The sequence below is a fragment of the Cellulosimicrobium sp. So1_17 genome (genome assembly GCF_055181235.1).
The window spans coordinates 4,405,165-4,461,642 of record NZ_CM143702.1; the positions used below are offsets into that span (position 1 = coordinate 4,405,165).

The 56,478-nt window shown below is 73.8% G+C and carries 54 protein-coding genes and 1 tRNA gene (1 of these 55 only partly in view); 40 read left to right on the forward strand and 15 right to left on the reverse strand.

Going from position 1 to position 56,478, the window contains the following annotated elements; translation table 11 throughout:
- Positions 1-106: the final stretch of a hypothetical protein gene (locus tag ACZCLJ_RS19400; protein ID WP_463104949.1), read on the forward strand. It extends 434 nt beyond the left edge of the window; the window shows 106 of its 540 coding nt (coding positions 435-540); its start codon lies beyond the left edge, outside the window; the stop codon is at positions 104-106.
- An 87-nt stretch (positions 107-193) separates the two neighbouring features.
- Here ACZCLJ_RS19400 and ACZCLJ_RS19405 read toward each other — a convergent pair whose 3' ends face one another.
- The gene (locus tag ACZCLJ_RS19405) at positions 194-409 is read right to left on the reverse strand and encodes a helix-turn-helix domain-containing protein (RefSeq protein ID WP_251150305.1); all 216 of its coding nucleotides are present in this window, start codon (positions 407-409) and stop codon (positions 194-196) included.
- A gap of 143 nt (positions 410-552) precedes the next feature.
- Here ACZCLJ_RS19405 and ACZCLJ_RS19410 point away from each other — a divergent pair, with 143 nt between their 5' ends.
- Genes ACZCLJ_RS19410 through ACZCLJ_RS19420 form a run of 3 tightly spaced genes read left to right on the forward strand, consistent with a single transcriptional unit; the run spans position 553 to position 3,153 of the window.
- The gene (locus ACZCLJ_RS19410) at positions 553-1,254 is read left to right on the forward strand and encodes a CpaB family protein (RefSeq protein WP_463104950.1); all 702 of its coding nucleotides are present in this window, start codon (positions 553-555) and stop codon (positions 1,252-1,254) included.
- The gene (locus tag ACZCLJ_RS19415) at positions 1,251-2,615 is read left to right on the forward strand and encodes an AAA family ATPase (protein ID WP_463104951.1); all 1,365 of its coding nucleotides are present in this window, start codon (positions 1,251-1,253) and stop codon (positions 2,613-2,615) included. The genes ACZCLJ_RS19410 and ACZCLJ_RS19415 overlap by 4 nt, the downstream gene beginning before the upstream one ends.
- A 4-nt stretch (positions 2,616-2,619) precedes the next feature.
- Positions 2,620-3,153: a DUF6912 family protein gene (locus ACZCLJ_RS19420; protein WP_463104952.1), complete on the forward strand. Its 534-nt coding sequence runs from the start codon at positions 2,620-2,622 to the stop codon at positions 3,151-3,153.
- Positions 3,154-3,192: 39 nt separating this feature from the next.
- Here the strand turns inward: ACZCLJ_RS19420 and hisN are convergent, their stop codons facing one another.
- From hisN to ACZCLJ_RS19445, 5 genes are all read right to left on the reverse strand, one after another.
- Positions 3,193-3,987 carry a histidinol-phosphatase gene (gene hisN / locus ACZCLJ_RS19425; protein WP_251150301.1) on the reverse strand — a complete coding sequence of 265 codons (795 nt, stop codon included), beginning with the start codon at positions 3,985-3,987 and terminating at the stop codon, positions 3,193-3,195.
- A gap of 37 nt (positions 3,988-4,024) precedes the next feature.
- Positions 4,025-5,074, reverse strand: a complete 1,050-nt coding sequence (gene rsgA / locus ACZCLJ_RS19430) for a ribosome small subunit-dependent GTPase A (protein ID WP_463104953.1) — start codon at positions 5,072-5,074, stop codon at positions 4,025-4,027.
- Positions 5,074-6,456: a 3-phosphoshikimate 1-carboxyvinyltransferase gene (aroA, locus tag ACZCLJ_RS19435; protein WP_463104954.1), complete on the reverse strand. Its 1,383-nt coding sequence runs from the start codon at positions 6,454-6,456 to the stop codon at positions 5,074-5,076. The genes rsgA and aroA overlap by 1 nt, the downstream gene beginning before the upstream one ends.
- Before the next feature lie 189 nt (positions 6,457-6,645).
- The gene (locus ACZCLJ_RS19440) at positions 6,646-7,326 is read right to left on the reverse strand and encodes a DoxX family membrane protein (protein ID WP_463104955.1); all 681 of its coding nucleotides are present in this window, start codon (positions 7,324-7,326) and stop codon (positions 6,646-6,648) included.
- A gap of 265 nt (positions 7,327-7,591) precedes the next feature.
- Positions 7,592-8,137: a ferritin gene (locus ACZCLJ_RS19445; protein ID WP_251150297.1), complete on the reverse strand. Its 546-nt coding sequence runs from the start codon at positions 8,135-8,137 to the stop codon at positions 7,592-7,594.
- Positions 8,138-8,377: 240 nt separating this feature from the next.
- Here ACZCLJ_RS19445 and ACZCLJ_RS19450 point away from each other — a divergent pair, with 240 nt between their 5' ends.
- Positions 8,378-9,106 (forward strand): sigma-70 family RNA polymerase sigma factor, encoded by a 729-nt coding sequence (locus ACZCLJ_RS19450; RefSeq protein ID WP_463104956.1) that lies wholly within the window; start codon positions 8,378-8,380, stop codon positions 9,104-9,106.
- The gene (rsrA, locus tag ACZCLJ_RS19455; protein WP_251150295.1) at positions 9,103-9,438 is read left to right on the forward strand and encodes a mycothiol system anti-sigma-R factor; all 336 of its coding nucleotides are present in this window, start codon (positions 9,103-9,105) and stop codon (positions 9,436-9,438) included. Before ACZCLJ_RS19450 ends, rsrA begins: the two co-directional genes overlap by 4 nt.
- An 85-nt stretch (positions 9,439-9,523) precedes the next feature.
- Here the strand turns inward: rsrA and ACZCLJ_RS19460 are convergent, their stop codons facing one another.
- Positions 9,524-9,598, reverse strand: coding sequence for a 50S ribosomal protein bL37 (locus ACZCLJ_RS19460; RefSeq protein WP_375791718.1), 75 nt, complete (start codon positions 9,596-9,598; stop codon positions 9,524-9,526).
- 247 nt (positions 9,599-9,845) lie between these two features.
- Here ACZCLJ_RS19460 and ACZCLJ_RS19465 point away from each other — a divergent pair, with 247 nt between their 5' ends.
- The 3 genes from ACZCLJ_RS19465 (at position 9,846) to ACZCLJ_RS19475 (ending at position 12,297) form a co-directional block, all read left to right on the forward strand.
- A complete protein-coding gene (locus ACZCLJ_RS19465; RefSeq protein WP_463104957.1) occupies positions 9,846-10,769 on the forward strand; it encodes a DUF4097 family beta strand repeat-containing protein in 924 nt (307 codons plus the stop codon).
- A complete protein-coding gene (locus ACZCLJ_RS19470; RefSeq protein ID WP_251150293.1) occupies positions 10,769-11,368 on the forward strand; it encodes a PadR family transcriptional regulator in 600 nt (199 codons plus the stop codon). Before ACZCLJ_RS19465 ends, ACZCLJ_RS19470 begins: the two co-directional genes overlap by 1 nt.
- 113 nt (positions 11,369-11,481) lie before the next feature.
- Entirely contained in the window at positions 11,482-12,297 is an 816-nt protein-coding gene (locus tag ACZCLJ_RS19475) for a DUF4097 family beta strand repeat-containing protein (RefSeq protein WP_251150292.1), read from the forward strand.
- 34 nt (positions 12,298-12,331) lie between these two features.
- On the opposite strand, the gene ACZCLJ_RS19480 is transcribed toward ACZCLJ_RS19475, so the two are convergent.
- Positions 12,332-12,946, reverse strand: a complete 615-nt coding sequence (locus ACZCLJ_RS19480; RefSeq protein ID WP_251150291.1) for a GDSL-type esterase/lipase family protein — start codon at positions 12,944-12,946, stop codon at positions 12,332-12,334.
- Positions 12,947-13,050: 104 nt separating this feature from the next.
- On the reverse strand, positions 13,051-13,965 hold the full coding sequence (locus ACZCLJ_RS19485; protein ID WP_463104958.1) for an aldose 1-epimerase family protein: 915 nt from the start codon (positions 13,963-13,965) through the stop codon (positions 13,051-13,053).
- A gap of 108 nt (positions 13,966-14,073) precedes the next feature.
- Between ACZCLJ_RS19485 and ACZCLJ_RS19490 the strand changes: the two genes are divergently transcribed.
- Positions 14,074-15,069, forward strand: a complete 996-nt coding sequence (locus tag ACZCLJ_RS19490) for an aldo/keto reductase (RefSeq protein WP_463104959.1) — start codon at positions 14,074-14,076, stop codon at positions 15,067-15,069.
- Between the two features lie 96 nt (positions 15,070-15,165).
- On the opposite strand, the gene ACZCLJ_RS19495 is transcribed toward ACZCLJ_RS19490, so the two are convergent.
- From ACZCLJ_RS19495 to ACZCLJ_RS19505, 3 genes are all read right to left on the reverse strand, one after another.
- Positions 15,166-19,017, reverse strand: a complete 3,852-nt coding sequence (locus ACZCLJ_RS19495; protein ID WP_463104960.1) for a multifunctional oxoglutarate decarboxylase/oxoglutarate dehydrogenase thiamine pyrophosphate-binding subunit/dihydrolipoyllysine-residue succinyltransferase subunit — start codon at positions 19,015-19,017, stop codon at positions 15,166-15,168.
- Between the two features lie 313 nt (positions 19,018-19,330).
- Positions 19,331-20,491 (reverse strand): sensor histidine kinase, encoded by a 1,161-nt coding sequence (locus ACZCLJ_RS19500; protein ID WP_463104961.1) that lies wholly within the window; start codon positions 20,489-20,491, stop codon positions 19,331-19,333.
- Positions 20,488-21,279, reverse strand: coding sequence for a response regulator transcription factor (locus tag ACZCLJ_RS19505; protein ID WP_463104962.1), 792 nt, complete (start codon positions 21,277-21,279; stop codon positions 20,488-20,490). The genes ACZCLJ_RS19500 and ACZCLJ_RS19505 overlap by 4 nt, the downstream gene beginning before the upstream one ends.
- Before the next feature lie 140 nt (positions 21,280-21,419).
- Between ACZCLJ_RS19505 and ACZCLJ_RS19510 the strand changes: the two genes are divergently transcribed.
- The 4 genes from ACZCLJ_RS19510 (at position 21,420) to ACZCLJ_RS19525 (ending at position 25,469) form a co-directional block, all read left to right on the forward strand.
- Positions 21,420-22,778 carry a hemolysin family protein gene (locus ACZCLJ_RS19510; RefSeq protein ID WP_463104963.1) on the forward strand — a complete coding sequence of 453 codons (1,359 nt, stop codon included), beginning with the start codon at positions 21,420-21,422 and terminating at the stop codon, positions 22,776-22,778.
- On the forward strand, positions 22,775-23,815 hold the full coding sequence (locus ACZCLJ_RS19515) for a hemolysin family protein (RefSeq protein WP_463104964.1): 1,041 nt from the start codon (positions 22,775-22,777) through the stop codon (positions 23,813-23,815). The genes ACZCLJ_RS19510 and ACZCLJ_RS19515 overlap by 4 nt, the downstream gene beginning before the upstream one ends.
- A gap of 200 nt (positions 23,816-24,015) precedes the next feature.
- Positions 24,016-24,831: a M15 family metallopeptidase gene (locus tag ACZCLJ_RS19520; RefSeq protein WP_251150283.1), complete on the forward strand. Its 816-nt coding sequence runs from the start codon at positions 24,016-24,018 to the stop codon at positions 24,829-24,831.
- 35 nt (positions 24,832-24,866) lie between these two features.
- Positions 24,867-25,469 (forward strand): hypothetical protein, encoded by a 603-nt coding sequence (locus tag ACZCLJ_RS19525; protein ID WP_463104965.1) that lies wholly within the window; start codon positions 24,867-24,869, stop codon positions 25,467-25,469.
- Positions 25,470-25,513: 44 nt separating this feature from the next.
- Here the strand turns inward: ACZCLJ_RS19525 and ACZCLJ_RS19530 are convergent, their stop codons facing one another.
- The gene (locus tag ACZCLJ_RS19530; protein ID WP_463104966.1) at positions 25,514-26,146 is read right to left on the reverse strand and encodes a CYTH domain-containing protein; all 633 of its coding nucleotides are present in this window, start codon (positions 26,144-26,146) and stop codon (positions 25,514-25,516) included.
- A 63-nt stretch (positions 26,147-26,209) separates the two neighbouring features.
- Positions 26,210-26,282: transfer RNA gene (locus tag ACZCLJ_RS19535), tRNA-Arg, on the reverse strand.
- A 147-nt stretch (positions 26,283-26,429) separates the two neighbouring features.
- On the opposite strand from ACZCLJ_RS19535, the gene argS reads away from it, so the two are divergent.
- The 26 genes from argS to ACZCLJ_RS19665 all read left to right on the forward strand — a co-directional run bounded on the left by argS (position 26,430) and on the right by ACZCLJ_RS19665 (position 53,227).
- Positions 26,430-28,115: an arginine--tRNA ligase gene (argS, locus tag ACZCLJ_RS19540; RefSeq protein WP_463104967.1), complete on the forward strand. Its 1,686-nt coding sequence runs from the start codon at positions 26,430-26,432 to the stop codon at positions 28,113-28,115.
- Positions 28,112-29,494, forward strand: coding sequence for a diaminopimelate decarboxylase (gene lysA / locus ACZCLJ_RS19545; RefSeq protein ID WP_463104968.1), 1,383 nt, complete (start codon positions 28,112-28,114; stop codon positions 29,492-29,494). Before argS ends, lysA begins: the two co-directional genes overlap by 4 nt.
- 142 nt (positions 29,495-29,636) lie before the next feature.
- The gene (locus tag ACZCLJ_RS19550) at positions 29,637-30,992 is read left to right on the forward strand and encodes a homoserine dehydrogenase (protein ID WP_463104969.1); all 1,356 of its coding nucleotides are present in this window, start codon (positions 29,637-29,639) and stop codon (positions 30,990-30,992) included.
- Between the two features lie 13 nt (positions 30,993-31,005).
- Positions 31,006-32,109, forward strand: a complete 1,104-nt coding sequence (gene thrC / locus ACZCLJ_RS19555) for a threonine synthase (protein ID WP_251150591.1) — start codon at positions 31,006-31,008, stop codon at positions 32,107-32,109.
- The gene (gene thrB / locus ACZCLJ_RS19560; protein ID WP_463104970.1) at positions 32,109-33,044 is read left to right on the forward strand and encodes a homoserine kinase; all 936 of its coding nucleotides are present in this window, start codon (positions 32,109-32,111) and stop codon (positions 33,042-33,044) included. Before thrC ends, thrB begins: the two co-directional genes overlap by 1 nt.
- 269 nt (positions 33,045-33,313) lie before the next feature.
- Positions 33,314-35,401, forward strand: a complete 2,088-nt coding sequence (gene rho / locus ACZCLJ_RS19565) for a transcription termination factor Rho (protein WP_463104971.1) — start codon at positions 33,314-33,316, stop codon at positions 35,399-35,401.
- A gap of 181 nt (positions 35,402-35,582) precedes the next feature.
- Positions 35,583-35,801, forward strand: a complete 219-nt coding sequence (gene rpmE / locus ACZCLJ_RS19570) for a 50S ribosomal protein L31 (RefSeq protein ID WP_251150276.1) — start codon at positions 35,583-35,585, stop codon at positions 35,799-35,801.
- Positions 35,802-36,008: 207 nt separating this feature from the next.
- Positions 36,009-37,100, forward strand: a complete 1,092-nt coding sequence (prfA, locus tag ACZCLJ_RS19575) for a peptide chain release factor 1 (protein ID WP_251150275.1) — start codon at positions 36,009-36,011, stop codon at positions 37,098-37,100.
- On the forward strand, positions 37,093-38,067 hold the full coding sequence (gene prmC / locus ACZCLJ_RS19580) for a peptide chain release factor N(5)-glutamine methyltransferase (protein ID WP_463104972.1): 975 nt from the start codon (positions 37,093-37,095) through the stop codon (positions 38,065-38,067). The genes prfA and prmC overlap by 8 nt, the downstream gene beginning before the upstream one ends.
- Entirely contained in the window at positions 38,064-38,792 is a 729-nt protein-coding gene (locus ACZCLJ_RS19585; RefSeq protein ID WP_463104973.1) for an L-threonylcarbamoyladenylate synthase, read from the forward strand. The genes prmC and ACZCLJ_RS19585 overlap by 4 nt, the downstream gene beginning before the upstream one ends.
- Positions 38,789-40,021, forward strand: coding sequence for a glycosyltransferase family 4 protein (locus ACZCLJ_RS19590; protein ID WP_463104974.1), 1,233 nt, complete (start codon positions 38,789-38,791; stop codon positions 40,019-40,021). Before ACZCLJ_RS19585 ends, ACZCLJ_RS19590 begins: the two co-directional genes overlap by 4 nt.
- A gap of 1 nt (position 40,022) precedes the next feature.
- Positions 40,023-40,562 (forward strand): hypothetical protein, encoded by a 540-nt coding sequence (locus tag ACZCLJ_RS19595; protein WP_251150271.1) that lies wholly within the window; start codon positions 40,023-40,025, stop codon positions 40,560-40,562.
- Positions 40,563-40,779: 217 nt separating this feature from the next.
- Positions 40,780-41,574, forward strand: a complete 795-nt coding sequence (atpB, locus tag ACZCLJ_RS19600; protein ID WP_251150270.1) for a F0F1 ATP synthase subunit A — start codon at positions 40,780-40,782, stop codon at positions 41,572-41,574.
- 108 nt (positions 41,575-41,682) lie between these two features.
- Positions 41,683-41,916 (forward strand): ATP synthase F0 subunit C, encoded by a 234-nt coding sequence (locus tag ACZCLJ_RS19605; RefSeq protein WP_141389322.1) that lies wholly within the window; start codon positions 41,683-41,685, stop codon positions 41,914-41,916.
- Positions 41,916-42,521, forward strand: a complete 606-nt coding sequence (locus ACZCLJ_RS19610; protein WP_251150590.1) for a F0F1 ATP synthase subunit B — start codon at positions 41,916-41,918, stop codon at positions 42,519-42,521. The genes ACZCLJ_RS19605 and ACZCLJ_RS19610 overlap by 1 nt, the downstream gene beginning before the upstream one ends.
- Positions 42,521-43,336 carry a F0F1 ATP synthase subunit delta gene (locus ACZCLJ_RS19615; protein ID WP_463104975.1) on the forward strand — a complete coding sequence of 272 codons (816 nt, stop codon included), beginning with the start codon at positions 42,521-42,523 and terminating at the stop codon, positions 43,334-43,336. Before ACZCLJ_RS19610 ends, ACZCLJ_RS19615 begins: the two co-directional genes overlap by 1 nt.
- Before the next feature lie 116 nt (positions 43,337-43,452).
- Positions 43,453-45,084, forward strand: a complete 1,632-nt coding sequence (gene atpA / locus ACZCLJ_RS19620) for a F0F1 ATP synthase subunit alpha (RefSeq protein WP_251150268.1) — start codon at positions 43,453-43,455, stop codon at positions 45,082-45,084.
- 2 nt (positions 45,085-45,086) lie between these two features.
- Complete coding sequence (locus tag ACZCLJ_RS19625) at positions 45,087-45,983, forward strand: F0F1 ATP synthase subunit gamma (RefSeq protein ID WP_251150267.1); 897 nt, start codon at positions 45,087-45,089, stop codon at positions 45,981-45,983.
- 97 nt (positions 45,984-46,080) lie between these two features.
- Positions 46,081-47,562, forward strand: a complete 1,482-nt coding sequence (gene atpD, locus ACZCLJ_RS19630; RefSeq protein WP_251150266.1) for a F0F1 ATP synthase subunit beta — start codon at positions 46,081-46,083, stop codon at positions 47,560-47,562.
- Positions 47,563-47,732: 170 nt separating this feature from the next.
- Positions 47,733-48,002 (forward strand): F0F1 ATP synthase subunit epsilon, encoded by a 270-nt coding sequence (locus ACZCLJ_RS19635; RefSeq protein ID WP_251150265.1) that lies wholly within the window; start codon positions 47,733-47,735, stop codon positions 48,000-48,002.
- Positions 48,003-48,021: 19 nt separating this feature from the next.
- The gene (locus ACZCLJ_RS19640; RefSeq protein ID WP_251150264.1) at positions 48,022-48,441 is read left to right on the forward strand and encodes a DUF2550 domain-containing protein; all 420 of its coding nucleotides are present in this window, start codon (positions 48,022-48,024) and stop codon (positions 48,439-48,441) included.
- Positions 48,442-48,484: 43 nt separating this feature from the next.
- The gene (nucS, locus tag ACZCLJ_RS19645; protein WP_463104976.1) at positions 48,485-49,180 is read left to right on the forward strand and encodes an endonuclease NucS; all 696 of its coding nucleotides are present in this window, start codon (positions 48,485-48,487) and stop codon (positions 49,178-49,180) included.
- A 525-nt stretch (positions 49,181-49,705) separates the two neighbouring features.
- On the forward strand, positions 49,706-50,392 hold the full coding sequence (locus ACZCLJ_RS19650; protein ID WP_463104977.1) for a TetR family transcriptional regulator: 687 nt from the start codon (positions 49,706-49,708) through the stop codon (positions 50,390-50,392).
- Positions 50,389-51,390 carry a YndJ family protein gene (locus tag ACZCLJ_RS19655; RefSeq protein WP_463104978.1) on the forward strand — a complete coding sequence of 334 codons (1,002 nt, stop codon included), beginning with the start codon at positions 50,389-50,391 and terminating at the stop codon, positions 51,388-51,390. The genes ACZCLJ_RS19650 and ACZCLJ_RS19655 overlap by 4 nt, the downstream gene beginning before the upstream one ends.
- Positions 51,387-51,908, forward strand: a complete 522-nt coding sequence (locus tag ACZCLJ_RS19660) for a DUF1990 family protein (protein WP_251150261.1) — start codon at positions 51,387-51,389, stop codon at positions 51,906-51,908. The genes ACZCLJ_RS19655 and ACZCLJ_RS19660 overlap by 4 nt, the downstream gene beginning before the upstream one ends.
- A 47-nt stretch (positions 51,909-51,955) precedes the next feature.
- Positions 51,956-53,227: an N-acetylglucosamine-6-phosphate deacetylase gene (locus ACZCLJ_RS19665; protein ID WP_463104979.1), complete on the forward strand. Its 1,272-nt coding sequence runs from the start codon at positions 51,956-51,958 to the stop codon at positions 53,225-53,227.
- Between the two features lie 78 nt (positions 53,228-53,305).
- Here the strand turns inward: ACZCLJ_RS19665 and ACZCLJ_RS19670 are convergent, their stop codons facing one another.
- Entirely contained in the window at positions 53,306-56,353 is a 3,048-nt protein-coding gene (locus ACZCLJ_RS19670) for a glycoside hydrolase family 3 C-terminal domain-containing protein (protein WP_463104980.1), read from the reverse strand.
- Positions 56,354-56,478 lie beyond the last annotated feature (125 nt).

Sequence of the window (56,478 nt, forward strand, 5' to 3'; positions counted from 1 at the left end):
CGTCGACCTGGAGGTCTCGCCGGGGGCGCGGCACGGTACCCGGTCGGTCCCCTACGCTGCGCTGCTGTGCGTCAGCGACTCCTGGCCAGGTGGCGCCGCACGATGATCACGACGCAGGGGGAGCGGTCGGAGAGGTCGGGGACGTTCGGCCGTCGCGGGCGACGGCACGGTGACGGCACGGTGACGGCGTGCGTCAGCCCTCGAACTCACCGGCCTCGATCCGCTGGCGGGTCTGCGCGTACATGCGCTGGATGTATCCCTCGAGCTCGCTCGCCTCGACGCGCCACTGGCCACGGCCGCCGACCTGGATGGCGGGCAGCTCGCCCGACCGCACGAGCGCGTACGCCTGGGCCGCGGAGATGTTGAGCTCTTCCGTGACGTCGGCGAGGGTGAGGAAGCGCTGGGCCATGCCGCAAGTCTGGCACGGGGTCGGCGAGGCCCCACCGTTGTCCACATGCCTTCCCGCAGAGCTGCGGCAGCGACGATCATGAACCCGCGGCCGCCGGCCGCAGGCAGGTGCAGGACCACGGACACGACCACGGACGGGACTCGATGACGACGACCCTGGAACGCCCCTCGCGCGACTCGACGGCGACGCCCTCGCCCGCCCGCACGGCGACCCGCCTGCGGCGACCGACGTGGCGCGACCCGAGGCTCCTCGTCGGCCTGGTCGTGATCGCCGCCTCCGTCGCGCTCGGGTCCTGGGCGGTCGGCGCCGCCGGGCACACGGACGCCGTGTACGCGGCCGACGGCGTGCTGACGCCCGGTGACCGGGTCACCGCGGAGGACCTGCGCGTCGTGGAGGTCCGGCTCGGCAGCGAGACGGGTGGCTACCTGCTCGCTGCCGACGGCGTCCCCGAGGAGGCCGTCGTGCTCCGGACCGTCGAGTCCGGCGAGCTGGTCCCGGCGAGCGCGCTGGGTGCCACCGCCGATCTCGCGCTGCGCGCCGTCGCGGTGCCCGTCACGTCGGGGCTGTCGGACCGCATCGTGGCGGGGGCCGAGGTCGACCTGTGGCACGTGCCGCCGGCGCCGTCCGCGACGGGCGAGCAGGGCGCGCCGATCCAGGGGGTCGAACCGGCGACCCTGGTCGAGGGCGTGACGGTGGCAGAGATCGACGAGGCCGACGGGACCTTCGTCGCAGGCGGCCCGGTGACGATCCACGTCCTCGTCGCGGCCGAGGACCTCGCCACGGTGCTCGCCGCCGTGGCGGGCGAGGGGTCGATCGCCGTCGTCCCCGTGGGCGGTGCGGGATGAGCGGGGCGACAGCCGTCGCCACGGTGCTCTGCGCGGTCCGAGGACCGTCCGAGGCCGACGTCGTCACCGCGCTCGACGTGCCCGGTCTCCAGGTGACGCGACGCTGCGCCGACGTCGTCGAGCTGCGAGCCGCGGCGGCGGCGGGTGCGGGGCAGGTAGGGGTCGTGTCCGCCGACCTCCCCGCCTTCGACCGGGAGGTGGTCGGCGAGCTCCATGGGCACGGTGTCCGCGTCGTGGGTCTGGCGCCGACGGGGTCGTGGGAGGAGAGCAGGCTGCGGGCGCTCGGGGTCGACGTCGTCGTCGACCTTGCCGCCTCGGCAGACTCGCTCCTGGAAGCCGTCCGTGCCGTCGTCGCGCGCCCGCCGGTCGCCGTGGCTCCCGAGGGCCCGCACGGAACACCGGCACCGGCACCGGTCGGCGTCGAGCCGGCGCGCCGCGTCGGGCGGGTCGTGGCCGTGTGGGGGCCGACCGGTGCGCCCGGTCGCACGACGGTCGCGGTGAACCTCGCCGCCGAGCTCGCCGGACCGCCGTCGTCCCCGCGACGCGGGTCGCGGCGCGACCGTCGTCCCGCGGAGGTCGAGCTGCCCGCGGTCGCGCCGACCGGCCCCGAGTCCGGGGTCCTGCTGGTCGACGCGGACACGTACGGCGGGTCGGTGGCCCAGCACCTCGGGATGCTCGACGAGTCGCCGGGGCTCGCGGCCGCCGCCCGCAGCGCGGGGCACGGAGCGCTCGACGCGACCGGTCTCCAGGCGCTCGCGCCGACCGTCGTCCCGCGGCTCCAGGTCCTCACCGGGCTGGCCCGGGCCGCGCGCTGGCCGGAGCTGCCCGGTCCGTCGCTGGACGTCGTGTGGGACGTGGCGCGGTCGGTCGCGGACTGGACCGTCGTCGACTGCGGGTTCGGCATCGAGAGCGACGAGCTCCTGACCTACGACACGCGGGCTCCGCAGCGCAACGCCGCCACCCTCAGCGCGCTGGGCGCCGCGGACGTGGTCGTCGTGGTCGGGGGAGCGGACCCGGTCTCCCTCCAGCGCCTCGTGCGCGCGCTCGACGAGCTCGACGAGACCGGTGCGGCGGCCGGAGCGCTGCGGGTCGTCGTGGTGAACCGGGTGCGTTCGGGCGTCGTCGGGCCGCGGCCGGAGCGCGCCGTGCGCGAGGCGCTGGCACGCTACGCCGGTGTGGACGACCTGCAGGCCGTCCCCGAGGACCGGTCCCTCGACCTCGCGCTCCGCGAGGGCCGGGTCCTGGCCGAGGTCGCGCCGGCGAGCCCGGCCCGTCGCGCCCTCGCGCGGCTCGCCGCGCACGTGCGCTCCGAGACGCCCGCGCCCGTGGTCGGCACCGGTCACCTCCAGACGGCACACTGAGGCCATGCGCATCTACCTGCCTGCCACGCTCGACGAGCTCGACGCCGTGACAATCACCCCCGACGCCGCGCTCTGGACGGTGGCGCCGCGCGGCGCGCACGCGGTGACGTCGGCCCTCGTCCGGTCGCTCCCGGACGAGGACGAGGAGGGGCTGGAGTACGCGGCAGCGCTCGAGGCCGCGGACGACTCTCTCGCTCTCGTCGCGTCCCGGCCGGACGCACCGCGGCAGCGGCTCGTCATCACGCTCGAGGTGCCCGACGGCGCGGTGCAGGCCGTCGAGCCCGCGCCGGGCGAGGACGAGGAGGACGCCCCGGCCCCGAGCGCGGTCCAGGTCGTGCGGACCGTGCCCGACGTCGCCGTCGTGTGCGTGCACGTCGACGAGCCCGAGGCGGCCCCCGACGTCGAGGCCGTGCTCGCGGCGGCCGACGGCGACGGGCCCGAGGCCGACGCGGCGCTCGACACGGCGCTCGACCGGGTCACCGAGCGCGACCTGCTCTGGTACGACTGGTCGGAGATCCCGGAGGTGCCGCGCGCCTGACACGGCGCGCACACGGACGCCTCCGCGCTCGCCGCCGGATCAGCCCAGGCGGCCGAGCACCTCGTCGTGGAGGAGGCCGTTCGTCGCGACGGCGTTGCCGCCCCACGGGCCGTGAGCGCCGTCGAGCGACGTGAACCGCCCGCCCGCCTCGGTGACGATCGGCACGAGAGCTGCCATGTCGTAGAGCTCGAGCTCGGGCTCGGCCGCAGCGTCGACGGCGCCCTCCGCCACGAGCATGTACGACCAGAAGTCGCCGTAGCCGCGCGTGCGCCACGCGCCCCGCATGAGGTCGAGGAACGGGTCGAGACGTCCGCGCTCCTCCCAGCCGGTGAGCGAGGAGTACGCGAGCGACGCGTCCTCCCACCGCGAGACCGCGGAGACGTGCAGTCGGGACGCCGCAGCGAGCGACTTGCCCGTCCAGGCGCCCGTGCCCTTCGCGGCCCACCAGCGGCGGCCGAGCGCCGGTGCGGAGACGAGCCCGACGACGACCTCGTCGCCGTCGGCGAGAGCGATGAGCGTCGCCCACACCGGCACGCCGCGCACGAAGTTCTTCGTCCCGTCGATCGGGTCGACGATCCAGCGTCGCGACCCGTGCCCGGACTCGCCGTACTCCTCGCCGACGATCGCGTCCCGTCCCCGCGCCCGCCCGAGCCCGGCGCGGATGATCTCCTCCGCCGCGCGGTCGGCGTCGCTCACCGGCGTCGAGTCGGGCTTCGACTCCACGTGCAGGTCGATCGCCTTGAACCGGGACATCGTGTGGCCGTCGACCTGGTCGGCGATCACGTGGGCGAGGCGCAGGTCGTCGTCGTAGCTCCGCGTCGAGGGGGGCGTCATGGCTCACACCGTAGCGGTGCGACCGTCCGCTCCGGGCTCAGGCCGCGCCGGTGCGCGACGCCAGCACGCGGCGGAAGGACTCGAGCCGTGCGGCCCGCGCCGCACGCGTCTCGTCGTCGGGCGACGCCTCGACCCACTCGTCGAGCGCGCAGTCGGGCGCGTCGTCGAGGTGCGTGCACCCGCGCGGGCACCCCTCGGCGACCTCGTCCAGGTCGTCGAACGCGCGCAGCAGGTTCCCGACCTCGACGTGCGCGAGCCCGAACGACCGCACGCCGGGGGTGTCGATCACCCAGCCGCCGCCGGGCAGGCGCAGCGCGACCGCGGACGTCGACGTGTGGCGGCCACGGCCCGTGTGGTCGTTCACGACCCCCGTCGCCCGCCGGGCATCGGGCACGAGCGCGTTGACCAGCGTCGACTTGCCGACGCCCGAGTGGCCGACGAACACGGATGCGCGTCCGGCGAGGGCGGCGCGGACCGCGTCGAGCGGCTCGATCGCCCAGCCGTTCGCGGCGAGCCCGTCGGGGACGCGACGCGTCTCGACGACCGACACGCCGAGCGGCTCGTAGAGCGCGCGCAGCGGCGCCGGGTCGGCGAGGTCCGCCTTGGTGAGGCACAGCAGGACGTCCATGCCGGCGTCGTACGCCGCGACGACGCACCGGTCGATCATGCGCGTGCGCGGCTCGGGCTCGGCGAGGGCGGTCACGACGACGAGCTGGTCCGCGTTGGCGACGATGACGCGCTCGTACGGGTCGGTGTCGTCGGCAGTGCGCCGCAGGACGGCGCTGCGCTCCTGGATCCGGACGATGCGCGCGAGGCTGCCGTCGTCGCCGCTCACGTCACCGACGAGGTCGACCCGGTCGCCGCACACGACGCGCGTGCGCCCGATGTCCCGGGCCTTCATCGCGACGACCACCCGCTCGTCGGGCCCGTCCGCGTCGACGAGCAGCGTGTACCGCCCGCGGTCCACCCCCGTGACGAACCCCGTCACCGCGTCCGCATGGTCGGGGCGCTGCTTGGTGCGCGGTCGGCTGCCCCGCTTGCCGGGGCGGGACCGGAAGTCCGACTCGTCGGGGACGCGGCGTGCCATCAGCGGGCCGCCACCCCCTCGACGGGTCCGGTCGGCAGGCTCGGCGAGGACGTGTGCGCGGCGTCGCCGGCCAGCATCCGTTCCCACATGCCCGCGAAACCCGGCAGCGTCTTCGCCGTGGTCTCGACGTTCTCCACCGCGACCCCCGCGACGCGCAGGCCGAGGAGCGCGGCCGACGTCGCCATCCGGTGGTCGTGGTACGTGCGGAACGTCGCGCCGTGCAGGGGACGCGGCGTGATGACGAGCCCGTCGCGCGTCTCCTCCGCCTGCCCGCCCAGACGGGTGATCTCGGTGGCGAGCGCGGCCAGGCGGTCGGTCTCGTGCCCCCGCAGGTGCGCGATGCCGCGCAGGCGGCTCGGGGAGTCGGCGAGCGCCGCGAGGGCGGCGATCGTCGGTGCCAGCTCGCCCGCCGCGCGGAGGTCGACGTCGACGCCGCGGATCTCGCCGGTCCCCGTCACGGACATGACCCCGCCGTCGAGGCTCGCGGTGCCGCCCATCGACGTGAGGAGCTCGCCCAGCATCGCGCCGGGCTGGGTGGTCGTCGTCGGCCAGCCGGGGACGCGGACGGTACCGCCCGCGACGAGCGCGGCAGCGAGGAACGGCCCGGCGTTCGAGAGGTCCGGCTCGACCTGGACGTCGCGCGCGGTGATCGGGCCCGGCTCGACGCGCCAGATCGCGGGCCGCGAGTCGTCGACCACGACGCCGACCTCGCGCAGGACCTCCACCGTCATGTCGATGTGCGGCATGCTCGGCAGCGTGGTGCCGACGTGGCGCAGCGTGAGGCCCTGGTCGAACCGCGCGGCCGCGAGAAGGAGCCCGGAGACGAACTGGCTCGACGCCGACGCGTCGACGTCGACCGAGCCTCCGCGCACCCTGCCGCGACCGCGGATCGTGAAGGGAAGCGTGGTGGGCGTACCGCTGCTGTCGTCCGTGACGCTCACGTCGAGCGCGCGGAGCGCCGTGAGGACCGGTCCCATGGGCCGCACGCGGGCGCCCTCGTCGCCGTCGAACCGCACGGTCCCGTCGGCGAGCGCGGCGACGGGCGGGAGAAACCGCATGACCGTGCCGGCGAGGCCGCAGTCGATGTCCGCCGGCCCGCGCAGAGCGCCCGGGACGACGTGCAGCTCGCTGGGGGACGAGCCCTCGGTCACGCTCACGCCGAGCGCGCGCAGCCCGGCCGCCATGAGATCGGCGTCGCGGCTGCGCAGCGCGCCGCGCAGGACGCCCGGGCCGTCCGCGAGGGCCGCGAGCACGAGCAGGCGGTTCGTCAACGACTTCGAGCCCGGCACCTCGACGGTCGCGGCGAGCGGGCCGGCGGCCGTCGGCGCGGCCCAGCCGTCCGCGTCGGCGGGGGCAGGGGCGGCGAGGTGCGCGTCGGTCATGGCGTCCAGGCTAGTGGAGGTGCAGGGCCCGACGCCGGACCCTCCCGGGCGCTGGACGCGCGACGCGGGTTCACCCCGGCCGAGCACCGCACCACCGAACCCTGGTCTGCGCGGCACGCCCTGCGCCGAACCCGGGTCCGTGTGCCACGACAGCCGCGCCGTGGCGCACGACCCCCGGGTCCGGCAGGCTCAGGCGACCTTGGAGCGCACGGCCGCGCCGGCGTCGTGCACGGCACCCGACGTGAGGCTCGCGGCGTGCTCGGCGGCCTCGCGTGCGGCCTTGGCGGCCCGCCGCGCGGCGCGCCCGGCGTCGGCGGACGCCTGCTTCGCGGAACCCGTGACGCCCTTCGCCGTGCCCTTGACGCTCTTCGCCGTGCCCTTGGCGCTCGTGACGACGGCGTCCTGCTTCGCCTGCTTGGCCCGGGCCAGGTCGTGGCGTGCCTTCTCGAGCCGCCACTGCACTCCCGGCCGTCCCTCGTAGTCGGCCCCGGCGATGAGCGCGGCACCGATCGCCCCGATGTTGGCCACGAACTTGCGGGTGCGCTCCGTGCGGGTGGCCTCACCACCGGTGAACGGCTGGTTGACGACGGCGAGCGGGACGGTGAGCGCAGCGAGCGTGAGCGCCGCCGTGCGGGGCGCCTTGCTGACGGCGAGGCACAGGCCCGCGACGGCGGTGGCGACGCCGTGGACTCGGACGAGGGCGGTGACCTGCGCGTCGCTCAGCGGGGCCTCCACGCCGGCGCCCTTCTCGACGATCTCGATGCCACTGCGTGCGGCGCGGACGTGCTCGGCCGGCTTGAGGGCGGTCTGGACGCCGTCGTAGACGAACCAGGAGGCCAGCATGGGCCTCGCGAGGTGACGCAGCAGCATCGGTACTCCTTCGGTCGCGTGTCGCTCCAGCCTGCCGCGCCCGCGGTCCGCGCGCCACCGGCGACGGGTGCTGAGGGCCTGAGAACCGCGGAAGACGAGGGAGAGACGGGACGAGGGCGAGACGACGGGCGAGGGGGAGGTGAGGGAGGGCGCGCGCGATCGTGGCGGGCCCGGCGGGAGCCCGCGAGGGACGAGCGGGCGGATGGTAGATCGCGCGCGCCCTCCCTCACCTCACCTGGTGGTGCGATCAGGACACGAGGTGCCCTCAGAGCGCTCCGCCGGCGGCCTCGGGCGCGTCCGCGGACTCTCCCGAGTCGCCGATCGTCTCTCGCGCGACGTAGTTCTCGAGGTCGAACAGGTTGTCCCCGGCGCGCTGCGCGACGGTGAGCAGGGTGGTCGCCGACGCGACCTCCTCGACCTGCTCCTTGAGGAACCACAGGAGGAACTGCTCGCCGAGCGCGTCGCCCTCCTCGCGCGCGGCCCGGAAGATCGCCTCGATCTGGGCCGTGACCTGCTTCTCCTGGTCGAGGGCGAGCTGGAGCGGCTCGACGACGGACGAGAAGTCGTTGCGCACGTCGCCGGTGCCCGGGATCACGACGGGCAGGTCCCGGTCGAGGTGGTACTGCACGATCATCATCGCGTGGTTGCGCTCCTCGACCGACTGGCGGTAGAAGTGCGCGGCGAGCTGGGGCAGGTCGTGGGAGTCGAACCACACCGCGATGGCGATGTACTGCTGGTGCGCGTCGAGCTCGTGCGCGACCTGCTCGCGCAGGAGGGTGAGGAAGCGGGACGGGATCTCGGTCGTGGTCATGGTCGCCACGCTAGCGATGTCCGGCTCGTGGCACACCAGGTGCCTGCCCGCGGGAATGGGCCGCCGCGCACGGTGGTTGCACACCTCGTGACCATCCTGCTCGACGCCCGGTCGACCGCCGCTCAGGCGGTCGCCCCGGCCTCCCCGGACGAGGCACTCGTGGCGGCCTTCTCGGCCGGTCCTGCCGCGAGGTCCGTCCCAGCGAACAACCTGACGAACAGGGGACTAGGCTCGTTGTCGATGACTGAGCAGATCCCCGGGAGCCCCGAGACGGTGCCGTCCGCGACGCCGACCTCCGCGCTGCCCGAGGGGACGGAGAACGACGTCTCCGCGACCACCGGTACGGACGACGACACCGACACGAACCGAGCGCCGGCCGCGGAGGACGACGCCGCACGGGCCGCGCGGTTCGAGCGCGACGCGCTGCAGTACCTCGACCAGCTGTACTCGGCGGCGCTGCGCATGACGCGCAACCCGTCCGACGCAGAGGACCTCGTGCAGGAGACGTTCGCCAAGGCGTTCGCGGCGTTCCACCAGTACCGCCCGGGGACCAACCTCAAGGCGTGGCTGTACCGGATCCTCACGAACACGTTCATCAACACGTACCGCAAGAAGCAGCGCGAGCCGCAGCAGTCCCAGGCCGAGGACGTCGAGGACTGGCAGATCGCGCGCGCCGCGTCGCACACGTCGCAGGGGCTGCGCTCGGCGGAGGCCGAGGCGCTCGACCGCCTGCCGGACACGGACGTGAAGCGCGCGCTGCAGGAGCTGCCCGAGGACCGCCGCATGGTCGTGTACTACGCGGACGTCGAGGGCTTCCCGTACAAGGAGATCGCGGAGATCATGGGGACACCGATCGGTACGGTCATGTCCCGCCTGCACCGGGGCAGGCGCCAGCTGCGCGAGCTGCTGGCCGACTACGCCGCGCAGCGAGGACTGGTAGGGGCGAAGGCTCCTGGAGGTGAGTCGTGAGCACGTCAGAGAGCCGGACGCCGGGCCTGCGGGCGACCGACGAGACGGTCACGCCGATCCCGCACTCGACCGAGGGGGAGTCGGAGTGCGAGCACGCCCTGCTGCACCTCTACGAGTACCTCGACTCGGAGATGACCTCCGACGACGAGCTGCGGATGCGCGCCCACGTGGCGCACTGCTCGCCGTGCCTCGCCGAGCTGAGCGTGGAGGAGCTCGTGAAGCGGCTCGTGCGTCGCTCGTGCCACGAGCAGGCGCCGCCGAGCCTGCGCGCGCGGATCCACGCGCAGCTCATCGTCATGACGACGACCACGACGGTGGTCGAGACGCGCTGAGTCCTGCGGGCCCGCGCAGCCGGCTCCCGTACGACGAAGGGCCCGGACCGACGACGTCGGTCCGGGCCCTTCGCGCGTGCGTGCCTCAGGCGTTGGGGCGCTTGCCGTGGTTCGCGCCGTTGCCCTTGCGGCTGCGACGCTTGCGTCCGCGCTTGCTCATGATGTTCTCCTGATGGTCTCGGGGAGTGCCGCCGTCCTCGAGGGATCTCGGCGGGAACGGCCGCCCTCTGCGTGTCGGTCCGCCTCCCATGGTCCCACACGTCATCCCTTGCCCTCCGCCTGAACGCGATATATCGTGTCTCGGAGAACGCGATATATCGCAACTTTGCGCGAGGGTGAACCCCCGCGCGGGCAGCACCGCGGACTGCCTCAGGGGCGGGCCTCGGCGGACGAGAGGACGGCGCAGGATGACGCACGAGAGCTGGACCGTCACCGGTCCGCGGACGATCGGGGTCGAGCACGTCGCGCTGCTCGACGCGACGGTCATCGGCGGTCGCATCGACGTGGTCGCCCACGAGGACCCCGCCCGGACCGACGTCGTCGTCGAGGTGCACTCCGTGACCGGGCGCGCGCTCGAGGTCGCGGTGGACGGCACGACCCTGCGGATCGGCTACGGCTCGTACGAGGCCGGCTGGAAGGGCTTCCTCGAGCGTTTTCGCACCTACACCGGCAAGGACGCGGCCGACGTGCACGTGGCCGTCCCGGCGACCACGTACGCCAAGGTCGTCACCGTGCAGGGCGAGGGTCTCGTCGCAGGTCTCCGGAACGGTGTGCGCGTGGGCACGGTCACCGGTTCGGTCATGACCAGCCGCACGGCGGGCGAGCTGCGCGTCGACACGGTCTCGGGCGAGGTCTCCGCGAGCGAGCACGACGGCACGGTCCGCATGGAGTCCGTCTCGGGCGGGCTCACGGCGACGGGGGCGCTGCGTTCGCTGCGGCTCGAGTCCGTCTCGGGCGCGGTGACGGTCGACACCCGCACGACGCCCTCCGAGGTCAGCGTGAGCGCCGTCTCCGCCGACGTGCTCGTCCGGCTCCCCGACCCCGACGCCATGTCCTACGCGATCCGGTGCGTGAGCGGCCGGCTGCTCGTCGACGGGACGGAGCAGCGGAGCGCGGCGGGCTCGTTCAGCCGACCGGCGCAGCACGGACCGGCGGCGTCCGTCCGGGTGTCCGCCGTCTCCGGGAACGTGACCGTGCTGCGCGGTTCCTTCGAGGAGGACGCGGAGCGCACCTCGACCGACGCACCCGGGCGCGCGACCGGCGACGGCCCGGCCTGGGGAACGCCCGGAGCCCGCGCACGCGCGGCCGCGAGCGGTCCGGTGGACCGCTGATGGCCACGGTCTTCGCCCACGGCGAGCTGCGCCTGTACCTCCTCGCCCTGCTCGACGCCGGGCCCAAGCACGGGTACGAGCTCATCACCGAGCTCACCGAACGCTTCGGTGGCACGTACCGCCCGAGCGCAGGGACCATCTACCCACGCCTGGGACGGCTCGAGGACGAAGGGCTCGTGCGGCGCAGCGTCGAGGGACGCAAGACGACGTACGAGCTCACGCCCGCCGGTCGTGCCGAGATCGAGGCGCGACGCGGTGACGTCGCACAGCTCGAGCACGGCATCGCCGAGACCGTCCGGCAGCGCGCGCAGGCGCTTCGCGCCGAGGTCCAGGGCTCGCTCCAAGGGCTGCGCGCCGAGCTCGCCGCCGCCGCGCAGTCGGCGCGCGCGCGTCCGCGCGAGGGCGAGCCCGATCCTCGGCGGCGCGAGTCGTACGCCTGGCGCATGGAGGCCGAGGCGCTCGTGCAGCGCTTCCGCGAGGACGTGCGCGCCGACCTGCGCCGCGCCGACGCGTCGAGCGTCGTCACCGAGCTCACCGTGGACACGCTGCGCACCGTCCTCGACAGCGCGCGCAAGGCCGTGCGGGCGACCTTGCCGTGACGCACGGTGGATCAGACGCACCCCTGCGGCACCACGACCGCACGCCGACCGAGATCCCGCACCAGGACCAGCACCAGAAGCCGCACCAGACCCCGAACGAGGAGAGAGATCGCATGAGCACCGAGACCTGGGTGGTCGCCACCCCGCAGACCCTCGACGTCGCCGAGGTACGCCGCGTCGTCGTCCAGCTGACCGACGGGTCCGTCGACGTCGTCGCGGACCCGAACCGCGCCGACGGGGCGCACGTCGAGATCGGCGACGTCACCGAGCGTCCCCTGCAGGTCAGCGCGCACGACGGCGAGCTGCGCATCGGGTACGACTTCGCCGGCATCGAGGGCGTCGTCGACCGGGCGAAGGGACTGCGCGACAAGGACCGCGCCGTCGTGCGCGTCACCGTCCCGGCCGACGTGCCCGTCAAGGTGACGACGGCGCGTGCCGCCACCACCGTCACCGGCACCACGGCCGACCTGTCCGTGACGACGGCGACCGGTCCCGTGCGCGTCCAGGGCACGACGGGCCCCGTCTCCGTGAAGACCGCCTCGGCGCCCGTGGACGTCGTCGAGCACGTCGGCGACGTGCGCGTGAGCACGGCGTCGGGCGCCGTGAACGTCGCGGGCTCGCTCGGCCGCGTGTCGGTCACGACCGTGACGAGCGGCGTCGAGGTGGTCGCGCGCGAGAGCACGCCGCTCGTCGACGCGCGCACCGTCTCCGGCGACGTCGCCGTGCGCCTGGGCGCCGGGGCGCCGGTCAACCTCAAGGCGCGCAGCGTCACCGGAAAGGCCGTGCTCGACGGCGTGCGCCTCGAGAGCTCCGCGCAGCGCACGACGTCGGTCGACCACGTCGACCGCCCCGTCGAGACCCCCACCGCGGGCGGCGCCTACGTGTCCGCGAGCACCGTGTCCGGCGACCTCACGGTCTCGCGCGGCTGAGGCGCAGCCTCCCCGGCCTGCCCGACGGCGCTGCTCAGGGCGCGTCGTCGGGCAGGCCGAGCCAGGCGTGCCAGCCCGTGTGCAGCACGAGCCACGCCATGAGGCCGTAACCCGCCTGGCCAGGGAACCCGTTGCCGCTCTGGGCGAGGTCCGCGAGCCACTGCTCGTGCGTCACGAGCGGGCTGAACGTGTCGACGTAGGGCACGCGACGACGGTTCGCGACGTCCGCGAACGCGTTGGAGAGCTCGGCGAGCCGGTCCGCGTCCTGCGGGTGGCCGGGCGGCGGCCCGACGACGAACGTCGGCAGGCGGCGCGACTCCGCGACGTCCAGGACGTTCGCGAGGTTGAGCCGGGACCGCGCGACGGAGAGGCCCGAGTCGAGGTCGTGCCGACCGAGTCCGATGACCAGCCGGTTGTCGACGTCGGGCTCGGGGGAGAACCGCCGCGCGGTCTCCGCCTCCCAGCGCTGGCTGAGGGCCGTCGTCGTCTCCCCGGGGATCGCGAGCGGGAAGACGTAGACGGGCTGGCCGAAGCGCGTGCGCGCGACGACGCGCCCCGACCACCCCAGGGCCTTGGCGTCCCCGACGCCGGCGCTCAGCTCGTCGCCGACGACGCAGATCCGGACTTCTCGACGTGCTGCGTCCTCCACAGGGGTCATTCTCCCCGACGTCGGGAGCCGCGGTCGATCCCGGGCCGTCCGCCCGGCGTGTCGGCGCCCGGCGCGACCGTCGCGCACGGGCCACCGGCCCGCGCTCAGAGGAGGGTCGCGCCCCACGTCACCTCGTGCGAGTCGCCCGGCGCGAGGCGCACGAGCCGCTCCCCGGTGCGGAAGGCGTCGGCGATGCAGCTCATCGGCTCCGCCGCGACGCCCGAGCGGCGGAATGCGGCGTCGCCCACGTGGTCGCCGGTGCAGATCTGCCACGTGTCCATCGACGCGTCCATCCACACGGCCGCCGTGCGCCCGTCCGGGGCGCCGAGCCGGATCCACGACAGACCGTCCGTGTCGCGCGTCACGTCGACGTACGCGTCGTCGAGGTCGACACCCCGCAGGGAGCGCGTCTCCCGCAGGTCGAACGAGCCGGACGCCGGCTCCGTCCCGGTGGGCAGCAGGCGGTCGTCGGTCGTGACGCGCGAGACGGCGTCGAGGCGGATCGTGCAGTCGTCGAGGTCCGCGCCGTCCGGGGAGAGCCACGGGTGGAAGCCGATCCCGTACGGCGCCGTGCCGCGGCCGGCGTTGGTCGTGCGGACGTGCACGCGCAGCCCGGCGTCGCTCAGCGAGTACTCGACGCGCGACACGAGCGCGAACGGGTAGCCGGGCGTGGGGACGAGGCGCAGCTCGAGCGTCACCGCGGAGCCGGAGTGCTCGACGACGGTCCACCGCTGCCAGCACGCGAGCCCGTGGAGCGCCGTGCTGCGCGCGAACTCGGTGACGGGTACCTGGTACCTCGTGCCGTCGATCTCGTACTGACCGTCGCGCAGGCGGTTGGGCCACGGCAGCAGCACCGCGGCGTTGAACGCGGGGGCGACCTCGTCCTCGGCGAACGGGACGAAGACCGGCCGGCCGGCGACCGCGTACTCGCGCACCGCCGCTCCGACCTCGGTGATCGTGGCGACGTGGTCGCCGTGGGCGATGCGCAGCTGTGCGCCGGAAGGTGCGTCGGTGTTCACGCTCACATACGGTACTCGGCGTGCGCGGGTGCGCGATGAGCCCTCGGCCGTCAGACTCGGTGCCCGGGCACGTGCGCCTGCGCGCCCGACGCAGCACGAGGAGGAACGATGGAACGACGTGTGCTCGGACGCACGGGACGGCTCGTCTCGGTGGTGGGACTCGGGACGTGGCAGCTCGGCGCCGACTGGGGCGACGTCGAGGAGGGCGACGCCCGCGCGGTGCTCGACGCCTCCGCAGAGGCCGGCGTGACCTTCTTCGACACCGCGGACGTGTACGGCGACGGCCGCAGCGAGCAGATCATCGGCTCGTACCTCGCCGACAACCCCGGCCACGGGATCACCGTCGCCACGAAGATGGGCCGCCGGGACGCGCAGGACCCGGACAACTACACGCTCGCGAAGTTCCGCGAGTGGACCGACCGCTCGCGCGCGAACCTGCGGACCGAGCGGCTCGACCTCGTCCAGCTGCACTGCCCGCCCACGGCCGTCTACTCGCGCGACGAGGTCTACGACGCGCTCGACACCCTCGTCGCCGACGGCGCGGTCGCGTCCTACGGCGTGAGCGTCGAGACGGTCGACGAGGCGCTCACCGCCATCGCGCGGCCCGGTGTCGCGAGCGTGCAGATCATCCTCAACGCGTTCCGCCTCAAGCCCCTGGACGAGGTGCTGCCGGCGGCGTCCGCGGCCGGCGTGGGCATCATCGCGCGCGTCCCGCTCGCGTCCGGGCTGCTGTCCGGCAAGTACACGCGCGACACGACGTTCGCGGACGACGACCACCGGACCTACAACCGCGACGGCAGCGCGTTCGACGTCGGCGAGACGTTCGCCGGGGTGGACTTCGAGACCGGCGTCGAGGCGGCGCACCAGTTCTCCGACCTCGTGCGCGACACGGTCGCGCAGGACCTCACCCCCGCGCAGGCGGCCATCGCGTGGATCTGGCAGCAGCCCGGCGTCACGACGGTCATCCCGGGCGCGCGCAACGTCGAGCAGGCGCGGTCCAACGCCGTCGCGGGATCGGCCGAGGTGCTCGGCCCGCTCTTCGCGTCCGGCATCCGCGAGATCTACGACGAGCACATCCGGGCGGCGGTCCACGACCGCTGGTGAGGGTCAGGCCCGGCCGGACGGAGCCGACGACGAAGGCCCCCCTCCCGTGGGAGGGGGGCCTTCGTCGTGCTCAGGTCCCGGCGAGCCGGTCGGTCGTCAGCGGGCGAACGCCTGCTCGAGGAGCACCGCCTGCTGGGCCTGGTGCTTCTTCGCCGTGCCGGCCGCCGTGGAGGCCGACGCCGGACGCGAGACGACGCGCACGCGCGGCAGGTCGTCCGGCAGGTTGATGTGGACGAACGACCAGGCACCCTGGTTCTCCGGCTCGTCCTGGACCCACACGACCTCGGCGTCGCCGTACCGGGCGATCTCGGCGCGGATCGCGTCGACGTCGAGCGGGTAGAGCTGCTCGAGGCGGACGATCGCCGTGCTCTCGTCCCCGCGCTTGGTGCGCTCGGCGAGGAGGTCGTAGTAGACGCGACCCGTGCACAGGAGCACGCGGTCGACCTTGGCCGGGTCGGCCGCGGCGTCGGCGATCACGGGCCGGAAGGTGCCCTGCGTGAACTCCTCGACCGGGGACGCGGCCGCCTTGAGGCGCAGCAGCTGCTTCGGCGTGAAGACGACGAGGGGACGGCGCGGGCGGTCGTACGCCTGGCGGCGCAGCAGGTGGAAGTACGACGCGGGGGTCGAGGGCTGCGCGACGGTCATGTTGTCCTCGGCCGCGAGCTGCAGGAAGCGCTCGATGCGTGCGGACGAGTGGTCCGGTCCCTGGCCCTCGTAGCCGTGGGGGAGCAGCATGACGACCGAGGAGTACTGGCCCCACTTCTGCTCCGCCGACGAGATGAACTCGTCGATGACGGTCTGGGCGCCGTTCACGAAGTCCCCGAACTGCGCCTCCCAGAGCACGAGGGCGTCGGGACGCTCGACGGAGTAGCCGTACTCGAACCCCAGCGCCGCGTACTCGGACAGCGACGAGTCGTAGACCCAGAACTTCGCCTGGTCGGCGGAGAGGTAGAGCAGCGGGGTCCACTCGGCGCCGGTCTCGCGGTCGTGCAGGACGGCGTGGCGCTGCACGAACGTGCCGCGGCGCGAGTCCTGACCGGCGAGGCGCACGGGCGTGCCCTCGGCGAGGAGCGAGCCGAACGCGAGGAGCTCGCCGAAGCCCCAGTCGATGCCGCCCTCGACGGACATCTGCCGGCGCTTCTCGAGGAGCTGCGCGAGCTTGGGGTGCACGGTGAAGCCCTCGGGCGGCGCGACGTGCACCTGACCGATGCGCTCGACGACGTCCGGGTCGACCGCGGTGCGCCAGCCGACCATCGTGCCGGCGTCCTCGAGCTGCGACTCCGGGCGCTCCAGGCCCGCCACGGGCTCCTTCGAGGCGGACGGCGTGTAGCCGCCCTCCTTCGTCTCCGTGAAGACCCGCTCGAGCTGCGCCTGGTAGTCCTGCAGGACGTGCTCGGCCTCCTCGAGCGTGATGTCGCCGCGCGCGACGAGGTTCTCGGTGTAGAGCTTACGCACCGAGCGCTTCGCCTCGATGAGGTTGTACATGAGCGGCTGGGTCATCGACGGGTCGTCGCCCTCGTTGTGACCGCGGCGGCGGTAGCAGATGAGGTCGATGATGACGTCGCGGTCGAACTGCTCGCGGAACGCGAAGGCCAGCTCGGCGACGCGCACGCACGCCTCCGGGTCGTCGCCGTTCACGTGGAAGATCGGCACCTGGTAGCCCTTGGCCACGTCGGTCGCGTACGTCGTCGAGCGCGACGACGACGGGCCCGTGGTGAAGCCGACCTGGTTGTTGACGACGACGTGCACGGTGCCGCCGGTGCGGTAGCCGCGCAGCTGGGCGAGGTTGAGCACCTCGGGCACCACGCCCTGACCGGCGAAGGCCGCGTCGCCGTGGATGAGGATCGGGAGCACGGAGAACCCGTCGCCCCCGAGGTCGATGCGGTCCTGCTTGGCGCGCACGATGCCCTCGAGCACCGGGTCGACGGCCTCGAGGTGCGACGGGTTGGCCGCGAGGTAGACCTTCGTCGTTGCGCCGGACTCGGCCGTGAACGTGCCCTCGGTCCCGAGGTGGTACTTCACGTCGCCGGAGCCCTGCACGCTCTTCGGGTCGAGGTTGCCCTCGAACTCCGCGAAGATCTGCGCGTAGCTCTTGCCGGCGATGTTCGCGAGCACGTTGAGGCGACCGCGGTGCGCCATCCCGATGCCGACCTCGTCGAGGCCGTTCTCGGCGGCCTTCGACAGGATCGCGTCGAGCAGCGGGATGAGTGACTCGCCACCCTCAAGCGAGAAGCGCTTCTGCCCGACGAACTTCGTCTGGAGGAACGTCTCGAACGCCTCGGCGGAGTTGAGCCGGCGCAGGATGCGCAGCTGGTCCTCGCGCGGCGTGCGGGCGTAGCCGGACTCGAGACGCTCCTGCAGCCACTTGCGCTGCGTGCGGTCTGCGAGGTGCATGTACTCGACGCCGACCGTGCGGCAGTAGGAGTCGCGCAGGAGGCCGAGGATGTCGCGCAGCGACGACTTCGTCTTCCCCCCGAACCCGCCCGTGGGGAAGGTGCGGTCGAGGTCCCAGAGCGTGAGCCCGTGGTTCTGGATGTCGAGGTCGCCGTGCTTGCGCTGGCGGTACGCGAGCGGGTCGGTGTCCGCCATGAGGTGACCGCGCGAGCGGTAGGAGTGGACGAGCTCGGCGATCTTGGCGGGCTTCGCCGCCTCGATCTCGGCGTCCGTCGTGTTGTCGCGGACCCACCGCACCGGCTCGTAGGGGATGCGCAGCGCGGCGAACACGCGGTCGTAGAAGCCGTCCTCGCCGAGCAGCTTCTGCGACAGGATGCGCAGGAACTCGCCGGACTGGGCACCCTGGATGATGCGGTGGTCGTAGGTCGACGTGATCGTCAGGACCTTCGAGATGCCGAGACGCGCGAGGCGCTCGGTCGAGGCCCCGGCGAACTCCGCCGGGTAGTCCATCGCGCCGACGCCGATGATCGTGCCCTGGCCCTGCATGAGCCGCGGCACCGAGTGCACCGTGCCGATCCCGCCGGGGTTCGTCAGCGAGATCGTCGTGCCGGCGAAGTCGTCGACGGCCAGCTTGCCGCCGCGCGCCCGTCGCACGAGGTCCTCGTAGGCCGCCCAGAACTGGGCGAAGTCCATCGTGTCGGCCTTCTTGACGCTCGGGACGAGGAGCTGGCGCGTGCCGTCCGGCTTGGCGAGGTCGATCGCGAGGCCGAAGTTCACGTGGGCCGGCTGGCTGACGGCCGGCTTGCCGTCGAGCTCGGTGTAGCTCGAGTTCATGGCCGGCATGTCCGCCAGCGCCTCGACGAGCGCGAAGCCGATGAGGTGCGTGAACGAGATCTTGCCGCCACGACCGCGAGCGAGGTGGTTGTTGATGACGATGCGGTTGTCGACCATGAGCTTGGCCGGGACGGCGCGCACGGACGTCGCCGTCGGGACCTGGAGGCTCGACTCCATGTTCGTCACGACGCGCGCGGCGGGGCCGCGCAGCTTCTGGACGTCGTCGACGGCCTCCGTCTGCTCGTCCGGCGCAGCGGCGACCTTGCGCGCCGGGACCTGCGCGTACGGCGCGGTGGCGGGCTGCGCCGTCGCGACGGGCTTGTGCGCACGCACGGCCTCGACCGCCGCGTTGACGGCGGGGTCCGCGGGCAGCTTCGGGGCCTTGACGCGCTGCGCGGCCTCGGCCGCGGCGGAGCCGTCCGTCACCGGCGTGGGCTTCGTGGCCTCCGCGGGTCGGGCGGCCGGTGCCGGGGCAGCGGGCGCGCTCTGCGCGGGGCTGCCGTTCGTGGACGCCGACGCCGGTGCCGCAGACGGTGCGGGCTCGTCGCCCGTGTCGTCGCGCTCCGTCGGACGGTAGTCCTCGAAGAAGTCCCACCACGCGGGGTCTACCGCGTTCTTGTCCTTGAGGTACTGCTCGTAGAGCTCGTCGACCAGCCACTCGTTCGCTCCGAACACGGAGCTGACGTCGCTGATCGCCTCTGACTCAGCCTTCGGGGACACGCGAGGATCGCCCACTTTCACACACAGGTCGCTGTACGGTCACAGTCGTGTCGGCGCGTGACGGCGAGACGACGACGCGCCCCGGCACAGACTCGTCCGGCATCCGGACCACACCAGCCTAGGCCCTCGGGCCCCGCTCGCAGGGCCGCGGGGGACGTTCCCGCGCGAGCCGTGCCAAGGTTCTTCACGTCGCGTCTGTGCGAGGCAAACGCGGTGCAACGCCCTCCTCGACTCCGGGCAAGAGCGCGGAATTCCAGGCCATCACGGGGTATGGGGCGGTCGGTGTGTGACGCATCTCACCGGTTCGGCGTGGTCACAGCGCGTCGTCGTCCAGGGGTGACGGCGAGAGGTCTCCCGCCCTCGCCGGGAGGGTCACCCGCATCGTCGCACCCCGACGGGAGTCGGCGACCTCGATCCGGCCGCCGTGCAGGTCGACGGCCCACCGGACGATCGCGAGCCCGATCCCGGTACCGCCGGTCGAGCCGCCACCCGTCGGGTGCGAACCCGTCGGGTGCGACCCCGTCGCGCTCGCCCGCGCGAAGCGCTCGAAGATCCTCTCGCGGTCCTCCTTCGCGATCCCCGGACCCTCGTCGACGACCTCGATCACGACCTCGTCGTCGACCGGGTACGCCTCGAGCCGGATCTCGCCGTTCGGGGGAGAGTGGCGGATCGCGTTCTGGAGCAGGTTCACGACCACCTGGTGGAGGCGCTCCCTGTCGGCCTCGAGCACGAGGTCCGGCGGGGTGACGTCGACGAGGTACCGCAGGCCCTTGGCCGCCTCGACCATGGAGACCGCCTCGGCGTTCTCCTCGAGGAAGTCGCCGACCTCGATCTCCGTGATGTTCAGCGCCGCCGCGCCGGCCTCGATGCGCGACAGGTCGAGCAGGTAGGCGACGAGGCGCGTGAGGCGCTCCGTCTGGGCGAGCGCCATCTCCATCGTCGCGGGCGTCGGCTGCGTCACGCCGTCCACGACGTTCTCGAGCTGCGCCTGCAGCGCGGCGATCGGCGTGCGCAGCTCGTGCGACACGTTGGCGATGAGCTCGCGCCGCACCTGGTCGCTCGTCGCGAGGTCCTCCGCCATGACGTTGAACGCGACCGCGAGCTGCCCGACCTCGTCGCGGCTCGTGGCCCGGACACGGCGGGTGTAGTCGCCGTCGGCCATCGCGCGGGCGGCGGCGGTCATCTCGCGCAGCGGGGACGTCATGCCCCGCGCCAGGAGCTGGGTCAGCAGGAGCGACAGGACGATCGCGAGGGGGAAGGTGCGCGACGGGCCGAGCTGGTTCTGCAGCCCGATCCACGTGATGAGCACGGCGAGCGTCACCGTCGCTGCGACGAGCACGCCCAGCTTGATCTTCAGCGAGCGGAACGAGTCGAGCGGCCGGACGTCGGGCAGGTGGGGCCGGATCGTGTGGGACCGGTGCGGCGGGTTGCGGGACGGGCCCGAGAGATCCTGCCCACCGGTGGGCGTCGTCATCCGGCGGGCGGCTCGAACGCGTAGCCCACGCCGTGCACCGTCCGGATGAGGTCCGCGCCGAGCTTGCGCCGCAGCGCCTTGATGTGCGAGTCGACGGTGCGGGTCCCGCTCGCGTCGGCCCAGTCCCAGACCTCGGCGAGGAGGCGCTCGCGCGTGAGCACCGTCTTGGGCGAGCTCGCGAGCATGACGAGGAGCTCGAACTCGGTGGGTGTCAGGTGCACCTCCTCCCCGGCGCGGTACACGCGACGCTGGGCCTTGTCGATCGTCACGTCGCCCACGGCCATGGGTGGCTCCGCGGGTGTCGTGCTCGCCGCCTGCGCCGCGCGGTCCATGCGCCGCAGGAGGGCCTTGATGCGTGCGACGAGCTCGCGCATCGAGAACGGCTTCGTCATGTAGTCGTCCGCGCCCACGCCGAGCCCGATGAGCATGTCGGTCTCGTCGTCGCGCGCGGTGAGCATGAGGATGGGCACCGGCTGCTCGGCCTGGATGCGGCGTGTCACCTCGAGCCCGTCGATGCCCGGGAGCATGACGTCGAGCACGATGACGTCGGGACGCAGGCGGGTCGCGGCGTCGACGCCGGACAGCCCGTCGCGCGCGACCTCGACGCGCCAGCCCTCGGCGCTCAGGCGCTGCGCGATCGCCGTCGCGATCGCCGGCTCGTCCTCGACGACGAGCACGGTCGCGCTCTGCTGGCCGGCCGGTCCGGTCGGGGGAGCGGGGGTGCGGCTCGTGGTCGGCCCTGCACCCGCGCCGGTGGGGAATGCGCTCGCTGCCCTCGGATCTGCCATGGGGTACAGCGTGGCACACGTCGGCCCAGGTCGGCCGGATTTGCGGACGACCGGCGACCGGCCTCGGGGCCGCCGACGCGCCCGGGCGCTAGCATGCTGCGCACGATGAAGAGCACCTCCCGATATCCGTGGAGCACCTCGTGGTAGGCGACTGGGTCATGGTCGCGCTCGGGGTGCTCCTCACTGCAGGAACCGCCGTGTTCGTGGCCGGGGAGTTCTCCCTGGTCACCCTCGACCCGGCCGTCGTCGGTGCCGGTGACGAGCCGTCCGGCGAGGAGGGCGACAGACCCGACGGCCGCGACGACCGGCGCGACCGCAGCGTCCGCGCCGCCCTCAAGCACCTGTCGACCGAGCTGAGCTCGGCGCAGGTGGGCATCACGCTCACGACGATCCTGCTCGGTTACACCGCGCAGCCCGCGCTCCTCTCGCTCCTCTCCGACGGGCTCGGGCGCACCCCGCTCAGCCAGGCCGTCGCGGGCGTCCTCGCCGGGGTCCTCGCCCTCGTCGTCGTCAACGCCTTCTCGATGGTGGTCGGCGAGCTCATCCCCAAGAACTTCGCGCTGAGCGCGCCCTACGCGACGGCTCGCCAGGTCGTCCCGCTCCAGCGCCAGTTCACCAAGCTCTTCCGCCCCGTGATCGCCGTGCTCAACGGGTCGGCGAACGCCATCCTGCGGCGCGTGGGGGTCGAGCCGCGCGAGGAGCTGTCGGGCGCGCGGTCCGCCACGGAGCTCGCCGCCCTCGTGCGTCGCTCCGCGCAGGAGGGCACGCTCGACGTGTCCGTCGCCACGCTGCTCACGAACTCGATCGAGCTCGACACGCTCTCGGCCGTGGACGTCATGACCGACCGCATGCGCATGGTCGTCGTCGACCGCGACGCGACGGCGGCCGACGTCGTCGACGCCGCCCGTCGCACCGGCCACTCGCGGTTCCCGGTCATCGGCGACGACCGGGACGACGTCGTCGGCCTCGTGCACCTGCGCCGGGCGGTGGCCGTCCCGCACGACCGCCGCGCCGACGTGCCGGCCGCGGCGCTCATGGTGGACGCCCCTCGTGTCCCCGAGACGGTCCGCCTCGGCCCGCTGCTCGTCGAGCTGCGCGGGTTCGGGCTGCAGATGGCGGTCGTCGTCGACGAGTACGGAGGGACGGCCGGCGTCGTGACGCTCGAGGACGTCGTCGAGGAGCTCGTCGGCGACGTCGCGGACGAGCACGACCGGCGCCGCTCCGGCGCCGCGCGGCGTGCGGACGGTTCCTGGTTCGTCCCGGGCGTCCTGCGCCCGGACGAGCTCACCGAGGTGACCGGGCTCCGGGTCCCCGAGGACGCCGCCTACGAGACGCTCGGCGGACTCGTCATGTCCCGCCTCGGGCGCGTCCCCGTGACGGGCGACGAGATCGTCGTGGGTGAGGGCACGGACCGTGTCGTCGTCCGGGTGGAGGCGATGGAGGGTCGTCGCGTCGAGCGCGTCAACGTCCGTCCGGCGCCCGCGGAGGTGGGCGCATGAGCTCGTCCACCGCGCTCCTCCTCGGCCTCGTGCTCCTCGTGGGCAACGCCTTCTTCGTCGGCGCGGAGTTCGCGGTCATCTCGGCCCGGCGCTCCGCGATCGAACCCCTCGCGGCACGGGGCGACCGGCGTGCGCAGACCGTGCTGTGGGCGATGGAGAACGTCTCGCTCATGCTCGCGTGCGCCCAGCTCGGCGTGACCGTGTGCTCGACCGGCCTGGGCGTCGTGGCCGAGCCGGCGCTCGCGCACCTCATCGAGGACCCCCTGCACGCCCTCGGGGTGAGCGCGTCGCTCGCGCACCCGATCGCGTTCGTCGTCGCGCTGGCCGTCGTCGTCTACCTGCACGTGGTGCTCGGCGAGATGGTGCCCAAGAACCTCGCCGTGGCCGGGCCGGACCGGGCCGTGCTGTGGTTCGGGCCGCCGCTCGTGTGGATCGGCAGGGTGCTGCGTCCGGTCATCGTCGCGCTCAACTGGGTCGCGAACCACGTCGTGCGGTGGTCGGGCGTGGAGCCCCGGGACGAGGTGGCGTCGGCCTACACCGCCGAGGAGGTCCAGTCGATCGTCGAGCACTCCCAGGCAGAGGGCGTGCTGCGGGACGAGCAGGGCCTGCTGTCGGGCGCGATCGAGTTCTCCGAGCGCACCGCGAGCGACGTGATGGTCCCCGTCGCCGACCTCGTGACCGTCGTCGAGGGGTGCACGCCCGACGAGCTCGAGCGTCTCGTCGCCCGCACCGGGTTCTCGCGGTTCCCCGTCGCGGACGCGTCGGGCGACCTCGTGGGGTACCTCCACGTCAAGGACGTCCTCTACGCCGACGACACGACGCGTCACGACCCGGTACCCGGCTGGCGCGTGCGGGCGCTCGCGGTCTCGGCACCGGACGACGAGGTGGAGGACGCGCTGCGCGCCATGCAGGGCTCGGGCGCTCACCTCGCGCGCGTCGACGGTCCGCAGGGCTCGCTGGGCGTGGTGTTCCTCGAGGACATCCTCGAGGAGCTCGTCGGCGAGGTGCGGGACGCGATGCAGCGGCGGCCGCACTGAGGCTGCCGCAGCAGGGCCCCGGGGCGGCGTGGTCGGGGTGGCCGGGTGGTGTGGGAGCCTTCCCGCAGCGCTGACCAGGAGACTTGGCAACGCCGGAGGCCTTCGTTACTGTTCCGTGATTGACCGCGGTCGCCAGTGTCGTTCACCGGCCGGCCATGGTCGGTCCGACGTCCGTTCCGAGTGGGGAAGGCAGGTGGCGGGTGCAGTCGCAGCAGACCGACGACGTCCCCGCCCTCGAGTCCCGCCGCGCACGTCGCGAGGCCGAGCACGGTCCGCGTCGACCGCGTCGCAGCCAGGCCCAGGTGCCGGGCCAGCACCGCTGGGTCCCCCGGGTCGCCGTGCTCAGCACCCTCGCCATGGCGACGATCGCGATGCCGCTCTCCGCCGGCGCCGACGACGGTCTGGGGGCCAGGTCACCGTTCGAGCCCGACGCGCGTCCGGCCGGCCCGAGCGCCCTCGATCTCGCGACGGCCGCCTCGACCGTCCCCGCGCTCTCGGAGAACGTCGCGGCCGCACCGCGCACCGCGGCGCGCAGCGACGCCGCGTCCCGGTCGTTCGAGCGCGAACCCCTCCCCGGGTGCGACCCCACCGTCCGCCCCACGGGGACCAACGGCAACCTCGACCAGCACGAGCTGTGCGAGCTGTGGCAGGCCGGCGACTTCCTCCGCCCCGACGCCGCCGTCGCGCTGTCCGCGCTCAACGAGGCGTTCCGCGCGAGCTTCGGCCGCGACCTGTGCCTCGTCTCGTCGTACCGGACCCTCTCCACGCAGGTCTCGCTCAAGTCGACGCGCGGCGGCTTCGCCGCCCGGCCCGGCACGTCGATGCACGGCTGGGGCCTCGCCATCGACCTGTGCTCGATCGAGACGGGGTCGCGCGACGTGTACGCGTGGCTCAACGCGAACGGCGAGACCTACGGCTGGGCCAACCCGCCGTGGGCGAAGCGCGGCGGTGGCGGCGCCTACGAGCCGTGGCACTTCGAGTTCACCGAGGGCGTCGAGGAGATGGGCGGCGCCTGACCCGCCGTGCGGACCGGCCCGGCTATGGTCGGAGCATGGCGGACCTCCTGCTCGCCGCGGTCGTCCTGCGCCGTCCCGAGCACGCGCTCGCGGCGCAGGTCCTCGCCCTCGCGCTCCACGGCGTCGTGCGCGAGATCCGTGACGCGTCCCCGGGACGGCCCGAGGTGCCTCCGGACCCGACCCCGGCCGTCGTGCCGGTCCTCGAGGTCGTCGACCCGTCGCGGGCGACCGGGCACGAGCCCGACGTCCTCGTGGCGCTGTTCGGCGACCCCTGCCTCCCCGGGGCGCGCCTGCGGCTCGACCCCGACGACGCGGGCCTCCGGGAGCGGCTGAGGGCTGCCGCGGCCCGCGTCACCCGCGCGGCGCGGCGGGAGGGCTACCTCGCCGGGGGGCGCGGCGACCACCTGACCGAGAAGGGGCAGGCGTTGCGCGCCGACCTCGTCGCGCTCGAGGACACCGTGGAGCAGGAGGTGGCCGAGGCCCGACGACGCGACGCGGACCGCGCGCACGTCTCGCCGGTGCTGCTCCCGTGGGCGGTTCTCTTCGGCCACGAGCCGGGGTGGGTCCCGGTGGACCACCGGTCCGTCCGCGCCGACGTCGCGGCCGTGTGCGCCGCCGCGGACGCGCTCTCGCGCTGAGCACCCGGCCACGACGGCCGGAAGGCCGAGACCGAGCCCTGCGGCTACGGGCCGGCGAGGCGCTCGTTGCGCCCGAAGTCCTGGAGGAAGCGCGGGCCCGACGCCGCGAGCTCGGCCGCGTAGGCCGTGCGCCACCCGGCGAAGGGCCGGCTGGCGAGCGCGTCGTTCGAGAACCGGGGGTCGTCCGTGAGCTCGGTGACGCAGAACGCGGGGATCTGCAGGTCGGTGACGGGGCCGGAGCGCTCGCACTCCGCGACGACGAGCGGGTGGTCCGCCCCGCCGAACACGTCGACGACCCAGCCGTCGTCGCCGAGCCACACCGACCAGCGCGTCTTCACGATGCGCGACCCGCCGCGCCGGATCATCTGCAGCCCGACGGCGACGTCGACCTCGCGCTCGGCCTCGTACCGCGTGCCTCCCGCCATCGGCCCTTTCACGGTGAGCGTGCACAGGTCGACCTCGGAGGCGTAGCGGTCGAGGAGCGTGATCGCGTCCGTGCCGGCGTCCATGGGAGCGTCGACACCGGGGGCCGTGGCCCGCAGGCGCAGCGCGTACCCCTCGTCGGCGAGGTAGTAGCTCTGCACGATCAGCGCGGGCGCGTCGCGCAGCTCCTCCGGCATGTCGCGCACGAGGAAGCGTCGTTCGAACTCGAAGTCCCCATAGCCGCCGTCGGTCATGGGGACACCGTAACGAAGTGCGGGGCCGGCGTCCGGGAGATGCCTACGCCTGTGGGGCTGAGGTGCCCTCGATAGGATTCGAACCTACGACCTTCTGCTCCGGAGGCAGACGCTCTATCCACTGAGCTACGAGGGCGTGCGCCGTGCGGGACGACCCGGCGGCGCGATGCACGAGACTACCAGCCCGCCGGAGGGTGTCGGCAACCGGTTCGCGCGCGGCGGGGGGCCGCGGTCCACCGCGACGGGCGACGGGCCCGGGGCGGTGCGTCGGTAGGATTCTCCCGTGACCCCCGACGAGCTCTCCGAAGCGCTGAGCGCTGCCCTGGCCGCCGCCGTCGCCGACGGCACCCTCGCCCTGCCTGCCGGGGCCGTCCCGGCCTCCGTGCACGTCGAGCGACCCCGCCAGCGCGAGCACGGCGACTGGGCCACGAACGTCGCGCTGCAGCTCGCGAAGAAGGCGGGCACGACGCCGCGCGCGCTCGCCGAGGACCTCGCGACGCGCCTCGCCGCGACCCCGGGCGTCAAGGCGGTCGACGTCGCGGGGCCGGGCTTCCTCAACATCACGCTCGAGGCGGGTGCCGCGGGGGAGCTCGCCCGCACGATCGTGGAGTCGGGTGTCGCGTACGGCCGCGGCGACTCGGAGTCGGGCAAGCGCGTCAACCTCGAGTTCGTCTCGGCGAACCCCACGGGGCCGCTCCACATCGGCGGTGTGCGCTGGGCGGCAGTCGGCGACTCGCTCGCGCGCGTGCTCGAGGCGAGCGGCGCCGAGGTGGCGCGCGAGTACTACTTCAACGACCACGGCGCGCAGATCGACCGGTTCGCGCGCTCGCTCCTCGCCCGCGCTCGCGGTGAGGAGGCGCCGGAGGACGGCTACGGGGGCCAGTACATCACCGAGATCGCCGACGCGGTCGTCGCGGACGCGCTCGCGGCGGGGGAGCCGGACCCGCGCGCACTGCCCGACGACGAGGCGCGCGAGGCGTTCCGGGCCCGGGGCGTCGAGCGCATGTTCGGCGAGATCAAGGCGTCGCTGCACGACTTCGGCGTCGACTTCGACCTGTACTTCCACGAGGACTCGCTCCACGAGTCCGGCGCGGTCGAGCGCGCCGTCGCGCGGCTGCGCGAGACCGGTCACGTGTTCGAGCAGGACGGCGCGACCTGGCTGCGCACGACCGACTTCGGCGACGACAAGGACCGCGTCGTCATCAAGTCCGACGGCGAGGCAGCCTACATCGCGGGCGACATCGCGTACTACCTGGACAAGCGCGAGCGCGGCTTCGACGAGGTCATCATCATGCTCGGCGCGGACCACCACGGGTACATCGGCCGCATGATGGCCGTGTGCGCGGCGTTCGGCGACGAGCCGGGCAGGAACCTCCAGATCCTCATCGGTCAGCTCGTCAACCTCGTCAAGGACGGCGAGCCCGTGCGCATGTCCAAGCGCGCCGGCACGGTGCTCACGATCGACGACCTCGTGGGCGCGGTCGGTGTCGACGCCGCGCGCTACTCGCTGACGCGCTCGTCCGCCGACTCGAGCATCGACCTCGACCTGGACCTGCTCACGCGGGCGACCAACGAGAACCCGGTCTACTACGTGCAGTACGCGCACTCGCGCACCTGCGCGGTGGACCGCAACGCGGCCGACCGCGCGGTGGCCCGGGCGGACGGGTTCGACCCGTCGCTGCTCGACCACCCGACGGAGGCGGCGCTGATCGGGCGCCTCACGGAGTTCCCACGCATCGTGGCCCAGGCCGCCGAGCTGCGCGAGCCGCACCGCGTCGCGCGCTACCTCGAGGCCCTCGCCGGCGACTACCACACGTGGTATCAGCAGAAGGACCGCCGCGTGCTCCCGTACCCCGACGAGGACGTCACGGACACGCACCGCACGCGGCTGTGGCTCAACGACGCGGTGCGCCAGGTCCTGGCCAACGGCCTGGGCCTGCTCGGGGTGACCGCACCGGAGCGCATGTGAGCACGCACCCCGGCGAGCCGTGGTCGAGGGGCGTGCGCCGTCGCGACGACGGCGTGGTCGAGGTCGCGGGCCTCGGCGTCCACGAGCTCGCCGCGCAGGTCGGCACGCCCGCGTACGTGCTCGACGAGACGGACTTCCGTGCCCGGGCCCGCGCCTACCGCACGGCGTTCGAGACGGCCTTCCGCGCCGTCGGGACCGACGTCGACGTGTACTACGCGGGCAAGGCGCTGCTGACGGTCGCCGTCGCGCGCTGGGCGCGCGAGGAGGGCCTGCGGGTCGACACGGCGTCGGGCGGGGAGCTCGCGGTCGCGCTGCGTGCGGGTGTCCCGGGGGCCGAGATCGGCCTGCACGGGAACAACAAGTCGGACGCGGAGCTCGACAGGGCGCTCGAGGTCGGCGTCGGGCGCATCATCGTCGACTCGCTCGTCGAGATCGAGCGTGTCGCCCGCGCCGCCGCGGCCCGCGGGGTCGTGGCGCCCGTCATGGTCCGCGTGACGACGGGCGTGCACGCCGGCGGGCACGAGTACATCTCGACGGCGCACGAGGACCAGAAGTTCGGGCTGTCGATCGCCGCGCCGCGGGGTTCCGGCGTCGACTCCGACGCACCCGGGGACTCGCCGGCCATGACCGCGCTGCTCGACGTCGTGCGCCGCCCCGAGCTGCACCTGCTCGGGATCCACTCGCACATCGGGTCCCAGATCCTCGACCCGACGGGGTTCGAGGTCGCGGCCCGCGCGGTGCTCGAGCTCCGCGCCGACCTGGCGGCCCGCACCGGCGCGCTCGTCGACGAGGTGGACATCGGCGGCGGCTACGGCATCGCCTACCTCCCCGGCGAGGTCGCGCTCGACCCCGAGCGGATCGCGAAGGACGTGGCGGGAGCGGTGGACGCGGTCGCGGCCCGGCTCGGCACGCCGCTCCCGCGGTTCTCCATCGAGCCCGGTCGTGCGATCGTCGGCCCCGCGGGGCTCACGCTCTACACGGTCGGCACGGTCAAGCCGGTGGCGCTCGACGACGGCCGCGTCCGGACCTACGTGTCCGTCGACGGCGGGATGAGCGACAACATCCGTCCCGCCCTGTACGGCGCGCAGTACCACGCCGAGGTCGTCGGCCGGGCCTCCGTCGCGGCGCCCGTCCTCGCGCGCGTCGTCGGCAAGCACTGCGAGAGCGGCGACATCGTCGTGCACGAGGTGATGCTGCCGGGCGACGTGCGGGCGGGTGACCTCCTCGCCGTGCCGGCGACCGGGGCCTACGGGCGGTCGATGGCGTCGAACTACAACCTGCTGACCCGGCCCCCGGTCGTCGCCGTCTCGGACGGCACCGCACGCGTGCTCGTGCGGCGCGAGACGGTCGACGACCTCCTCGCGCTCGACCAGGGTTGAGCGGCTCGTGCCGGCGCGGTTCCCGACCCGTGGGCGCGGGCGCGCCCGGTGGCCGGGCGCCCGTATCCTGTCGGCGCGGTGCCGGTGCCCGTCCGGGCGCGCCGGATCCGCTTCGCCCCTGACTGCCTGAGGAAGGTCCGTCGTGCCCGCTGCTGCCGTGCCCCACCCGCCCCTGCGCGTCGCCCTCCTGGGCTGCGGCGTCGTCGGGACGCAGGTCGCGCGGCTGCTGACGCAGCAGGCGGACGACCTCGCGTCGCGCGTCGGCGCGCGCCTCGAGCTCGTGGGGATCGCGGTCCGGGACGCGTCCGCGCCGCGCGACGCGGCGATCGACCGCTCGCTGCTCACCGAGGACGCCGCGGCGCTCGTCGAGCGCGCGGACATCGTCGTCGAGGTCGTGGGCGGCATCGAGCCGGCGCGCGACCTGCTGCTCCGCGCGATCGGTGCGGGCGCGGCCGTCGTCACGGCGAACAAGGCACTGCTCGCGGAGGACGGCCCGACGCTCTACAAGGCCGCCGACGACGCCGGGGTCGACATCTACTTCGAGGCCGCCGTCGCGGGCGCGATCCCCATCGTGCGCCCGGTGCGCGAGTCCCTCGCGGGCGACCACGTGCGCCGCGTGCTGGGCATCGTCAACGGGACCACGAACTACGTGCTCGACCAGATGACCACCACGGGCATGAGCCTTGCGGAGGCCGTCCGGGAGGCCCAGGACCTCGGGTTCGCGGAGGCCGACCCGACGGCCGACGTCGAGGGCTACGACGCCGCGGCCAAGGCGGCGATCCTCGCGAGCCTCGCCTTCCACACGCGCGTCTCGCTGGACGACGTCGCGCGCGAGGGCATCATGTCCGTCACCGCCGACGACGTCGCGTGGGCCGCGCAGACCGGTCACGTCATCAAGCTGCTCGCCATCGCGGAGCTGCGCTCCGGCGCGACCGAGGGCGAGGCGGCGGGGGTCTCGGTGCGGGTGCACCCCGCCCTCGTGCCCACGTCGCACCCGCTCGCGAACGTGCGCGGCTCGTTCAACGCCGTGTTCGTCGAGGCCGAGTCTGCGGGCGAGCTCATGTTCTACGGCCGCGGCGCGGGTGGCGCCCCCACCGCGTCGGCGGTCCTCGGCGACGTCGTCTCCGCCGCGCGCCACCGCGTGCTCGGCGGCAAGGGCCCGCAGGAGTCCACCTACGCCGAGCTCGCGATCCTGCCCCCGAGCGCCGCGCTCACGCGCTACCAGGTGCGGCTCGAGGTCGACGACCGTCCCGGCGTCCTGGCGCAGGTCGCACAGGCGCTCGCCGCGCACGGCGTGTCGATCGAGGCTGTGCGCCAGCCCGGCACGCCCGAGGCCACGGAGCCGGTCGAGGGCGGCGCGGCCGGGCCGGCGGTCGCCCAGCTCGTCATCACCACGCACACCGCGCCGGAGTCGGCGCTCGCGGCGACCGTCGAGGCCGTCGCGGGACTCGAGCCCGTCCGCACCGTCACGTCCGTCCTGAGAGTCGAAGGAGCCTGAGATGACCGGCCGGATGGCCCATCAGTGGCGCGGCATCATCGCCGAGTACGCCGACCGCCTGCCCGCGCACGTGTCGGAGCGCGTCGTGACGCTGGGAGAGGGCGGCACGCCGCTCGTCGAGGCGCCCGCGCTGTCCGACCGCACCGGCGCGCAGGTCTTCGTCAAGGTCGAGGGCATGAACCCGACAGGGTCCTTCAAGGACCGCGGCATGACGACGGCGATCTCCGCCGCGGCGGCGCGCGGCGCCAAGGCGGTCGTGTGCGCGTCGACCGGCAACACGTCGGCGTCGGCCGCGGCGTACGCGACGCGCGCGGGCATGCTGTGCGCCGTGCTCGTCCCCGACGGCAAGATCGCGATGGGCAAGCTCAGCCAGGCGATCGCGCACGGCGCGCGCCTCCTGCAGGTCGACGGCAACTTCGACGACTGCCTGGTCGCTGCGCGCAAGCTCGCCGACACGCACCCGATCGAGCTCGTGAACTCGGTCAACCCCGATCGCATCGAGGGCCAGAAGACCGGCGCGTTCGAGATCGTCGACGCGCTCGGCGACGCCCCGGACATCCACGCGCTGCCCGTCGGCAACGCGGGCAACATCACGGCCTACTGGCGCGGGTTCCGCGAGTACGCGGGTCAGGGAGCACCGGGGCACCCGGGCGAGGGGCTGCCCGCCGTCGCGACGCGCGTCCCGCAGATGTGGGGCTTCCAGGCCGCGGGCGCCGCGCCGATCGTCGCGGGCCACCCGATCACCGAGCCCGAGACGATCGCGACCGCGATCCGCATCGGCAACCCCGCGTCGTGGGAGCTCGCCGAGGCGGCGCGCGACGAGTCGGGCGGCGTCATCGAGGCCGTGACCGACGAGCAGATCCTCGCGGCGCACCGCGTCCTGTCGAGCGAGGTCGGCGTGTTCGTCGAGCCCGCGTCGGCGGCCGGCGTCGCCGGGATCCTCGCGCGCGCCGAGCGCGGGCTCGTCCCTGCCGGCGCGCGGATCGTCGTCACGGTGACGGGTCACGGCCTCAAGGACCCGCAGTGGGCGCTGCGGACGGCGGACGGCGGCGAGGTCGTGCCGACGCGCGTCGGTGCCGACGTCGTGTCCATCGCCGACGCGCTCGGTCTCGGCTGATGCAGCTCGGCGCCGACCACGTGCGGGTCCGCGTCCCCGCGACGAGCGCGAACCTCGGGCCCGGCTTCGACGCGCTCGGTCTCGCGCTCGCGCTCCACGACGTCATCGAGGTGCGGGCTCTCGCGTCCGACGTGGTCGTGGTCGACGTCGAGGGCGAGGGCGCGGGCGAGGTCCCCGGTGACGAGAGCCACCTCGTCGTGCGCGCGCTGCGCACCGCGCTCGACGTCGCGGGGGCCCCGCAGACCGGCCTGCACCTGTCGTGCGTCAACCGGATCCCGCACGGGAGAGGGCTCGGCTCGTCCGCCGCGGCGGCGGTCGCGGGCATCGTCGCGGCGCGTGCGCTCGTCGCGGACCCGACGGCGCTCGACGACGCCACGGTCCTGGACCTCGCGAGCGAGCTCGAGGGGCACCCCGACAACGCCGCGCCCGCCCTCCTGGGTGGGGCGACCGTGGCATGGCTCACCGGCACGACGGGCGGGGCGCGCGCCGCCCGCCTGGACGTGCACCCCGACGTGCGCGCGACGGTGCTGGTCCCCTCGGCGCGGCTCGCGACGAGCCGCGCCCGCGGCGTCCTGCCGCAGACGGTGCCGCACGCCGACGCCGCGTTCAACGCCGGGCGCGCGGCCCTCCTCGTCGAGGCGCTCACCCGCAGGCCCGACCTCCTGCTCGAGGCGACCGAGGACCGGCTGCACCAGGGCTACCGGTCCGACGTCATGCCGTCGACGTTCGAGCTCGTGCAGGCGCTGCGTGCCGAAGGGCTCGCCGCGACGGTCTCCGGCGCGGGGCCCACGGTCCTCGTGCTCGACGACGCTGCCGGACCGGACAGGGTGGGCCAGGTCGTCGCCGAGCTCGTCGGCGGGGCGGCCGACTGGGAGGTCCGCGCGATCGAGATCGACCAGCGCGGCGTGGTGGCCGAGCGGCTCCGGACGGCGTAGTCCCGGTGCTAGGATGGGGTCAGCCTTCGGTCACGTTCTCCCGTACCGTCGGGCGCCCCGTCAGGCGTCCCGTCGCGCACATCTCGACCGCCGTCCCGTGCGGCCGAGGTGAGGACCGCCCGAGAGAAGGCCATCCAGCCCACGTCAGCTGACGTCGTCGTACCACTGACGCGTGGTAACACCTGCGCTCCGGCCGTCACGCGCCGGGCGTCGACCACCCGCGGCCCACCCTCTGAGAGGTGGGCGCAAACGAGGGGGAAGGGTCCTTCGTGACAGACACCATCGACACCGCCACGAGCAGCGCGACCGGTACGGCCGCTGCAGGCGGTCAGGCCCGGACCGGCGCGCTGCGTCTCCCGGAGCTCCAGGCGCTCGCCTCGCAGCTCGGGGTCAAGGGCACGTCCAAGATGCGCAAGAGCGACCTCGTGGACGTCATCCGTGCTCGCACCGGCGAGCAGAGCGCCCCCGCGCGTGCCGCGGGCGCGGCGCCCCAGAACGACACGCCTCCGGCCGCAGCGTCCCAGGACGGCGCCGAGGCACGTCCCGCGCGGGCGCGCAGCCGCCGCGCGGACCGGCCCGCGAGCGCCGCGGCCGAGACCACCGAGACGCGCTCCGACGCGCCCGCGGCGGCGAGCCGCGAGGACCGCAGCGCCGCCCCCGTGCTCGACCTGCCCGTCCGCGCCGACGACGCGCGGAGCAACGGCTCGCGGCGCGACCGCTCCCGCGACGTGCGTCCCGAGGCCGCCGCTGCGGTCGCCGAGGCGCTCGGCGAGCAGGGCGTGCGTCCGCGCGAGGACGGCGAGACGCCCGACGAGCGCGCCGCCCGTGCTGCGGCGGCGGTCGGCCTCGTGACGGGCGAGCGTGGGTCGCGCCGCTCGGGCCGGGGCGCCGGCGCGCCGTCGGGCGACGGCACGGCCGAGGTGGCCGCCCAGCGCGGCGAGCGGCAGCCCGACCGCCAGCAGGAGCGTCAGGCCGAGCGGCAGCAGGCTCCGCGCCAGGGCGACCAGGGTGCCCAGCGCGGCGAGCGTGCAGCGGACCGTCAGGCCCTGCTCGACGACGAGCGCGGCGGGCGCCGTCGCCGTGGTCGCGACCGTGGCCGGGAGCGGGACCGCAAGCGTGGTCGCGGTCGCCAGGGCCCGGACGTCGCGGGCCTCGACGACATCGAGGTGGCCGACGACGACGTGCTGCTGCCCGTGGCCGGGATCCTCGACATCCTCGACAACTACGCGTTCGTCCGGACGAGCGGCTACCTGCCCGGCGCGAACGACGTCTACGTCTCGCTCGGCCAGGTCAAGAAGTCGGGCCTGCGTCGTGGCGACGCGATCGTCGGCGCCGTGCGCCAGCCGCGCGACGGCGAGAACGCGGCCAACACGGCGCGCCAGAAGTTCAACGCGCTCGTGCGCCTCGACTCCGTGAACGGCATGTCGCCCGACGAGGCGCGCGAGCGCCCCGACTTCACGAAGCTCACGCCGCTGTACCCGCAGGAGCGGCTGCGCCTGGAGAACCCGGAGGCCACGCGCCTCACCCCGCGCGTGATCGACATCGTCGCCCCGATCGGGAAGGGTCAGCGCGGCCTCATCGTCGCGCCGCCCAAGGCCGGCAAGACGATCATCATGCAGCAGATCGCCAACGCGATCACCGCGAACAACCCCGAGGTCCACCTCATGGTGGTGCTCGTGGACGAGCGGCCCGAAGAGGTCACGGACATGGAGCGGACGGTCAAGGGCGAGGTCATCGCCTCGACGTTCGACCGCCCGGCGTCCGACCACACGATCGTCGCCGAGCTGGCCATCGAGCGCGCGAAGCGTCTCGTGGAGCTGGGCCAGGACGTCGTCGTGCTGCTCGACTCGCTCACGCGTCTGTCCCGCGCGTACAACCTCGCGGCGCCCGCGTCGGGCCGCATCCTCTCCGGTGGTGTGGACGCCTCGGCGCTCTACCCGCCGAAGCGGTTCTTCGGCGCCGCGCGCAACATCGAGAACGGTGGCTCGCTCACCATCCTCGCGTCCGCGCTCGTGGAGACCGGGTCCAAGATGGACGAGGTCATCTTCGAGGAGTTCAAGGGCACCGGGAACATGGAGCTCCGCCTGTCGCGCAACCTCGCCGACAAGCGCATCTTCCCCGCGGTGGACGTGAACGCGTCCGGCACGCGCCGCGAGGAGGTGCTGCTCTCGCAGGACGAGCTGCGCATCGTCTACAAGCTGCGCCGCGTCATGGGTGCGCTCGACCAGCAGCAGGCGATCGAGCTGCTGCTCGGCCAGCTGAAGAAGACCGCGACGAACGTCGAGTTCCTGCTGCACGTGCAGAAGACGACGCCCAGCGGTCTCGCGGACGACGAGAACGTCGGTCGCACGATCTGACACCCGCCTCCGGGCCGCGCCCGCGGCCGAGGCTCTTCACGGGGCCGTGCCGGGAAGATTTCGGCACGGTCCCGCGTTCTGGCACAATGGTTCGTCGGCCTGCGTCACGCGGGCCCGCCTGCGGTTCACAGGCACGGGGTGACCCGGCCTGACCCGGAGGCATCTCACCCAAGGAGCAATCGTGAAGTCTGGTATCCACCCCGAGTACGTCGTCACCGAGGTGACGTGCACCTGTGGCAACACCTTCGTGACGCGCAGCACGGAGACGTCCGGCAAGATCAGCTCGGACGTGTGCAGCGCCTGCCACCCGTTCTACACGGGCAAGCAGAAGATCCTGGACACCGGTGGCCGCGTGGCCCGGTTCCAGGCGCGCTACGGCAAGAAGGACGCCGACAAGTAGCACCCCCGCAGCGCCGGTGGTCCGAGTCCGACAACCTCTCCAGGGGCAGTCGACGAGCTCGGACCGCCGGCGCTGTCGCGTTGTCCGGGGCCTTCCCGCGACACCGCTCGCACGCCGCACGTGCCAGCACGACCGTGCACGTCTGCACGTCTGCACGTCTGCACGTCTGCACGGCCCTGCACGTCCCCGCTGCCCCGAGGAGCCCTCGTGACCGACCAGTTCGCCGCGACGCGGCCGCTCCTCGCCGAGCACGCGGAGATCGAGGCACAGCTCGCCGACCCGGCCGTGCACGCCGACGCCGCGCGGGCCCGCTCCCTCGGCCGGCGCTACGCCGAGCTCAACCAGGTCGTCGGCGCCTACCGGGCGTGGCGTGACGCGTCCGACGACGCCGAGGCCGCGGCCGAGCTCGCCGACGAGGACGAGGGCTTCGCCGCGGAGCTCCCCGCGCTGCGCGCGGTGGCCGACGAGGCGGCGGAACGGCTGCGTCGCGTGCTCGTCCCGCGCGACCCCGACGACGGCCGCGACGTCATCCTCGAGATCAAGGCGGGCGAGGGCGGCGAGGAGTCGGCACTGTTCGCGGGAGACCTCCTGCGCATGTACCTGCGGTACGCCGAGCGGCGCGGCTGGAAGACCGAGGTCATCGAGGCGACGGAGTCCGACCTCGGCGGCTACAAGGACGTCCAGGTCGCCGTGAAGGCACGGTCCGCCCCGACCGCGCCCGAGCTCGGCGTCTGGGCGAACCTCAAGTACGAGGGCGGCGTGCACCGCGTGCAGCGCGTCCCCGTGACGGAGTCGCAGGGCCGCATCCACACGTCGGCCGCCGGCGTGCTGGTGTTCCCCGAGGTCGAGGACGCCGGCGAGGTCGAGATCGACCCGAACGACCTGCGCATCGACGTCTACCGCTCGTCCGGGCCGGGCGGGCAGTCCGTCAACACGACGGACTCGGCCGTGCGCATCACGCACGTGCCGACCGGCATCGTCGTGTCGATGCAGAACGAGAAGTCGCAGCTGCAGAACCGCGAGCAGGCGATGCGCGTCCTGCGCGCGCGCCTGCTCGCCGCCCAGCAGGAGGCGGCCGCGGCGGAGGCGGCCGACCTGCGCCGGTCGCAGGTGCGCACCGTCGACCGCTCCGAGCGCATCCGGACGTACAACTACCCCGAGAACCGCATCGCGGACCACCGCACGGGGTACAAGGCGTACAACCTCGACCACGTGCTCGACGGCGACCTCGACCCGGTCGTCCGGTCGGCGATCGACGCGGACGAGGCCGCGCGGCTCGCGGCTGCCGGCGATGCCTGAGGCGGTTCCGGACGCCCGTCCTGCTGCGTGGGTGCGCTGGGCGACGGTCCTGCTCGGCGAGGCCGGAGTTCCGTCGTCCCGCGCCGACGCCGAGCTCCTGCTGGGGCATGCTCTCGCGGTGTCCACGGGCGAGGTGCGGCGGCTCGTCGTGCTCGACCGTCCGTTGCCCGACGACGCGGTGCGGGTCTTCGCGGACCTCGTCGCCCGGCGCGCGGACCGCGTCCCGCTGCAGCACCTCACGGGGAGCGCGCCGTTCCGGCACCTCGAGCTCGCCGTCGGGCCGGGGGTCTTCGTGCCGCGGCCCGAGACGGAGCAGGTGGCGCAGGTCGCGGTCGACGAGGCCGCCGTGGTCGTCGCGCGGGAGGGCCGCGCCGTCGTGGTCGACCTGTGCACGGGTTCCGGCGCGATCGCGCTCGCCGTGGCGAGCGAGGTGCCGGGCGCCGAGGTGCACGCGGTCGAGCTCGACGCGGACGCGCACGCGTGGGCGGCGCGCAACGTCGCGGCCGTGCGCGAGGTGACGGGCGCCGTCGTGCAGCTCGTGCGCGGCGACGCCCGCCGCGCCCTCGCGGGCACTCCGGCCGCCGGCGGGCTCGACGGCGCGTGCGACGTCGTCGTGTCCAACCCGCCGTACGTGCCACCCGACGCCGTACCGCGCGACCCCGAGGTCGCGGAGCACGACCCGGCGGTCGCCCTCTACGGCCTCGGCGCGGACGGGCTCGAGGTGCCGCGCGGGGTGACCGCCGCCGCGGTCCGCCTCCTGCGCCCGGGCGGGGTGTACGTCATGGAGCACGCCGAGGTCCAGGCCGCGGCGGCTCGCGCCATGGTCGAGGCGACCGGGGCGTTCGTCGACGTCCGCACCCTGACGGACCTCACCGGTCGCGACCGGATGGTGGTCGCGCGCCGCGCGGACACCCTCGCGGCGCGCGGCGCCGAGCGGGCCGACGAGCGTGGAAGACTGGACCCGTGAGCTCCGTCCACCCCGTGACCGACCCCAACAGCTGGGGCCCCGGGATCGACGAGGCGGTCAACGCGGTCTCCCGCGGCGGCCTCGTGGTCCTGCCCACCGACACCGTCTACGGCATCGGCGCCGACGCGTTCGACGCCGACGCCGTCGCCGCGCTCCTCGGCGCGAAGGGCCGCGGCCGGCAGATGCCGCCTCCTGTCCTCGTCCCCGACGCGCGGACGCTCGACGGCCTCGCGACCGAGGTGCCCGACGACGCGCGCCGCCTCGTCGAGGAGCTCTGGCCGGGCGGCTTCACGATCATCCTCAAGGCTCAGCCGTCGCTCGCGTGGGACCTCGGCGAGACGCACGGGACGGTCGCGCTGCGCATGCCCGACCACGAGGCGGCGCTCGCCCTCCTGCGGCGCACGGGGCCGCTCGCGGTGTCGTCCGCGAACAGGACCGGCAGTCCCGCCGCGCTCGACGTCGACGACGCGCGCGCCCAGCTCGGGGAGTCCGTCGCGGTCTACCTCGACGGCGGCGTCGCGCCCGGGGGAGTGGCGTCGACGATCGTCGACGCGACGTCGGGCACGCTGCGCGTCGTGCGGGCCGGTGCCGTCCCCCTCGAGCGCCTGCGCGAGATCGCGCCCGTCGACGGGCCCGAGGACGCGAGCGCTGCGACCCCGGACCCTGCACGCGACGAGGCCGGCGACGAGAACACGGAGAGCGCGCCGGAGGCGAACGGCGGGTGAGGGTCTACCTGCTCGTCATGCTCGTCGCCGCCGCGGTGACGTTCCTGACGACGCCCTTCGCCCGGTGGGTGGCGATGCGGACGGGCGCGATCACCGCGGTGCGCGCGCGCGACGTGCACACGATCCCGACGCCGCGGCTCGGGGGCGTCGCGATGCTGCTCGGGCTCGTCGTCGCGGTCGTGCTCGCCTCGCAGATGCCGTTCCTCGAAGGTGTCTTCGTGCGGGACGTCGGTGGTGTGCCCTACGTGGACAGCCGGGTGTGGGGCATCCTCGGTGCCGCGGCGATCGTGTGCCTGCTGGGCGTCGCCGACGACATCTGGGACCTCGACTGGATGACCAAGCTCGCCGGGCAGGTGCTCGCCGCGGGCCTCATGGCGGCGCAGGGCGTCGTGCTCTACACGCTCCCGACCGGGGACCTCCTGACGCTGCCGTCGTCGCGCATGCAGCTCGCCGTGACGATCCTCGTCGTGGTCGTCGCGATGAACGCGGTGAACTTCGTCGACGGTCTGGACGGTCTCGCCGCGGGCCTCGTCGCGATCGGCGGGACCGCCTTCTTCCTCTACTCCTACGTGCTGACGCTGCGCACGAACCCCGACGACTACTCGAGCCTCGCGACGCTGGTCATGGCGGCCCTGGTGGGCGTGTGCGTCGGCTTCCTGCCGCACAACTTCAACCCGGCGCGCATCTTCATGGGGGACTCGGGGTCGATGGTGCTCGGCCTCGTCCTGTCCGGCGCGGCCATCGTCGTCACCGGGAACATCGATCCCGGCGTGACGTCCGGGGCCGCGACCCTGCCCGCGTACATCCCGCTCCTCCTGCCGCTCGCCGTCATCCTGCTGCCCCTGCTCGACATGGGCATGGCCGTCGTGCGCCGGGTGCTCGCGGGCAAGTCGCCCTTCCACCCCGACCGCATGCACCTGCACCACCGCATGCTCGCGATCGGGCACTCGCACCGGCGCGCGGTCCTCATCCTCTACGTCTGGACCGCGGTGTTCGCGTTCGGCGCCGTCGCCCTCGTCTACTGGGACGTGCGCACGGTGGCGATCGGGCTCGGGGTGGCGGCCGTCGTCGCGCTGCTCCTCACGCTCGGCCCGCTGCGCACCCGCGGCCGGTTCCTCGACGACCAGGAGCCGACGACCGCCGCGCAGCCCACGGTGCCGACCGGTCCGACCGCTCCAACCGGTCCGACCGTCGCGACCAGCCCGACCCTCCCCTCGAAGGAAGCCTGAGATGTCCACGAACCTGCCCGAGCCCGCGCGCCCCGACGACGAGACCGCCCGTTCCGCGCAGGGGCCCGACGAGCCGAGCCGGGGCGCCGACGAGCGGACGGTCGGCGCCGACGAGCAGACGATCGGGCCGCACGGTCAGGCCGTGCGCGCGGTCTTCCGCACCGCGCTGCGCGACGTCCTGGTGCTCCTCGGGGCGCTCACGGTGCTGGGCGTCGCGGTCGGTGCGCTGGTCGCGGGCGTGCCGGGCGTCTGGGGCGCGCTGCTCGGCGTCGCGGTGGCCCTCGTCTTCTCGGCCACCACCGTCTGGGCGATGCTCCGGACCGTCGACTCGAGCCCCACGACGACGGCGGCCGTCGTCATGGGGAGCTGGCTCGTCAAGATGGTCGTCCTGATCGCCGTCCTCGTCGTGCTGCGGGGTCTGGACTTCTACGACCGGTGGGTGTTCGCGGGCGTCCTGCTCGTCGGCGTGATCGGTTCCGCGGTGATGGACTACCGGGCCGTGAACCGCGGCAGGATCCCGTACGTCGAGCCGCGCGCCTGACCCTCGCGAGGCGCCCCGCGCCCCGCCGCGACGGTTGCCCGGGGCGCATGAGCAAAAAGTCACAAGCGCCCCAGGATCGGCGTGAGCACGCCGATCCATACGTTAGGCTAGCGGCGAATCCATGACGGCCAGGTCCGACGGCGTGCCCACGATCGCGTGGTGAGTGCCCGGACCACACGACCATTGGGAGTCCACCCTGTCCACGCTTGCGACCCCCGTGCTCCTCGCTGCTTCAGAGAGCGAAGGTGGCTTCCACGCGCCGTCCATCGCCGACTTCTTCCCCCCGGCGATCCTCTTCGAGGACACGATCTTCCAGATCGACCGCATCTGGATCATCCGCGTCGTCGCGACCGTCGTCCTGCTGACGATCTTCGTCATCGGGGCGCGTCGCGCGCGGCTCGTCCCCGGACGGTTCCAGAACGCCCTCGAGATGCTCATCGACTTCGTGCGCGTCCAGATCGTCGAGGAGATCATGGGGAAGGAGAACGCGCGCCGGTTCGTCCCGATGATCGCGACGATCTTCTTCGCCGTCCTCGCGTTCAACATCACGAGCGTGATCCCCGGGCTCAACCTGGCGGGCTCGTCCCGCATCGGTCTCCCGATCATGCTCGCGCTGTGGGTGTTCGTCACCTACTGGGCGGTCGGCATCAAGAAGCACGGCCTCGGCGGCTACCTGAAGAACAACCTCTTCCCCCCGGGCATCCCCTGGCCGATCTACCTCATCGTCACGCCGATCGAGCTGCTGCAGATCCTCGTGATCCGGCCCGCCTCGCTGGCCATCCGACTCGCGGCCAACATGATCGCCGGGCACATCATGCTCGTCCTGTGCTTCGCAGCGACGCAGTACTTCGTGTTCGAGGCCGTGCCCGCGATGAAGGCCTTCGGCGCACTGACGCTCGTCGGCGGCTTCGCGATCACGCTCTTCGAGATCCTCGTGGCGTTCCTGCAGGCCTACATCTTCGCGCTCCTCGCGGCCGTGTACATCAACATGTCGCTCGAGGAGGAGCACTGACCCGCTGGGTCGTGCGCCGACTCCGCTCCACCAGACACACCATCAAGCGCAGTACCAACGCGACGCCCGGTCACCCGGTCGGGCGCCCAACGGAAGGAACGAGCAATCGTGGACGTCACCACTCTCGCTGAGGTCACCGGCAACATCGGCACCGTCGGTTACGGCCTCGCCGCGATCGGCCCGGGCATCGGTCTCGGCATCCTCATCGGCAAGACCATCGAGGGCATCGCCCGCCAGCCCGAGGTCGCCGGGCAGCTCCGCGCCACCATGTTCATCGGTGTCGCGTTCGTCGAGGTGCTCGCGCTGCTCGGTCTCGTCGCCGGCTTCCTCTTCACGGCGTGATGTCGGCGCTGGCGACCGCCGCGCTGAACGTCGCGGCGGAGACGGGCGAGGAGCCGCAGGGCATTGACCTGTTCCTCCCCGCCCCGTACGACATCCTCTGGTCGTCCGTCGTCCTCCTGGTCATCGCGGTCGTCTTCTACAAGGCGATCCTCCCGAAGTTCCAGTCGGTGCTCGACGAGCGCACCGCGAAGATCGAGGGTGGCCTCGCCAAGGCGGAGTCCGCCCAGGCGGAGGCCGCGGCGGCGCTGGCGGAGTACCACCAGCAGCTCCAGGAGGCGCGTGCCGAGGCTGCGAAGATCCGCGAGGAGGCGCGTGCCGAGGGCGGCGCCATCGTGGCCGACCTGCGGACCAAGGCGTCCGACGACGCGGCGCGCATCGTCGAGACGGCGCACCGCCAGATCGAGGCGGAGCGTCAGCAGGCGGCGATCTCGCTGCGCAACGACGTCGGCCTGCTCGCGACCGAGCTCGCGTCGAAGATCGTCGGCGAGTCCCTCGCCGACTCGGCGCGCCAGAGCCGTGTGGTCGACCGCTTCCTCGACGAGCTCGAGGCCGCGGGTCCCGCGACGGCGAGCGCCGTCGGCGGTCGGGCCGCAGAGGAGAGCTGATGCGCGGTACGAGCGGAGAGTCCCTGAACCGGGCCCGGGAGCGGTTCGAACCGGTCCTGCGGTCGGCGGGGGAGGACGGCCTCACCCTGGGTGAGCAGCTGTTCGCCGTCACCGCGGCGCTCGACGCGTCGGCGCCGCTGCGGCGCGGGCTCGCCGACCCCTCGCGGTCGGGCGACGACAAGGCCGCGCTCGTGGCGGCGGTCCTCGGCTCGGGCTTCGACGGCCGCGTCGTCGACCTCGTGGCGGGCGTCGTCCGCTCGCGCTGGTCGCACGAGCGCGACCTGGGCGACGCGATCGAGCGCCTCGGCCTCGACGCGGTGCTCGCCTCGGCCGAGTCGCGGGGCGCCCTCGAGAAGGTCGAGGACGAGCTCTTCCGCGTGTCGCGCTCGCTCGTCGGGCAGCGCGAGGCCCGACAGGTCCTCTCCGACGCCGGGACCGACCCGGAGCGGCGCGCGGCCTTCGTGGCCACGCTGCTCGACGGGAAGGTCGACCGCGTGACGGCGGTGCTCGCCCAGCACGCGACGCGTGCGCTGCGCGGTCGGCGGTTCGTGCCCACGCTCGGCTGGTTCGGCGACATCGCGGCCGAGCGGCGCCAGCGCCTCGTGGCCTCGGTCACGTCGGCCGTCGTCCTCGACACCGCGCAGCTCACCCGCCTCGGTGCGCTGCTCGAGCGGGCGTACGGCCGCGCCGTGCAGCTCAACGTCACGGTCGACGCGGCCGTGCTCGGCGGGCTGCGCGTGCAGGTGGGTGCCGACGTCGTGGACTCCACCGTCCTGTCCCGTCTCGCCGACGCTCGTCGGCGACTCGTGAGCTGACGCCCGCGAGCCGACGATCTCCCGACCGACGACCGACCGCCGGCCACCGGCCGCACAACCCACACACGTTCGACCGCACCCGAACCACGAGGCGCGGTTACGACAGGAGAAGAGCAATGGCTGAGCTGACGATCCGGCCGGAGGAGATCCGGGCCGCTCTGGACAGCTTCGTGAAGTCCTACGAGCCCGAGGGCGCCGTGTCCGAGGAGGTGGGCCGGGTCTCCCTGGCCGCCGACGGCATCGCCAACGTCGAGGGTCTGCCCGGCGCGATGGCCAACGAGCTGCTGCGCTTCGAGGACGGGACCCTCGGTCTCGCCCTGAACCTCGACGTCCGCGAGATCGGTGTCGTCGTCCTCGGCGAGTTCACCGGCATCGAGGAGGGCCAGGAGGTCCGTCGCACGGGCGAGGTCCTGTCGGTCCCGGTCGGCGAGGGCTACCTGGGTCGCGTCGTCGACCCGCTGGGCAACCCCATCGACGGTCTCGGCGAGATCGAGACCGAGGACCGTCGCGCGCTGGAGCTCCAGGCTCCCGGCGTCATGGCCCGCAAGTCGGTCCACGAGCCGCTGCAGACCGGCCTCAAGGCGATCGACTCGATGATCCCGATCGGCCGCGGCCAGCGCCAGCTGATCATCGGCGACCGCCAGACCGGCAAGACGGCGATCGCGACCGACACGATCATCAACCAGAAGGCCAACTGGGAGACCGGCGACCCCGAGAAGCAGGTCCGCTGCATCTACGTCGCGATCGGCCAGAAGGGCTCGACGATCGCCGCGGTGCGCGGCGCCCTCGAGGAGGCCGGCGCGCTCGAGTACACGACCATCGTCGCGGCTCCCGCGTCCGACCCGGCCGGCTTCAAGTACCTCGCGCCGTACACCGGCTCGGCCATCGGCCAGCACTGGATGTACCAGGGCAAGCACGTCCTCATCGTGTTCGACGACCTGTCGAAGCAGGCCGAGGCGTACCGTGCCGTGTCGCTCCTCCTGCGCCGCCCGCCGGGCCGCGAGGCGTACCCCGGTGACGTCTTCTACCTGCACTCCCGTCTCCTCGAGCGTTGCGCGAAGCTGTCGGACGAGCTGGGCGCGGGCTCGATGACGGGTCTGCCGGTCATCGAGACGAAGGCGAACGACGTCTCGGCGTACATCCCGACGAACGTCATCTCCATCACGGACGGCCAGATCTTCCTCCAGTCCGACCTGTTCAACGCCGACCAGCGCCCGGCCGTCGACGTCGGCATCTCGGTGTCCCGCGTCGGTGGTGCCGCGCAGGTCAAGGCGATGAAGCAGGTCTCGGGCACGCTGAAGCTCGAGCTCGCGCAGTACCGCTCGCTCGAGGCCTTCGCGATGTTCGCGTCCGACCTCGACGCGGCCTCGCGCGGCCAGCTCGCCCGTGGCGCGGTCCTCATGGAGCTGCTCAAGCAGGGCCAGTACACGCCGTACCCGGTCGAGGAGCAGGTCGCGTCCATCTGGGCGGGCACCAAGGGCAAGCTGGACGACGTCCCCGTCGAGGACGTGCGCCGTTTCGAGTCCGAGATGCTCGACCACCTGCGCCGCAACACGGACGTGCTCTCGGTGATCGCCGACACCGGCAAGCTGGCCGAGGACACCGAGGCGCAGCTCGCCTCGGCGGTCGACGCCGTGCGGGCCGGCTTCCTCAAGGCCGACGGCTCGCCGCTGGTCGGCGGGGACGCGGCGGAGGACGAGGGCGTGGACGTCGAGCAGGAGCAGATCGTCCGCCAGAAGAGGGGCTGAGCATGGCCGGATCCCAGCGCGTCTACAAGCAGCGGATCAAGTCGACGCAGTCCCTGAAGAAGATGTTCCGGGCGCAGGAGCTCATCGCGGCCTCGCGCATCGGCAAGGCCCGGGCGCGGACCGCTGCGTCGGTCCCGTACGCGCGTGCCATCACGCGCGCCGTGTCCGCGGTCGCGACGCACTCCTCGACCTCGCACCCGCTCACGAGCGAGCGCACCGACACGAACCGTGTCGCGGTGCTCGTCGTGGCTTCGGACCGCGGCATGGCCGGCTCCTACTCGGCGTCGATCCTGCGCGAGTCCGAGCGTCTCGTGGAGCGCCTCACGGCCGAGGGCAAGGACGTCGCGCTCTACGCGTCCGGGCGTCGGGCGATCTCGTACTACACGTTCCGCGGGCGCGAGCTCGCGGGGACGTGGTCGTACGGGTCCGACGCCCCGGACGCCGACGTCGCGGCCGAGATCGCGGACTCGCTCCTCGAGGCGTTCCTCGCGCCGGCCGCCGAGGGCGGCGTGAGCGAGCTGCACATCGTGTACACGCAGTTCGTGAACATGGTGACGCAGCGCCCCCGCGTGGTGCGCATGCTGCCGCTCGAGGTCGTCGAGGGCGTCGCGCCCGCCGGCAAGCACGACGTGCTGCCGCTGTACGACTTCGAGCCGTCGCCCGAGGCCGTGCTCGACGCGCTGCTCCCGCGCTACGTGCGCAGCCGCATCTTCAGCTGCCTCCTCGAGGCGGCGGCGTCCGAGCTGGCGGCACGCCAGCGCGCGATGCACACGGCGACGGACAACGCGGAGGACCTCATCCGCACCTACACGCGTCTGGCCAACCAGGCGCGGCAGGCGGACATCACCCAGGAGATCAGCGAGATCGTCTCGGGTGCCGACGCGCTGGCAGCGTCATGACAGCGCGCACCGTCGCCCGAGCCGGCGACACCACTCCTCAGACCATCTCCATCGAGACCGCCGGACCCCGCTCCGGCACTGCGAAGCGAGGCCAGAAATGACCGCCACCACCGTGGAAGCACAGGTCGAGCACTCCGGCGGGCCCGGCGTCGGCCGTGTCGCCCGCGTGATCGGCCCCGTCGTGGACATCGAGTTCCCCGCGGACGCCATCCCCGACATCTACAACGCGCTCCAGGTCGACATCGACCTGTCCTCGCAGGGCGAGGACGAGAAGAGCTTCACGCTCACGCTCGAGGTCGCCCAGCACCTCGGCGACTCGCTCGTGCGCGCCATCGCGCTCAAGCCCACGGACGGACTCGTCCGCGGCGCCCAGGTGACCGATACCGGCGCGCCGATCAGCGTGCCCGTCGGCGACGTCACCAAGGGCCGCGTGTTCAACGTGACCGGTGACATCCTCAACGCCGAGCCGGGCGAGACGATCGAGGTCACCGAGCGCTGGCCGATCCACCGCCGCCCCCCGGCGTTCGACCAGCTCGAGTCGAAGACCACGATGTTCGAGACGGGCATCAAGTCGATCGACCTCCTCACGCCGTACGTGCAGGGTGGGAAGATCGGCCTCTTCGGCGGTGCGGGCGTCGGCAAGACGGTCCTCATCCAGGAGATGATCCAGCGCGTCGCCCAGAACCACGGCGGTGTCTCGGTGTTCGCGGGCGTCGGCGAGCGCACGCGTGAGGGCAACGACCTCATCGTCGAGATGGAGGAGGCGGGCGTCTTCGACAAGACGGCCCTCGTCTTCGGCCAGATGGACGAGCCGCCGGGCACGCGTCTGCGTGTCGCGCTGTCGGCCCTCACGATGGCGGAGTACTTCCGCGACGTGAAGAAGCAGGACGTGCTCCTGTTCATCGACAACATCTTCCGCTTCACGCAGGCTGGCTCCGAAGTCTCGACGCTTCTCGGCCGCATGCCGTCCGCGGTGGGCTACCAGCCGAACCTCGCGGACGAGATGGGCCTGCTCCAGGAGCGCATCACCTCGACGCGTGGTCACTCGATCACGTCGCTCCAGGCGATCTACGTCCCGGCGGACGACTACACCGACCCCGCCCCGGCGACGACGTTCGCGCACCTCGACGCGACGACGGAGCTCTCCCGCGAGATCGCGTCGCGCGGTCTGTACCCCGCGATCGACCCGCTGGCCTCGACGTCGCGCATCCTCGACCCGCGCTACGTGGGCCAGGAGCACTACGACGTCGCGACGCGCGTGAAGTCGATCCTGCAGCGCAACAAGGAGCTGCAGGACATCATCGCGATCCTCGGCGTGGACGAGCTCTCGGAGGAGGACAAGACGGTCGTCGCGCGTGCGCGCCGCATCCAGCAGTTCCTCTCCCAGAACACGTACATGGCGGAGAAGTTCACCGGTGTCGTCGGTTCGACGGTGCCGCTGAGCGAGACCATCGAGGCGTTCAAGAAGATCGCGGACGGCGAGTTCGACCACATCGCCGAGCAGGCGTTCTTCAACATCGGCGGTCTCGAGGACCTCGAGCGCAACTGGGCCCGTATCCAGAAGGAGTACGGCGCCTGACCTGACGTGCGTCGCGGGGTCGGGCCGGCTCGGCCCGACCCCGCGGCACCGTCATCACACGGTCCGTCCACGGACCGTGGGGAACGTCGACGGACGTCGTCCCGGCCACGGAGCGCCGGGACGGTGTCCGGACCCGATCCGGACCGAGCGCCGGGCATGGAGGAGTTGCAGTGGCAGAGCTGAACGTCGACCTCGTGTCGGCAGACCGCAAGATCTGGTCGGGCACCGCGCAGCAGGTGAGCGCTCCCGCGGCGGACGGCGAGATCGGCATCCTCGCGGACCACTCGCCGCTGCTCTCGGTCCTGCGCGAGGGCCAGGTCCGCATCAAGGGCGGACAGGGAGCCCCCGCCGAGATCCACGTGACGGGCGGTTTCATCTCGGTGGACTCGAACCAGGTGACGATCGTGGCGGACTCGGTCGAGTCCGTACCGAGCCGCTGACCACCGGGACCGCACGACCATGACGCTCCCCGCCTGGATCGCCCTCGGACTGCTGCTCGCGGTCCTGGTGGTGGCCGGGCTGGGAGCGTTCCGTCTGCGCGCGCTCTCGCACCGCGTCGGCTCCTTCGAGTGCGGCGCCCGTCCGGCGGGCGGCGACGGGTCGTGGACCCTCGGGATCGCGCACTACGGCGTCGGGCGCATCGACTGGTGGCGCAGCTGGTCCCTCTCGCTGCGTCCCGCCCGGACCTGGTCGCGCCACGACCTGCTCATCACCGGGCGGGAGCCGCTGACGACCGCGGAGTCCCGCCCGGACACGTACCTCGTGCGCTGCCGCTACCAGGACCAGGACTTCGAGCTGACGATGTCCCGCGGTGCGTACGAAGGCCTCGCCTCGTGGCTCGAGGCCGCTCCACCGGGCAGGCGTGACGTCGTCGTCTGACCGATGCCCTCCTCGCCCCCCGACCCGGAGGACCCGCCGCCCCATGCGCCTCGTCGTCGCCCGCTGCTCCGCCCGCTACACGGGCCGGCTGTCGGCCCACCTGCCCCTCGCGACCCGCGTGCTCCTCGTCAAGGCCGACGGGAGCGTGCTCCTGCACTCCGACGGCGGGTCGTACAAGCCGCTGAACTGGATGAGCCCGCCGTGCTCGCTCGCGGCGCTCGAGCCCACTCCCGAGGCGCGCGAGCGTGGGGTGAGCGAGGTCTGGGCCGTCCAGCACGCCAAGAGCGACGACCGGCTCGAGATCGAGCTGCACGAGGTGCTGCACGACAGCCGGCACGAGCTCGGCGTCGACCCGGGGCTCGTCAAGGACGGCGTCGAGGCGCACCTGCAGGAGATGCTCGCCGCGCAGATCGAGCTCCTCGGGGGCGGGCACACCCTGGTCCGTCGTGAGTACCCGACGGCGATCGGCCCGGTCGACATCCTCGCGAAGGACTCCACGGGGGCGACGGTCGCGGTGGAGATCAAGCGCCGTGGTGACATCGACGGCGTCGAGCAGCTGACCCGCTATCTCGAGCTGCTCAACCGCGATCCGCTGCTCGCGCCGGTGCGGGGTGTGTTCGCGGCGCAGGAGATCAAGCCCCAGGCTCGCGTGCTCGCGACGGACCGGGGCATCGGGTGCCTCGTGCTCGACTACGACGCGATGCGGGGCGTCGACGACGTGGACTCGCGCCTCTTCTGAGCCGCCGTCCGGTTCGCGACGGGGTGGTCGCGGTGGTGGTGGTCGGGTGGGCGGACGGGACGGGTCCCGGCGGGTCTACCATCCGGACCCTCGTTCCTCGGGTCCTCCCGCCAGACCCGCCACGACCCGCCGGGACCCGTCCCGTCCGCCCTCGTTGCTCCTCGCCCTCGTTGCTCCTCGCCCTCGTTGCTCCTCGCCTGCGCCGCTCCTCGCCTGCGCCGCTCCTCGCCTGCGCCGCTCCTCGCCTTCTCCGCTCCTCGCCTGCGCCGCTCCTCGCCTGCGCCGCTCCTCGCCTTCGCCGCTCCTCGCCTTCGCCGCTCCTCGCCTTCGCCGCTCCTCGCCCTCGCCACCGATCCGCCCTTGGCGTCGCGCCCCGCCCGTCACCATCGCCCTCGCTCGTCCTCGTGGGGCGCCCGACAGGTCCTCCTCGCCTCGGCATCGCGGGGGTTCTTCCTTCGTGGTGGGGCTGGGCGCCTTCGTCTGCTAAGTTTTGAACATGTTCAGAAATGTGGTCCGGGTGGCGCGGTGAGCGGTGCGACGGCCAAGTCGGAGCGCACGCGGGCGCACGTGCGGGAGGTCGCCATCCGCATGCTGCGCGACGTCGGGTACGAGCGCACGACGATGCGCGCGATCGCCGTCGAGGCAGGCGTGAGCACCGGGAACGCGTACTACCACTTCCCGTCGAAGGACGCGCTGGTCCAGGAGCTCTACCTCGACGTGCAGCGCGAGCACGCGACGCTCGCGGCGCCGGCCCTCGCGGCCGGGGGCACGCTCGCCGAGCGGGTGCGCGGCGTCTGGGGCACGTCGGTCGACGCGTTCGCCCCGTTCCACGCCTTCGGCGCCGAGTTCGTGTCGGTGGCGATCCGGCCCGGCTCCGACGCCAGCCCGTTCTCGGGCGCGTCGACCGCGGCCCGCGAGCAGTCGCGCGAGCTGTTCGAGCAGGTCGTGGCCGGAGCAGAGCCGGCGGTCCCGGCGCGGCTGCGGGCCGACCTGCCCGAGCTGCTGTGGCTCGCCCAGCTCGGCGTCACGCTCTTCTGGGTCCACGACACCTCGCCGGGCTTCGCCCGCACGCGCCGGCTCGTCGCGGGAGGGTCGGGGCTCGTCGGGAACGTCGTCCGGCTCGCCCGGCTCCCGGTCGCGCGAGGCGTCGTCGACGACGCGCTGCGCCTCGTGCGGTCGGTCCACCCCGACGTCGTGGGTGACCGGGCATGAGCGCCGGCGGCATGGCGGTGGTGACGGCGCTCGTCGTGCTCGGGCTGGTCGTGGTCCTCCCGCTGGGGCTGCGGCTGCTCGGTGCGCCGCCGGTGCCGGCGCCGCGCAGCGTCGCGTGGCCGCTGGCCGGCCTCGCGGGCGCGGTGAGCCTCGTGCTGCCACGCGGGCCGGTTGCCGCGGTGCTCGCTGCGGCGTTCGCCGCCGCCACGGTCGTGCTGCTCTGCGCCGCCGCCCGCGTCGCGTTCGGGGCGGTGCGGCGGACGACCACCTCGCGCCGCGCTCAGCCGCCGAGCGGCCCGCCGGTGCCCGCGTCGACAGCGTCGTCGGACGAGCACGGCCACCGGCTCGCGTCGTGGTCCGCCCTCGGCGCCGACCTCGCGACGGTCGTCGCGCTCGCGACACCGGCCGTGGGCGCGAGCGCGCTCGTCGCGGAACGGGCGGGCTGGGGACTGCTCGGCTTCTCGGGCACCTATCTCGCGCTGACCGTGCCGCACATGCTGTACGCGGGCTTCGGCGCGGCGCTCGTCGCGGGGACGGTCGCGCACCTCGCGCCCGACGACGCGGGTGCGGTCGTCGGCGCCTGGGGCGTCCCCGTCGGCACGCTCCTCGTGCTCGTCGGCTACTTCGTCGGCGACGTCGCCGAGCTGCTGGGCGCGCTCGTGCTCACGGCCGCGCTCTGGGCCACCGCCCTCGCCGCGGTGCGGTCGCTCGCCGCGGTGCGGTCGCTCGCCCCGGGCGGGCGTGACCCCGTTGCTCGTGCGCTCGTCGGTGGAGGCGCCATCGTCGTCGCGCTCTCGATGCTGCTCGCCGTGTGGTGGGCAGCGGGCGAGGCGCTCGACCTCCCGCACCCGAGCCTCGACGTCATGGCCGCGACCCACGGGGTCGCGAACGCGCTCGGGTTCGTGCTGTGCAGCCTGCTCGGGCTGCGACTTCTCGTCCGCGACCGCGCGACGGACCGTCCCGCCCGGCAGAGGGCCGACACCTGGAGGACACGATGACGTTCACCTACCCCGAGGTCGGGGCCACGCGCACGGGGGACCGCCCCGCGGGCTACCGGTACCTCACCGTGCGTCGACGGCTGTCACGGCGTGCGCACCCGCCGCAGGACCTCGTGTGGCTGGGCGAGCAGCTCCTCGCGTGGCAGGTCCACGCCGCGGCGCGGGTCCGGGTCGAGGCCGACGCCCCCGTCGCGGCCCCTGGTGGTCGGGTGACCACGCTGCTCGGCGTCGGTCCGATCGTGCTGCGGGAGTGCTGCGAGGTCGTCTGGGTCGAGCGCGGCGAGGACCGCGTCGCGTTCGGCTACGGGACGCTCCCCGGGCACGCGTTCGTGGGGGAGGAACTCTTCGCCGTCGAGCGCGACGACGCGGGCGACCTGTGGTGGCGCGTCGAGGTCTTCAGCAGACCCGTGCTGTGGTGGCTGCGCCCGATCTCGTGGGCCGTGCCCACGTTCCAGCGCGTGTTCGCGGGCCATCTCGGCCGGGGTGCGGCGCGGCTCCTGCGGTCTCGCGGCGCCTGACCGGGGAGTTTGTGCGCCGGGTGTACGAAGTGCGCCACAATGGCCGCATGGCTCACGAGCACCCAGCGCCGCGTCCCGGCGAGCACCCGGCCCCGATCGTCCTCACCGGTCGTGTCGTCACCCCGGACGGGGTGCTCGACGACGGGGTCGTGGTCGTGGACGGCGAGCGCCTCGCCTGGGTGGGACCGCGCGCCGACGCAGAGGCGGCGGGGTACCCCGCGACTGCTCCGGCGGACGACGTCACGCTCCTGCCCGGCCTCGTCGACCTGCACGACCACGGCGGCGGCGGGGCGAGCTTCCCCGACGCCACGAGCGCCGACGAGGCGCGCGTCGCCGCCCGGGAGCACCTGCGCCACGGCACCACGAGCCTGGTCGCGTCGCTCGTCACCGCGCCGCGCGACGTCCTGCTGGAGCGCGCCGCGACGCTCGCGGACCTCGCGGACGCGGGTGAGCTCGCGGGGATCCACCTCGAGGGACCGTTCCTGTCCGCGGTGCGCTGCGGCGCGCAGAACCCGCACGACATGCTCGACGGCGACCCCGCCCTCGTCCGCGCGATCGCGGCCGCCGCGCGCGGTCACCTGCGCACGATGACCGTCGCTCCCGAGGTACCGGGCGTCGTCGGGCCGGGCGGGGTGATCGAGACGCTCGTCGAGGTGGGCGCGGTCCCGTCCATCGGGCACACAGACGCGAGCACCGAGCAGACCGACGCGGCGATCGCCGCGGCCCGCGCGGCCTTCGCCGCGGCCGGGCGCCCGACCGCGCGCCTCACCGCGACCCATCTCTTCAACGGCATGCGTCCGCTCCACCACCGCGAGCCCGGCCCGGTCGCCGCGTGCCTCGCGGCCGCGGCCCGCGGGGAGATGGTCGTCGAGCTCGTCGCCGACGGCACGCACCTCGCGCCCGGCACGACCCGCAGCGTCATGGACCTCGTCGGCGCAGGGGTCGACGGCGGGGCAGCGGCGGGTCCGGACGCCGTCGCGCTCGTCACCGACGCCATGGCTGCCGCCGGGATGGCCGACGGCGCGTACGAGCTCGGGCCGGTGCACGTCACCGTCGCGGGTGGCGTCGCACGGCTCACCGACGGCGGGGCGATCGCGGGCGGGACCTTCCACCTGCTCGACGTCGTGCGCGAGACGGTGGCGTCGGGCGTGCCGCTCGTCGACGCCGTCCGCGCAGCGTCCTGGACGCCCGCGCAGGTGCTCGGCCGCGACGACGTGGGTGGCCTCGTCGCCGGCCGGCGGGCCGACGTCGTCGTGACCGACGCCGACCTGCGCGTCCGGCTCGTCCTGCGGGGCGGCGCGGACGTCACGGACCGCTGACCGGCGCGCCGGGAGGGAGATCGGTCCCTCCCGGCGCGTGCTGCACGTCGGCGCGCCCCGCCCGTCTCGCCGTGCGGCTCAGCCGTCCGACGCGGTCCCCGCGAGGCGGACCGCCCCGAGCCGCACGCCTGCGGGCACGACCACGCGCACGTCGTGGGCCTCGGCCCGGCCGTGGGCCGGGCCGTCGGCCTGTCGCGCGGGCGGGCCGTCGACACCGCCCGCGACCTCGTGCCACCGGTGGCGCACCGGGGTGTCGGCGTCGTTCCCGGCGACCTGGCCGGGCTCGACGACCGCGAGCGCGACCCACGCGTCGTCCGTCCCCGACGCCCGCACCTCGACCTGCACGGGGCGTGCCGTGCCCGGCCCGGTCCGGGCGACGTCGAGCACGACCGTCCCCACGCCGGTGAGGTCCACCCGGTCGAACGCGACCCACCCGTCGCGGCGTCCCGGCGCCACGTCGACGGCCCACCCCGCCTCGGCCGTCCTCTCGGCGGTCACGACCCCGTCGTACGCGCTGAACGCGTGGGCCGGGAGCAGCAGGCCCGGACCGTGACGGGGAGCCGGGTCGACGCCGTCGACCCGGAGCGTCGCGCGGACGGGGAGCTCGGCGCTCGACGGGCCCGCGGCGAGGACGTAGGTACCCGCCTGCACACGGAACGCCCCGACGTGCAGGTCGGGATCGGCGCCGGCGAGCAGGTCGGCGAGCCGGTCGTCGGCGGGGGTCGCCGTCACGTCCCACACCGCGAGGCGCGCGAGGTCGACGGCGAGCGTCACCTCCCGGCGCTCGCCGACGTCGAGCCGCACGCGCGCGTGCGCGACGAGCACGCGTCGCGGCGCGGGCACGGCAAGGCCCGCGGGGGCGAGGGCGTAGAGCTGGACCAGCTCCTCCGCGGGGCGGTCGCCGCCGTTGTGCACGACGACGCGCGCCACCACCCGACCCGCGTCCGGCACGGCGCGTGCCGACCAGGCGGCCGGGGCGTCGACGCTGCCGCGGTCGAGCGTCACCCCCGCGTACGTGACGTGGGAGTACGTCAGGCCGTGCCCGAACGCGAACGCCGGCTCGCGGTCCGCGTACCGGTACGTCGCCCCCGCACGCTGGACGTCGTACTCGAGCAGCGGGCCGGCCTGGTCCTCGGCGGCCGGCCACGACTGCGCGAGGCGACCCGACGGCTCGGCGTCGCCGGACAGGACGTCGACGAGCCCGGGGCCGAGCTCCTGGCCGCCGTGCGACGACCAGACGACCGCGGCGGCGTCGTGCGTCGCCGGACCCAGGACGTACGGGTAGCTCGACACGACGACGAGGGCGGCGCGCTCGGTGACGTCCCGCGCCGCGCGCCACACCTCCTCGGCCGCCGACGGCAGCGCGAGGTGCGGACGGTCCTCGGTCTCGCGGCCCGCGAGGTGCGGGTCGTTGCCCACGACGACGAGCACGGCGTCCGCGTCGCGCGCGGCCTGCGCGACCGCCTCGTGGCCCGCGCGGACCGTGCGCCAGACGAAGCGCTCGGCCCCGTCCGGCCCGGAGGCCTCCGCGACGAGCAGGCCCGAGCCGTGCTGCACGCGCAGCCACCGTCCCGAGGCGACGTGCTGCAGGGACCACGTGCCGTCGCCGTGCAGGTGACGCCGGAAGCTCTCCTGGACGACCCAGCCGCCCACGCGGTCGGCGTCGGCCGACACGACCCACGAGGCCCCGCTGAGCAGGCGACCGGTCGCGACCGAGCGCAGCGTGAGCACGCCGTCGCCCCAGTCGGTGACGTCCAGGTGGGCGCTCGCGCCGCCGGTCGCGGAGCTCGCGGTGACGACCGCCGGGTCGTCGCCGACCTCGAGGTAGGCGCCCGTGGTGTTCGAGCGCAGCGCGACGCGGTCGGAGCCGTCGGCGACCGTGACCTCGGCGTCCGGGTAGCGCGCGGCGACGGCCGCGGCCACCGACGTCGTGTACGGCGGGGTCCCGGAGTACCAGTCGTGCAGCACGCGGTCCGCGAGCGGTCCGACGACCGCGACCCGCGCCGGGGCCGCCGGGAGCGGCAGCACGGGCGCCCCGGTGCCGGCAGGGTCGTTGCGCAGCACGACGACCGAGCGCGCGACGGCCTCGCGCGCGAGCGCCCGGTGCGCCGGCAGGTCGAGAGCGTCCGGCCCGACCCCGGACCAGGGGTCGTCGGCGACGTCGAGCTCGCCCGTGCGCAGGCGCAGCTCGAGGACCCGCAGCGCCGCCCGGTCGACGTCGTCCTGCGAGATCAGCCCCTGCTCGAGCGCGACCCGCAGGCGCTCGAGCGTGAGGTGCGGGTCGGCGTCGTTGTCCGTGAAGGAGTCCACGCCCGCGCGCAGCGACGCGGCGTGCGAGGCGACGTGGTCGGGGAAGTACCGCTCGCCGACGACGAGGTTCGTGGGCGCCGCGGCGTCGGAGACCACGGCGATCGATCCGTCGGTCCACGAGCGCATCTCGTCGAGGATCCCGCGCGCGACGTGGTTGGGCCGGCCGTTCGTGAGGTTGTACCCGGGCATGACCGCGCCGGCCGTCCCGTCGGCGAGCGGGCCGCGGAACGCCGGGAGCTCCCACTCGTGCAGGAGGCGCAGCGGGACGTGCGAGCTCGTGACGGCGCGGTCGGTCTCGCTCGAGTACGCGAGGAGGTGCTTGAGCGTCGGGACCGTCCGCCACACGCGCGGGTGGTCCCCGCGCAGGCCGCGCGCGTAGGCGCTCGCGAGCCAGGCCGTCACGTGCGGGTCCTCGGAGAAGCCCTCCTCGTTCCGGCCCCAGCGCGGGTGCCGCAGGGGGTTGACGACCGGGGCCCACACGTTGAGGCTCACGGTCGCGTCCGCCGCGTGCTTGGCGCGCACCTCGGTGCCGACGGCCTCGCCGACGCGGCGCAGCAGCTCGGGGTCCCACGTCGCCGCGAGGCCGACGGGCTGGGGGAAGACCGTCGCCGTGCCGAGCCACGAGACGCCGTGCAGCGCCTCGGTGCCGGTGCGGAACGGCGCGAGCCCGAGGCGGTCGACGGCCGGTGCGTGCTGGTGCAGCAGGGCCAGCCGCTCGTCGGGCGTGAGCCGCTCGAGGAGGTCTGCCGCCCGGACCGGGACGGGCAGCTCCTCGCGCAGGTACGGGGGTACGTCGGTGATCGCCTCGGGCGGCACGGCATCGTCCTTCCTGGCACGGGATCACGTCGAATTCGGGTTCGAAACGGTTCGACGCCGCGTCGCGACCGTGCGACGCATCGCGCCCATGGTGCCACACGTCTCGGGCCGGACGGCGGTGTCCG

Coding starts and splice junctions, on each gene's coding strand:
- nucS (WP_463104976.1), top strand. CDS start 48,485: ATGCGCCTCGTCGTCGCCCGCTGCTCCGCCCGCTACACGGGCCGGCTG.
- ACZCLJ_RS19595 (WP_251150271.1), top strand. CDS start 40,023: ATGTCCACGAACCTGCCCGAGCCCGCGCGCCCCGACGACGAGACCGCC.
- hisN (WP_251150301.1), bottom strand. CDS start 3,987: ATGACGCCCCCCTCGACGCGGAGCTACGACGACGACCTGCGCCTCGCC.
- ACZCLJ_RS19625 (WP_251150267.1), top strand. CDS start 45,087: ATGGCCGGATCCCAGCGCGTCTACAAGCAGCGGATCAAGTCGACGCAG.
- aroA (WP_463104954.1), bottom strand. CDS start 6,456: ATGACCGACGCGCACCTCGCCGCCCCTGCCCCCGCCGACGCGGACGGC.
- ACZCLJ_RS19490 (WP_463104959.1), top strand. CDS start 14,074: ATGGAACGACGTGTGCTCGGACGCACGGGACGGCTCGTCTCGGTGGTG.
- thrB (WP_463104970.1), top strand. CDS start 32,109: ATGCAGCTCGGCGCCGACCACGTGCGGGTCCGCGTCCCCGCGACGAGC.
- ACZCLJ_RS19525 (WP_463104965.1), top strand. CDS start 24,867: ATGGCGGACCTCCTGCTCGCCGCGGTCGTCCTGCGCCGTCCCGAGCAC.
- ACZCLJ_RS19515 (WP_463104964.1), top strand. CDS start 22,775: ATGAGCTCGTCCACCGCGCTCCTCCTCGGCCTCGTGCTCCTCGTGGGC.
- ACZCLJ_RS19440 (WP_463104955.1), bottom strand. CDS start 7,326: ATGCTGCTGCGTCACCTCGCGAGGCCCATGCTGGCCTCCTGGTTCGTC.
- ACZCLJ_RS19610 (WP_251150590.1), top strand. CDS start 41,916: ATGTCGGCGCTGGCGACCGCCGCGCTGAACGTCGCGGCGGAGACGGGC.
- ACZCLJ_RS19640 (WP_251150264.1), top strand. CDS start 48,022: ATGACGCTCCCCGCCTGGATCGCCCTCGGACTGCTGCTCGCGGTCCTG.
- ACZCLJ_RS19475 (WP_251150292.1), top strand. CDS start 11,482: ATGAGCACCGAGACCTGGGTGGTCGCCACCCCGCAGACCCTCGACGTC.
- ACZCLJ_RS19505 (WP_463104962.1), bottom strand. CDS start 21,279: ATGGCAGATCCGAGGGCAGCGAGCGCATTCCCCACCGGCGCGGGTGCA.
- ACZCLJ_RS19665 (WP_463104979.1), top strand. CDS start 51,956: ATGGCTCACGAGCACCCAGCGCCGCGTCCCGGCGAGCACCCGGCCCCG.
- ACZCLJ_RS19415 (WP_463104951.1), top strand. CDS start 1,251: ATGAGCGGGGCGACAGCCGTCGCCACGGTGCTCTGCGCGGTCCGAGGA.
- ACZCLJ_RS19660 (WP_251150261.1), top strand. CDS start 51,387: ATGACGTTCACCTACCCCGAGGTCGGGGCCACGCGCACGGGGGACCGC.
- atpD (WP_251150266.1), top strand. CDS start 46,081: ATGACCGCCACCACCGTGGAAGCACAGGTCGAGCACTCCGGCGGGCCC.
- ACZCLJ_RS19445 (WP_251150297.1), bottom strand. CDS start 8,137: ATGACCACGACCGAGATCCCGTCCCGCTTCCTCACCCTCCTGCGCGAG.
- atpA (WP_251150268.1), top strand. CDS start 43,453: ATGGCTGAGCTGACGATCCGGCCGGAGGAGATCCGGGCCGCTCTGGAC.
- ACZCLJ_RS19530 (WP_463104966.1), bottom strand. CDS start 26,146: ATGACCGACGGCGGCTATGGGGACTTCGAGTTCGAACGACGCTTCCTC.
- prmC (WP_463104972.1), top strand. CDS start 37,093: ATGCCTGAGGCGGTTCCGGACGCCCGTCCTGCTGCGTGGGTGCGCTGG.
- ACZCLJ_RS19420 (WP_463104952.1), top strand. CDS start 2,620: ATGCGCATCTACCTGCCTGCCACGCTCGACGAGCTCGACGCCGTGACA.
- ACZCLJ_RS19410 (WP_463104950.1), top strand. CDS start 553: ATGACGACGACCCTGGAACGCCCCTCGCGCGACTCGACGGCGACGCCC.
- rsgA (WP_463104953.1), bottom strand. CDS start 5,074: ATGGCACGCCGCGTCCCCGACGAGTCGGACTTCCGGTCCCGCCCCGGC.
- thrC (WP_251150591.1), top strand. CDS start 31,006: ATGGCCCATCAGTGGCGCGGCATCATCGCCGAGTACGCCGACCGCCTG.
- ACZCLJ_RS19405 (WP_251150305.1), bottom strand. CDS start 409: ATGGCCCAGCGCTTCCTCACCCTCGCCGACGTCACGGAAGAGCTCAAC.
- ACZCLJ_RS19655 (WP_463104978.1), top strand. CDS start 50,389: ATGAGCGCCGGCGGCATGGCGGTGGTGACGGCGCTCGTCGTGCTCGGG.
- ACZCLJ_RS19465 (WP_463104957.1), top strand. CDS start 9,846: ATGACGCACGAGAGCTGGACCGTCACCGGTCCGCGGACGATCGGGGTC.
- ACZCLJ_RS19500 (WP_463104961.1), bottom strand. CDS start 20,491: ATGACGACGCCCACCGGTGGGCAGGATCTCTCGGGCCCGTCCCGCAAC.
- ACZCLJ_RS19470 (WP_251150293.1), top strand. CDS start 10,769: ATGGCCACGGTCTTCGCCCACGGCGAGCTGCGCCTGTACCTCCTCGCC.
- ACZCLJ_RS19615 (WP_463104975.1), top strand. CDS start 42,521: ATGCGCGGTACGAGCGGAGAGTCCCTGAACCGGGCCCGGGAGCGGTTC.
- ACZCLJ_RS19450 (WP_463104956.1), top strand. CDS start 8,378: ATGACTGAGCAGATCCCCGGGAGCCCCGAGACGGTGCCGTCCGCGACG.